The organism is Acinetobacter sp. UBA6571 (genome assembly GCF_002434085.1).
Classification (GTDB): Bacteria; Pseudomonadota; Gammaproteobacteria; order Pseudomonadales; family Moraxellaceae; genus Acinetobacter; species Acinetobacter radioresistens.
Window position 1 is genome coordinate 1 of record NZ_DJJJ01000066.1, and the last position, 57626, is coordinate 57626.

Consider the following 57626-nt stretch of genomic DNA (forward strand, 5'->3'; position numbering starts at 1 on the left):
TTGCTGAATCACTTTATGTGCATTGCGTAGCACTTGTTTCATGGTGAACTGTTTCCAGTCTCCCACTTTTTTAAACATCGGATCACGCTGATAACGGATAATACTCGATACAGTTTGACGTAAAGCTTTGCTTGGAATAGTACCGACATGCGTACAGTTACCACCGAGCTGCTCACGCATATCAACAATAGCTACACGCTTACCTGCTTTCGCCAGCTTCATTGCCGCGCCTTCGCCCGCAGGTCCAGAACCGAGAACTACCGCATCATATTTAACGAAATTCCCACTAACGACCTCTTTCTTACGTGGCATTCAAAGCTCCTTACATGAAAACGTTATCTCTTATCTTGCCTATATTATGACGTAATCCTGATGAATTTGCTGTATTTCCCCCACCTATATTATGTGATGGCTACATTTTTTAAATGAATAGCGTTTTTTTCCTATTTAAAGCTAAGTCCGTTATAATAAGAAGCCTGTCAATCTGATCTCTCCTCAAACAGTGGAAAAGTTGAATATGTCTGAAAACCGTAAACCAGAACAGGGTATTAAACTTCGTGGCGCAGAAAAGGTCGCTAGAATACCTGTAAAAGTTGTACCTACGGTTGAAGTGCCTCGTAAACCGGACTGGATCCGGGTGAAGATGACTGCACCAGAAGAAGTTCAACGTATCAAAACAACTTTACGTTCACAAAAACTGCATACTGTATGTGAAGAGGCTGCCTGCCCGAACCTGCCAGAATGCTTTGGTGGTGGTACAGCAACCTTTATGATTATGGGTGACATTTGTACCCGACGCTGTCCATTTTGTGATGTTGCTCACGGCCGTCCAAATGCATTAGATGCAGATGAGCCACGCCATATGGCAGAAACAATTGCAAATTTGGGTCTAAAATATGCAGTTATCACCTCAGTCGACCGTGATGACTTACTTGATGGCGGCGCACAGCATTTTGTTGACTGTATTAAAGAAGCACGTCAGCTTAGCCCAAATACGTTACTTGAAATTCTGGTTCCAGATTTTCGTGGCCGTCTGGATATTGCACTACGTATTATGACTGAATGCCCGCCGGATGTGTTTAATCATAATATTGAAACTGTGCCACGTTTATATAAGGCAATGCGCCCGGGTTCAGATTATCAGCACTCTTTAAACCTGTTAAAAATGTTTAAAGAATACTGCCCTGATATTCCAACTAAATGTGGGCTAATGGTGGGTATTGGTGAAAAAGAAGAGGAAGTAATTGCTCTTCTAGATGACCTTCGTGCGCATGATGTAGATTATGTCACTATTGGTCAGTATCTACAGCCTTCCAAACAGCATGCACCGATTGACCGATTTGTCACGCCAGAAGAATTTGAGCGTTATGCTGAACATGGCCGTAAGCTTGGCTTTAGAAATATCTGGTCAGCACCTATGGTACGTTCAAGCTATTTTGCAGATCGTCAGTATTATGGTGAACCGGTTCCTGAAGTGCGTCGTAAAACAGATCCAGCAAAAAAAATTGCAGTTCAAACGATTGAAGCCTAATTGTTTTAAGCTCTAAAAAGGCCCTCTAGTGAGGGCCTTTTTACTAATTTTATAATCTGTTGGCTGTTAATCCGATTTCTTTTTGCCACCACCGTCCTGTTTATTTACAGTAGCCCAAGCAATCCGTTCTGCCTCATCCTCTGAATGCCCGCGCTCTTTTTCACTTTCTTCAATATGCTGAGCCTGCCGTTTCTGTTTTTCTGTATAAGCTGACTTATCTCCACGTGACATAATAGTTCTCCTATTTTTTGATCTATATTTATTTCTATAATATGTTCAAAAATTATTCATTACATAAAGTGTCAGTCTCTGTATGGCTCTAACATATTTTATGTAACCTCATTTCAAATATATCTTCAGGTTTTATAGGTACCAAACCATCAAATAAATACATTTCTATCAATTATATAGTCTTTTATTTAGAAGTATTTTTATACTTTTGGTGACAAAAATTTAACTATTTATGGTTGAGTTTATATGGCTTTAAAAGGATTAATACAGCAGGTTAAATATTTTAATCTAATTAAAAATAATTGCACTGACTCACTGAAAAAACCTCAAGTGATATAAACAGAAAAATGATGACTTCGTAACTGTTGATTCCTGCTGGTCGTTTTTACACATCAGATGTAATGATTTAGAGGAGTGATTTTATGTTATTTATTCTGAGTATTTTGCTACAGCTGTTTACCATATGGGCCATATTTTTTTATGGGTTATCCAGAGTTACGGGTGCCATAACGATGATCGGAGCTGTCATTATTACAGCTTTGATCAGTCCTTGGTCTTTAATTTTGGGGATACCGCTAATTCTACTTAGTCTGGTGTTACTTGTTGATTCATTACGTATGAACCTCATCACACGTCCGGCTTTTGACCGGTTAAGTAATGCAATGCCGAGTATTAGCACAACCGAACGCGAAGCATTAGAGGCCGGTACCAGCTGGTGGGAAAAAGAACTGTTTATGGGCGCGCCAGACTGGGATCAGTTTGACCGTTATCCTTATCCGCATCTATCTGAAGAAGAACAATCTTTCCTTGACCATGAAGTCGAACAACTTTGTGACATGCTAGATGAATGGCAAATTCATCATCATGATAAAGACCTGCCAGAACACGTTTGGCAGTTTATTAAAGAGAAAGGCTTTTTAGGTCTAATCATACCTAAAATTTATGGTGGTCTGGAATTTACAGCTTTTGCACAAAGCCGGATTATGAGCAAAATTGCTTCACGCTCCATGACGGCGGCAGTAAGCTGTATGGTACCTAACTCACTTGGGCCAGGTGAACTGTTAATGCACTACGGCACTGAAGAGCAGAAAGAACGTTATTTACCTGGGTTAGCTAATGGTACTGAAATTCCATGTTTTGGTCTGACCAGCCCGGAAGCAGGTTCTGATGCCGGTGCTATCCCTGATACCGGTGTAGTTTGCTATGGCGAGTATGACGGTGAGCAGGTACTCGGCTTAAAAATGAATTTTTCCAAACGCTGGATTACTCTAGCACCCATTGCAACTGTGGTCGGTCTGGCTTTTAAGCTGTTTGATCCAGACGGATTGCTTGGTGATAAAAACAAAAATGAATATGGAATTACCTGTGCCCTGATTCCAGCCAGCCATCCCGGTATAGAAATTGGACCGCGCCATTATCCGGGCTCACCTTTTATGAATGGTACAGTCGATGGTAAGGATGTATTCATCCCAATTGACTGGATTATCGGCGGACCCAAAAATGCAGGTAAAGGCTGGCGCATGCTGATGGAATGCTTGGGAGTTGGCCGTGGTATTTCTCTGCCTGCCCTCTCTACCGCAGCAGGCGAAATGTGTTACCTGACTGTCGGTGCTTTTGCCCGTATTCGTCAGCAGTTTAAACTTTCAGTCGGGAAGTTTGAAGGTGTACAGGAAGCGACGAGTGATATTGCCAGTGATGCCTATATGCTGGAAGCTTTCCGTTATATGGTCACCTGTGGTTTGAACCAGGGTGGCACGCCAGCTGTCATGACGGCAATGGCAAAACATTATGCAACAGAAACCATGCGTAAAGTAGTCAATCATGGCATGGACGTAGTCGGTGGTCGTGCAATTCAACTTGGACCCCGCAACTTTTTGGCTCTACAGTATCAGGCAGTTCCTGTATCCATTACTGTAGAGGGGGCAAATATTCTAACCCGCTCCCTAATGATTTTTGGACAGGGCTCAATGCGTTGCCATCCTTATCTGTTTGAAGAATTACAGCTATTGCAATCTCCAGATAAGACTGGTGCCTTAAACAAGTTTAATGAAATGCTTTATCATCACTTAGGCTATACCTTAAACCGGGGTGCACGGGCATTGGCCTACGCATTTACAGGTGGTTCTTCACGTGCAGCTTTTACAGCCGATGATTTTACTCTACCGTACTATAAGCTGGTTAACCGTTTTAGTGCCTGCTTTGCCTTAACTGCCGATATGTCTTTGGGTTTACTTGCTGGTGATATCAAACGCAAAGAAATGCTGTCTGGCCGTCTGGCTGATATCCACTCCTATCTATTCATTGCGACTTCTATTTTAAAATATTATGAACGTGGCAGTAGGACTGAAGCTGAACAGGATCACGCACAACTGGCTCTGGAAAAAGCGTTTCATCAGGTACAAGAGGCTTTTTACGGTCTATTTGCCAATTTTCCAGTGCCTGCAGCAGCCGGGCTGGTTAAACTGGTCTGCTTTCCCTTTGGTCGCCCTGTGGCCAAACCCAATGATAAGCTCAAACAACAGGTGGCTCAGTGGATTATGATGGAAAATCCGTTCCGCGAACAACTAAAAGCTCATGTTTACTATAATGTCCGAGAAGATGATGTAAATGGCCGACTAGAATCTACTTTTAAAATGCTGCTACAGATTGAACCGCTTTGGGACAGATTTAAAAAAGCTGAATCCAAGGGACAGTTTGTCGGTTTAACTTTTGAAGAGCATGTAGAAGATGCGGTCAGCAGGGGCTTTATTACTGATGAAGAAGCTGAACAACTTATCCGCTATAATGCCAAGCGTTTTGACAGTATGCTTACAGATAACTTTGATATGCAGTTAAAAGAAGCCTTTGCATTAACCAATCCACATCTGCCTGAACATCTTGAAGTCAAGCATGAAGGTGGCATGACATCGGTCTAAAAATCTTTGATTTAAAAGGCAGGCTCTTTAGGAGCCTGTTTTAGTTTTAATGCCAATGGATATTGAAATAATAATAGCTCTCTTCGAGTCCAAACCTGACCTGATAACCTATTTCATGCAGCTCTGCTGAGAGAGCATGTATGTCTTCAAGTGCAATGTATTTAGGTAAAATCATGAATATAACAGTATTCCCCTGTCTGGCTGCCTGTTCAATCAGATCATTAAGCTTGTCTCGTACTACCGTCATAGTCAGACCCGCTTCTAAAGTCCATAGTTTTGCCTGCTCGGCTGGAATAATATCCATTTTTTCTTCCTTCATTATTTAATACATCTGTAGTGCATTTTTTTATCTTTAATATATTTTATCTTTTCTGACATTGATCTGATATTTAAACTATGTGTATTGTTTATTTATTTCATCAGGTTTGCATACAGAGAGAAATAATTAAAATTTCTGTTTTTTAGTTCAGACTTTTGTATCAGTTTAACTACTATAACTTATCACTTATTCTCAGTTATATATTATATATTTTATAGATTTACATAATAATTAAGGCATCAAAATAAGTTAAAATAGACTCATTCTCTTCGTATTATTTTTCTCCCATGAATCTTGTTGCTGAAAAATCCAATCGTTCTCAAGTTACGGTCTGGGTCGCTTTGCTGCTGCTGTTAATTGGTGCAATGAGTGCATACCAGATTGTTGGCTTGAATCAAGCCCTGCTGCTTCTCATTGGTGGAGCATTAGGGATGACACTCTACCATGCATCCTTTGGCTTCACTTCCAGCTGGCGCGTTTTTATCAAGGAGCGTCGAGGTCGTGGTTTGCGTGCGCAAATGATCATGCTGGCACTGGCTGTATTACTATTTTTTCCTGCTTTAGGAGCTGGCCAGCTTTTTGGTCAGCCGGTAACCGGTTTTGTGTCTCCACTTTCCACTTCGGTTGTGATTGGTGCTTTTATTTTTGGTATAGGCATGCAATTAGGGGGTGGTTGCGCATCTGGAACGCTTTATACGGTCGGTGGCGGTAGTGCCCGCATGGTGGTTACCCTGATATTTTTCTGTCTGGGTTCCCTGTTGGCAACCTTGCATCTGGACTGGTGGTTTAACCTGCCGCACTTGGCGCCTGTCTCTGTTGTTAAAAGTTTGGGGGTAATGCCTGCTTTACTTTTGAACTTTGCTCTCTTTGCAGTCATCGCGCTGGCAACTGTTTATTTTGAGAAAAAGCGCCATGGTGCATTAGAAATCGGCTCTCCCCCATCAGAGTTTGGCTGGAAACGCTTTTTACGTGGTCCCTGGCCACTGGTTTGGGGCGGGATTTTATTGACCTTACTGAACTTTGCCACATTGGCCTTGGCTGGCAGGCCTTGGGGAGTAACCTCGGCTTTAGCTGTATGGGCTGCCAAAGCAGCTAGTCTGGGTGGTATAGATGTCGCCTCATGGGCATATTGGCAACAACCTGCCAATGCTAAAGCCCTTACTGAACCACTCTGGTTTGATGTAACCTCCATGATGAACTTCGGTATCATGCTGGGTGCATTGCTGGCTGCGAGTCTGGCCGGTAAGTTTGCTCCTAACTTCAACATACCGCGTCGTTCACTGCTGGCTGCAGTTCTGGGCGGTATCTTGCTGGGCTATGGTGCCCGCTTGGCATATGGCTGCAACATTGGTGCCTATTTCAGTGGGATTGCTTCAGGTAGTTTACATGGATGGTTATGGCTGATCTTTGCCTTCTTAGGTAATACTATTGGTGTAAAACTACGTCCTGTCTTCTTTCCAGAGGAAGCACCCCAACCAGAAAAATTGACTAGCTGCTAAATAAAAAACCCATCGATATGATGGGTTTTTTATTTACGGCTCGAGAGCACCTTTTAGGTTACAGCCATAATTCATGGTCTCTTGCACTTGTCGATAGCTGGTATAACGATTAATAATAAACTGATAGAAATTTTCGGGTTGAGCAAAAATTTCTTTCAGATTTTCATGAGCAGGTAGATGTTCAAGTTTAAGATGTTCAACCAGATTGAGATTCTGGTGTCCAATTTGAAACATCTTCACGAAATAGCTGTTCATCATGTTGCAATAACCATTTTTTGCATTCTTCAACGCAAACCGGCTCACCAGATGCTCGTTTAATGTATGCAAATTATGAACATCTAGCTCAGCCTTGGGATCAGAAAACGCATCAGGATATTGAGATTTGAAAGTTAAGAATTGTTGCTGTAATTCCTGGTTAAGATGATCTATTTTGGTTTGCAGTTCTACTGCACTATTTACCCGATAATCAGCTGGCGTACTATGGAAATCATCAGGCCGTTTTTCTGCGCATGCTCCCAGCAAAACAAGAGATAAAGAAATTAAAACAACATGGAAGAATTTCATCATTAACTCTAAGCTTAATACTGTGCGTTACTTTATTCGATTATGAAATTTTTCTCATCTCTTTTGCAAAAATGAGTCTTCGGACAATATTTTCTCATTCATATAACGCCAATAACGTTTAGGGACATACTGTATATGCAGTTTTATATTACGTCGAGCTTCAATATTAATAGCACAAAAATAGTCTTTCCAGAGCTGGTCATAAAGCAATTCATCATCATCCAGTTCCACTGTAAATTTCTGACTAAACCCAGTATGTAATGTCTGGTCCACTTGTTCTACCTGCATATGCACCTGATGGACCTGTTTTAAATCATAGTAAATTCCATAATTCCTTTTCTCATCATAAATCAGCCAAGACTGGTCCTGATAACGGTCCTTAAAATGCCGTTCAATAAGAGGCAATACATTAAAGTCTGGCCGTACCAGCGCAATGAAAAGACCATTCTTGGCTTTTTTGAAACGGACAAAAGCTTCCATGCGGTGCTTCTCACGCCCTACCTGCTTGGTCCATTGGGAAAGACCCAATACCGCAGCATGACCATAGTTGTAGTCTACGGGTAAAGCAGACTGAAATACATATATACAAAATTCAAAGAGCTGCTGAAATGCCTGTTCCTGTTCAGATAAAAAAGTGTAATAAAAATTTTTCAGGCTCGTATATTCAACTTTAATTTTTAAAGCATTCCATACACGTTGTGCATGTTCATCATTTGCACTTACATGAATCACCTCATCAAACAGTCCCGACTGGAAGCGCCCTTTTATACTAATTTTTACTGAAAACTCTTTAAATTGAAAAGCCCGGAAAACACAGCTTAGCAGTCCGGTCATACTGCCATCAAAAACATACTGGGCCACTTAAAAGCCTAGTCCTAATTGTGGAGAGAGCTGTGCATTGTATTTGGACTGGCCGGCCAGCAGAATCTGCTGCCTGATCTGGCTCGGCAACATTTCTTTGATAAATTTGGGTGTATCTGCACAGCGAATAAAGTGCTGGGCCCGATTATAAGCAATCCCCATGCGTTTAAGCTGATCAATATGAATACTGCCAAAGCGCCGCGCCTGGATGACCTTTCTTGCAGAACGTACGCCAATACCCGGCACGCGCAAGATCATTCTATATTCAGCCGTATTAATATCTACCGGAAACTGTTCAGGATGACGTAGTGCCCAAGCCAATTTTGGGTCTACATCCAGTTCAAGGTTCGGATGTTCGTCATCAACCAGTTCATGAGCATCGAACTCATAAAAGCGCATGAGCCAGTCAGTCTGGTATAACCGGTTTTCACGTAATAATGGTGGTGCTGATCCAATGGCAGGTAAAGCCTGATCTTCAGAGTTAATTGGAATATAACCAGAATAATAGACACGCTTCAGTTTAAACTCTTTATAATGGCGGTCTGCCATTAAAATCACGTCCTGATCAGTTTCATGATGCGCCCCGACAACCATTTGTGTGGTTTGACCTGCCGGAACAAATTTGGGTACTGTTTTAATAATTTTACGCTCATCCTTAAACTGGATAAGCCGGTCACGGACAATTCCCAGATCTTTCTGCACCTCACTGTGACTTTTCTCAGGTGCAAACTTTTGTAGTCCATCTGCTGTTGGCATTTCCAGATTAATACTCATCCGGTCAGCATATAGTCCAGCTTCTGTAATCAGTTCAGGTGAAGCTCCTGGAATAGTCTTTAAGTGTATATATCCATTAAAATTTTCTTCTAACCGAAGCTTTTTAACCACCTGCAACATGCGTTCCATAGTATGGTCAGCCGATTTAAAAATCCCTGAACTTAGAAACAGGCCTTCAATATAGTTACGACGATAAAAATTAATAGTAAGATCTACGACTTCCTGCACAGTAAAGGCAGCACGTTTCACATCATTTGAACGCCTTGAAACACAGTAAGCACAGTCGTAAATACAGATATTTGAAAATAAGACTTTAAGCAGAGAGACACAACGACCGTCTTCAGTATAGCTATGACAGATCCCGGAACCGGTATTTCCGAGTCCTTTATCCTTATTTTTTCGATTACTGCCACTTGATGAGCAGGATACATCATATTTGGCGGCATCAGCCAGAATTTGCAGTTTCTCGCGAATACGTTCAGACATAGACCCAATCATCCATGTAGAGAGATAATCATTAATTATACTAGTCTGTTGCGACTGCAAAGCCTGCATTTATTTCTTTGCGACAGGGCATGTCGTTAAGTTAATTTAATTTAACTTAGGCTATTTTAGTTTGAATATAATCTGGTAGTGATAGAGAAACTCAAGTTTATGGCCTGCTCTGCCTTCATATAAAAAAGGCATTAGGAAATTAGCCATGCCTGAAATTACGTTATTTATTAACAAAATATTGGATATTGGTTGCATCTCTCGAGCGTTTGACGTAAATCTTAAAATAAAATTTAGGTAATAAGAATATGAATCTGATCGAAAGACTTAGCTTGAAACACTCTATTTTCTTGGCGCCTATGGCAGGTGTAAGTACACCCGAGCTGGCGGCTGAAGTCTCTAATGCCGGAGCTTTGGGCTCATTAGGCCTAGGAGCCAATACAGTTGAGCAGGCACGTGAACAGATTTTAAAAACACAACAGCTAACCCGACAGCCCTTTCAGCTTAATTTTTTTTGTCATCGCTCTAAAATACTGGATCAGGATACTGCACAAGAATGGATTGAATATCTAGAACCGCACTTTAGAAAATTTGATGCCTCTGCGCCTAACGAGTTAAAAAATATCTATCCAAGCTTTAAGGACTCAGATGATTATCTTAATCTTGTTTTAGAGACTTGCCCAGCAGCCGTCAGTTTTCATTTTGGTATTCCACACCCACATCAAATTGAAGCACTTAAAAAAGCAAAGATTTTAACTATGGTTTCTGCAACCAATCTGGCGGAAGCAAAAGCAATTGCAGAAGCAGGGATTGATGTCATTATTGCTCAAGGGGTAGAGGCCGGTGGACATCGTGGCTGCTTTAACCCGCATCGTGACAGCGCCATTAAAACGACTGACTTGGTACGCTTAATTTTACAATATCTTGATTTACCAGTCGTAGCAGCGGGCGGAATCATGAACGGCCGCCAGGCACAGCAATGTCTTGCACTTGGTGCTCAAGCTGTACAGTTAGGAACTGCCTTCGTGCAATGTCCAAGCTCAAATGCCAATGCAGCCTATCGCGAAGCTTTATTTAACCGGCCTCTTACTCAAATTACCTCAACTATTTCAGGACGCCCGGCACGCGGCCTGATTAATGCATGGCATACCGAAGTTGATCTGGTTCAGCGGCCAAGTCTACCCGCCTATCCATATGTTTATGATATTGCAAAACAACTGCATCAAATTGCATCCAAACAGGGTCATTATGAGTATGGGGCATTCTGGGCCGGCAGTAATGTTGCCCAGATTCGACAGCTAAATGCTGTTGACCTGATTAACCTGCTAAATCTTGAAATTAATCAGGCCACTCATTTAAATTCAGATTAACAGTTTTTAACCGGAGGCTAGAGCAATACAATATTCATGCCTAGCCTCTTTTTGGCTTAAGGATCAAGCAGGTTAACAGTTTCTTGCTGTACATCACTCATTAAACGTCCTTGGGCCAATAACTGGTTAAAATAAGCTTCTACTACTTTTGCCTGCTCTAACGTACTTTCTACTTGATACATTTTCTGACGAAACTCATTGCTGGCATATAAGCCCTTGGTATACCAAGCTATATGTTTACGGGCGATACGGCAGCCAGAATACTCCCCATAAAATTCATAGAGCTCACTTAAATGCCCAAGTAATACATGTTTTACCTCTTCAATATCAGGGGCTTTTAGGTATTCTCCAGTATTTAAATAATGGGCAATTTCTCGAAATATCCATGGACGCCCCTGTGCTGCACGCCCAATCATGATCGCATCGGCGCCTGTATGTTCCAATACAAATTTGGCTTTTTCAGGACTATCGATATCGCCATTAGCAATTACTGGGATATGAATAATTTTTTTAACTTCACGAATCAAATCATAACGTGCATGATTTAAATACATGTCTTCACGAGTCCGACCGTGTAAAGCCAGTGCCGCAACACCAGCCTCTTCTGCCCGCTTCGCCACACGCAGAATATTTTCTTGACCATTTAAATACCCCAAACGAGTTTTAAGGGTAACTGGCACATCAACTGCGGCAACTACGGTATCTAAAATACGCGCAACCAGTTCTTCATCCTGTAATAAAGCAGAGCCTGCAAGTTTATTACAAACTTTTTTTGCCGGACATCCCATATTAATATCAATAATCTGAGCACCATTAGCAATCTGATAACGTGCTGCTTCAGCCAGTTGTTCTGGATCAGATCCTGCTATCTGGGCAGAAATTGGAGCTAATTCACCATCAAAATTAGCCCGATATAAACTCTTTTTACTCATCCTCAGTGTCTTATCAGCTGTCATCATTTCGCTAACAGCATGGCCTGCACCAAAGTATTTACATAAGGTTCTAAATGGTCGATCTGTCACCCCTGCCATTGGCGCGACCCAAATTTTTTGCTCGATTGGCCGATCAAATAGCTCTCTGATTACGGTATTTTGACTCAAATTTCCAACCTCACTTTCAACTTGTTTACTAAGCTATTCATCTTTAGATCTATTTTAAAACCTGACACTACTTAATACCCTGCTTAGCTCTCCCAACTTATACCTTGAACAAGATAGGCTTAATAAATTACAGTACAGGAGAGAAAAAGTGGTCAGAGATATTTTAAGCTAAAGCCCAGATTAGAGCAGATCAAATAGCGGACCAACTAGTTTAATTATTTACAGAAAGAATATCTATTTTTAATTTATTGAGTTTTTAAAATTCAACTATCGCATTTATCTTGAAGAATATCGGTATATAATCAAAAGCTTAACTAATATCTTTTATAAAAGTCTACCTGAGCTAGAATATAGGTTAACTTAACTTGAGTTTCAGATAAATTAAATAAATTCAGTACATTAGAAATGATAAACCCTGCTCAATCACCTGTATTGGCAGGGCTACAGCTATAAATTGATCTATCTTAGACGACCTCTTCAGGATAATATTTTAGTTTCTTAGATCAGTTAATTCAAAATCTTTAATGATCATCATCTCAATACTTTCTATCAGGGCTTTTTCCCATTTACTCTCATTCCAAAATAGTAAGTTTCCATTCTCTTCTTTATAAAATACTTGTTCTTCATAATTTAGATGATGAATGACTTGGGTTCCATTTGGTATATTTTTCATATAGTTATCCTCATCTATTATTTATATTTAGCTTAGCATAAGTGGCTGTTTTGCTTTAACTTAAATAATAAAAATATGTATCAAAATACAAATTAAACTTCATCATAATGAATAAATTTTTATTGGAACTATTAAGTGATTAAAAACTATAGACTTATTATAAATAGTTAAAAAATTATTTATTATTTTTTAATATATTAAAAATATATAAAATGTCATAAGGTTGAGTTCTAAAATAGAATTTTTTTATTAATTTATCTAATTTTAATATCTTTTAACTTGGTTAACTAACCCATATCTAAAAATAAAAAGAACAAATATTAACCAAGAACATACAAAATAAGATAGAATATTTCACTGTTGATATAGATTTCATGCACCATGTCACATATTAGCTTTATTCATGCCCTTAACCTTAACTTAAGAAAACTAATCCTTATTCTTACCATATTTGCTGTTTCTTCTTTATTTATTATCTCCTTACTCATTGGTCACTATATTGCTAAAAAAGAATTAATAAATGATTCACTTGCCTTGAACTATGAATATGCTTTTAAGATCGCGAATAGTACTGACAACTATTTTAGAAATCTTTTATCTGAGCTCAAGCATAGTACTTTAGCCGTTAGTCATTCTTTTGATAATAATAAATTACGGCAATATGAAGTCGATCGCCTGAAGAATCAAGCTCATTATTTTAATGCGGTAATCATTGGTGACCGTCGAGGAAATATTCTTAATTTTAGTCCGGCCAGTTTTGATAGCGGTCAACTGACAAATCAGGATCTTCTAAACTTCAAGCATCTAGCACAGAGTAAACAACCCTATATTTCTCAACCTTATTATTCTATCAGGCACAATTTAATTATTTTTATAGCTCAACCAATCTTCAACAAGCAAAATATTTATCAGGGCTATATGGGGGTTGTTATCAATTTAAATGAAAAAAATATTATCAGTGACCTTCTTGCCAGCGAATACGGTTATAAAAAAAATTATATGTATGTGATCGATCAAAGCAGACAGATTATCTTTCATCCCGATTCCGCGAGAATAGGTAGCATTATGACTAACAATACTGCCCTCTCTTATATGAACCAGATCAATAGAGGGCGAGTAGAGCTCATTAACAGTCGAGGAATAGAAAATTTAGCAGGTTTCGCTCGTATTTCTACTACTAACTGGATTGTGGTTTCTCAACAGCCAACCAGAGAGTTACTTAAACAGGCAAATTCAGTAATTTATAAAGTATCAGTTGTTATCCTATTATTTTATCTATTGATCTTTTTGGTGATCTGGAAACTTTCACTATTCATTTCTTCCCCCTTGAATCACTTGGCTAAAATGGCGAGTCGTCTTAACCAGCCAGAAATAGAACAGAAAATTCAAGCGATTAGCCCTTGGTATTATGAAGTACAGAAATTCAAACTATCTTTACTTTTAAGTGCACAAAATTTTAGTAAGAAAATTTCAGAAATGAATCATCATGTTAATTCTGATCCTCTCACTGGCTTGTACAATCGCAGGGGTATCGATATCTTTATTAAAGAAATGGTAGATAACCATACACCTTTTTCTATTATCCTGATTGATGTCGACTATTTTAAAAAAATTAATGATACTTATGGCCATATTCAAGGTGATATAGTTTTAAAACAAATTGCCGGTCATTTAAGAACCAATTTTCGTAAAGATGATATTTGCTGTCGTTGTGGAGGAGAAGAGTTTGCTGTACTCATGCCTACTATTGATAAAAAAGCAGTCTATAACAGTGCTGAACGTTTAAGAAAAAAAATAGAATCGAATATTACCAACCTGTCTGGCCCGGTAACTATTTCTATTGGTATCGCATACTGGCCAGAGAGCTCCAAAAGCACTGAAGAAGTTTTCAAAATTGCTGATCACTATCTTTATCAAGCTAAACGTGAAGGTCGTAACTGTGTTCGTGGTCCATAAAGTATAGTTTATATAAACCGGCATATAACGGGCTATTCTAGTTATTTAAACGATGCTTGCTCTTCTCTGTTTAAATTTAGGCTTGCATATGAATACATTAAAATAAAAAAGAGCTTCTTAAAGAAGCTCTTTTTAAAAGACCAGATTATGATTGATGTGTAATCTGAACAGTCTTGATTCGGTTACCTTCCAGTTCTGTCACTTCAAAATGTACACCCCGGAAATCTAGTTGAGTACCGATTGTGATCTTATCCTGAATTTTATCTAAAATCAGACCAGCTACACTCACATAGTCTGCATCATCTTCTACCAAGTCTAGCATGCCAAGCTCCAGTTCTAGTTGATACAAATCCAGACTTCCAGCAGCTTTCCAAGTGCTTTCATCAATCTTTACCAGGTCAAGCTGTTCATCGGCATCTGGAAACTCACCTGCAATTGCCTCAAATACATCTAGTGGTGAAATAAGTCCCTGGATATTACCAAACTCATCATTGACCAATACTAGCGAGCCTTTGGAAGTACGCAAAGTATTAATCGCATCAATCACTTTCATTTTTTCAAAAATGTAGATTGGACGTTGCTGTTTTAACAGGGCTTTTAGCTGGACTTCATCTTCAAGTACATCTAGCAGTTCCTTGGCACGTATCACGCTGATTACTTTATCAAGGCTACCACGGCATACAGGAAACAGGCTATGAGGAACAGATAATACCTGTTCACGAATCTGTTCAGGTGAATCCTCAAGGTTTACCCAGGAAATCTGGTTACGGGGAGTCATAATTGAGGCTACTGAGCGTTCGGCAAGTGTCAATACTCCACCAATCATATAGCGCTCTTCATCTACAAATGCATCTTGCGCTTCTGTAGATTGTGCATCAGCCACAGTTTCTACACGTCCACCCATCAGTTTTAAAATCGAGTTCGCTGTACGATGACGCAGAGGAATTTTTGCCTCATGCTTTGCTGCATTTCGCGAAGTAAACTGATTAAATATCTCAATAAGAATTGCAACACCTATACCTGAATAAATATAGCCTTTAGGAATATGGAAACCAAATCCTTCAGCAATCAGGCTAATACCAATCAAGAGCAGGAAGCTTAAACACAGGATAATAACGGTCGGATGACGGTTTACAAATTCAGTTAATGGTTTGGAAGCCAGCAACATTACTACCATAGCGACAATCATGGCGGCCATCATGACATAAATATTGTCAACCATTCCAATTGCAGTAATCACCGAATCTAAAGAGAATACAGCGTCGAGTATAACAATCTGGGCTACAACCGCAGTAAAACTTGCATAAGCTACATTTGTAGTAACTTTAACTTCAGTTTTACCTTCCATCCGTTCATGTAATTCACTGACTGCTTTATAAAGCAGGAACAGACCACCGAATAAAAGAATCAGATCCCGACCGGAGAAAGTCCAGTCAAAGACAGTAATAAGCGGTTGAGTCAAAGTGACTAACCAAGAGATAGCAAATAATAAGCCCAAACGCATTACTAGGGCTAAAGAAAGACCTATTACACGGGCTTTGTCCCGTTTTTCAGGAGGGAGCTTGTCAGCCAAAATGGCAATAAAAACCAGGTTATCAATACCTAGAACAATTTCTAAAACAATCAGGGTAAGTAAACCCACCCATATGCCCGGATCTAATAAAAATTCCATTAGTTTAGACCTCCGGATAAATGAGGCTGATTAAAAATAATTTTTGATCGACACGGCGATGGATCCATATAAGTGAACCTTTTCAACTAAAGATAAAATTATTATGCACACTTTTAGTAAATTGTAATTACTTTTTTATAATGAGATGAAAGGTTTTATGTATAACTGCTATAGCCTTTATGAATTATTAGATTCATTTATAATTAAACAGAGAGTAATTTTTTATTATTTAGAAAATATAAATATTATATAATTTGAACAGGTTTAATATAGTTATAATAAAACTGTTTTTGAAAGCAGGGCTTTAAAGTTCACAGCTTATATCTTATAAAGCCCTGTATTGTCTAATCTGAAGAGGCGGATGATTTGTGCTCTTGTTCATATTGATAGTCTAAAGCAGCTTTTTGGGCTTCGGCTGCAGCAATGGCTTCTGGTGCAGGTCGATCCGCGGTAGAAGCAGCAATAACAGAAGACGTAAATGACGTACCAGTTAAAGAAAGTATAAGAACTGCGTAAATATTCTTCATTTTGATTCCTCTACTTTTTAAATCGCTTTATAAGTCATTTAATACCCCCTATTAAGCTGGGTCTGTAAGAGGATGGTCGAGAAATGTAAGGGCTTAGCCCCTATAATTACTTAGGCAACCTGAATAATCATTTGATTAAATAAAAGTGACACTTAAAGACTGAATGTATATTTTTATAATAAAAAATGTAGAGTCATAACATATTATTAGGCTAGTTAGTTCAGTTTAAGTATCCCTATATTTCTTTAAGAGCAAGAGAAAATATCCTCATCGATATTTTCTCTCTTCTCCCATTTATCTGCTTTTTTCTGGCTGATTAAATTCTTTGAAATCAGCTTTTCGAATCATAGCGTGAATTCCTTTAGTCCGGTCTACTACTTGTGAAACTTCAAAATCAGTAGCAGCACTTAAATAAGCATAAGCAAGTGCTTCATCAATACCATATTCCTGATTTAAGAACCGGATAGCTTCACGGGTGGATTTTTTCATGGCTATATCAAGGTCTTCATCTAATCCTGGTGTAATCCAGAATTGATCATTTTCAGCCAGTACATGTTTAATCTCCTTACCAGGAATTTTGTCCTTTCCAGCTTTTAGCAGTGTAAATTTCAATGTAGCGCGTGCTGAACCTTCAAGTGCCGTTAAAGCGACTTCACCATCGCCCTGAACGAAATGGCTATCACCAGTATAGAAAAGTGCGCCAGGAACCTGGACCGGATAATAAACAGTTGAGCCTTTACCTAACTCGTTAATATCAATATTTCCGCCAAAGAAAGCAGGTGGAATTGAATTTACTGGTTCACTGGTATTAGCAGCCACACCCATAATTCCCATAAATGGTGCAAGAGGGAAACGAATCGACTTGCCCTGTTGTGTTTTTAGTACACCTTCATATTCTCCCTGAGCATTTTTCTCAATAGGTGTAAAAACTGATACATTGCCATAACGTTCCGGGTGTAAGTGGGAAGCACCTTCCTGTACTGTTTTTTTAGGGTATTCTCCTACTAGAGTGCCTTTACCATGACGGTTAGAAATTACCCCATACGGAACTCGTGGTTCAACATTGAGTACTTCTACCTTTAATATATCACCCGGCATTGCCCCCTGTATTTCAATAGGCCCCGTCACAATATGTGGTCCATCTTTACTAAAATCATGTTTTAAAGCAGACTGCGTAATCATCTTTGCTTCATCTAGAATATATTCTGGCTTTACACCCTGGGAACGAAAATATTTTTCTGCATTACGCCCCTGATCTTCGAGCAGGCCTTCATGGGAAACAGTATCAAAAATAACAGTACTATCGGTAGGCACACTTAGAACTGGTCGAGAATCTTTATTAGGCAGATAACCCCATTGAATAGTTTTTAAAGTACTGGGTATATAATATTGATCTTTATACTTTCCCTGCGTTAAAAGTCCCGGCTGATTACTTATCTGTTTAAGAACTTTAAACTCTTCTGCAAAAGTTGAAGTAGAGCCTAGTAAAGCTGACAATATAGCCAGTGATAAAGTAAGCGGTTTATACATCCTATTTCCCTAAATTTAAAAAGTTGAATATTCATCTTTTTAAAAGCAAGGGTCATGCCAACTAGAATTATTAAATCTTATTCATCAATTCTCTGTCGCTTAATAATATGTACAGGGATATAGAATTATTTTTTAAACGGGCTTCTCTAATATACATATATATTCGTACATTTTATTAGCGACATAGTATACTTCATTCGCCTTAGGTGCTTATCCCTGTACTCATCTGTCTTCATTGTCATGAAAAAAAATTTACGCTGCACAACCGCCGTTAAATCCTTAAGTGTTCTTGTTCTGTCACTCAGTCTGATTGCCTGCGGCGAAGGCTCGTGGTGGTCTAAAAATGATGAGCCAGAATTAAAAGAAGAGCAGATTAAACGGCTTATTCCTACTCGTGTACAAAACCGTGGCTCTTGGGCTGGCGACTTATATGAGATTACTGACCAGTTGGGAATACCTAAAACCAAGGAAAATATCTGTACAATTATTGCAGTAGTCGATCAAGAATCTAACTTTGTTGCTGACCCGCAAGTACCGGGTTTGGGTGAAAAAGCTATACGTGAAGTTGATCAGCGTCTTGAAGATAAACTGGGTGTAACACTGGCCGGATATTTTAAGAATATGCTGAAAACCCAACCTTCTCCGGATGATAACTACCTGAGCAGAATGCGCAAGGTTAAAACAGAACGTGAACTGGATGAACTCTACCGTGAAATGTTTAATCATTTTAGTAAACACTATCATGTAAGTGCTCTAACCGGAGCCGCCCGTCTGGTAGGACAAGATGTTTCTGAACGTTTAAATCCGATTACAACCTTGGGTTCAATGCAGGTTCATATCGGTTATGCCAAAGAGCATAAGCGTTCTGGTATGAACATGGCTGAATTGCGTAGCGACCTGTATACCCAAAATGGCGGCCTATATTATGGGATCCATCGTTTGATGATGTACCCTGCTGATTATGACAAGCCGCTCTACCGCTTTGCAGATTATAACTCTGGACGCTATTCAAGCCGTAATGCAGCCTTTCAGAGTATGCTTAATGACTTAACTGAAGCAGAGCTAGACCTAGATGGTGACCTGCTACTTTATAATAAAGACGGTAGCATCCGTTCAAACAAAAGCCAGTCTGAACGTGAGCTGATTGCGGTCTTTGCTGCAAACAATGTTCTGATTACGCCACGCCAAATTCGCTCTGATTTAAAGGAGGAAAAAGAGCAAGACTTTGAAGATACTCAAACTTACCTTGCAGTAAAAAAACTCTACCAGGAAAAAACAGGTAAAGAACCAATTTATGCCATTATGCCAGAAGTAGTCATTTCCGGACCAAAATTAAGCCGTGACTATAATACCAACTGGTTTGCCACACGCGTCAATGGACGATATCAGACATGCATGCAACGCGCCAAACGTATCAAGCTATAAACCTTGCGCTATTTGATTTTGACGGTACATTGTGCCGTAGTGACAGCTTTACTGGCTTTATCTTTTATACGCTCTCTAAACGACATATCATGCGTCAAGGCCTGAAAATTCTCCCTTGGATTCAGGCCTATTATTTCAAGCTATACCCTGCACACCAGATGCGCCCGAAATTGTTTTCGGCCATGTTTAAAGATAGTAATGCCAAAAATATACATTCAATGGCAGAACAGTATGCACACTTGTTAGTACACCAGCTTAATCCTGAATTGTTAAGGCGTCTGAGACAACATCAAGCACAAGGTGACGATGTTGTTATTGTATCGGCTTCAATCGATCTTTATCTTGAACCTTTTTGCAGGCTGCTTGGAGTAGACCTGATTTGCACTGAAACTGAAGTACATCAGGGCAAATTGAGCGGATTTTATAGCAGTCCAGATTGCAGTTGCGAGCAGAAAAAGTTAAGGATACAAGAAAAATATACATTAACCGATTACCAGTCTGTTTATGCGTATGGGAACAGTTATGAAGACCTAGAAATGTTTAGTCTGGCTGATTACTGCTATATGGTTGGAGAAGATGCTGAACTGCCTACATTAGAGCCTATAAAAAAGCTCGCCTGAGCGAGCTTTTTTATTAATACAAGAATCTCAGTAAATCGCCATATGATTGCGATGAATCATTTCTAGAGAGCGTGCTTCACCAAGAACTTGATAAACTTTATTGGAAGATAGACCTTTTACAATTTCCGCAGAGCGCGAACTGAAATTCACTCGGCCTACTGCAATCCGTTTGCCCCGGCTATCTACACACTCCACAACATCACCACGGTTAAAATGGCCTTCCACGGCACGAACACCCACGGGTAACAGACTACGGTGTTTTTCACGAATAGCTTCTATCGCACCATCATCGATTACAAGCCGCCCGGCGGTCTGTAAATGGGCAGCCAGCCACTGTTGATGCGCAGTCATACGATCTTTATCAGTGGCAAATAGAGTCCCCAGCATTTCACCGCTCATCAGACGTGAAAGTACGTTGTCACTTTCACCACTAGCAATCAGGGTAGGACAACCTGATCTTGCAGCCAAACGTGCAGCACGAACTTTAGTGACCATACCGCCCCGGCCAAGTACGCCGCCACCGCCTGCCATTTCAAACAGACTATCATCGAGTGCACGCACTGTAGAAAGTAGTTTGGCTTGCGGGTTGGAACGCGGATCTGAGTCGAACATACCTTGCTGGTCTGTCAGAATAATTAACAGGTCAGCATGTACTTGTCCTGCCACCATTGCAGCAAGTGTATCATTATCGCCAAAGCGGATTTCATCCGTCGAGACTGTATCGTTTTCATTAATAACTGGCACCACTTGCCAGTCAATCAGATGCTGTAATGCATCACATGAGTTTAAATAACGTCTGCGGTCTGCCAGATCATCGTGAGTTAAAAGTACCTGTGCAGTTTGAATCCCATGCTTTTCCAATACACTGGACCAGGTTTGGATTAATCCCATCTGGCCAATGGCAGCACATGCCTGAAGACTGGGTAAATCTGTGGGTCGACTGCTCAATTTCATGCGCACCATCCCTTCTGCCACAGCACCGGAAGACACCAATATAATTTCATGTCCGGCTTTATGCAGGTCAGCAATCTGATTAGCCCAATGCGAAATTGCATTAAGATCCAGTCCCTGACCATTTGCTGTGAGTAAAGATGAGCCGATTTTTACAACGATACGTTTACAAGCTTTGAGCTGTCGCTGCCCATCTACCACTTCTATCATCATGTCCTCAGTTCTACTTAACGTACGTAGATTACTTCCACTTCATCATCGTCATCATCGAAGTCCTCATCATCCTCATGATCTGCAAGACGTTGCGCACGACGCATTGCACGATAGGATTCTTTGGCGGCGATGGTTTGCTCACGTGTTTCAGCTTCAAGCTGTTCACGGAATGCCTTAACCTGAGCTGCATATTCAGGGTCTTCAATTTCACGTTCACGTTGCTGCTCAATCTGGTCCATCAGATAATAAACAACATCTTTTGTTCCTTCACTTAGCAGACCTGAAGTCTTAAACACCGGGCCATCCCACTTCAATTCATTCAGAATATGTTCACACCATTCTTCACGGCTATCCTCTGGTAACTGGTCGAGTTTGTTGAGAACCAGAACCACAGGTAACTGTGCCAGTGTTGGTGAGAACTTTTCAAGTTCACGTAAAATTGCTTGGGCATTATGTACCGGGTCTGAACCGTCAATCGGCTGCACATCGACGATGTGTAATAAAATACGGGTACGTGCCAAATGTTTCAGGAAGCGGATACCCAAGCCTGCGCCTTCTGCCGCGCCTTCGATCAGACCAGGAATATCAGCCATTACAAATGAACGGTGACGATCAGCATCAACGACACCCAGGTTTGGCACCATAGTGGTAAATGGATAGTCTGCTACCTTAGGTTTAGCTGCAGAAACAGCACGAATAAAGGTCGACTTACCAGCATTCGGCATCCCCAGCAGTCCTACATCAGCCAGTACTTTAAGCTCCAGACGGATCTCACGGTACTCCCCTTTTACACCAGTTGTGCATTTACGTGGAGCACGGTTGGTTGATGACTTAAAATGAGTATTTCCCAGCCCACCTTCACCACCACCGGCAACCAGTACTCTCTGGCCACTTTCAACTAGATCACCAATAATATCGCCTGATTCTGTATCCACTATAGTCGTTCCTACAGGAACATATAAAACAACGTCTTCACCACCACGTCCGGTACAGTTTGCACCTGCTCCGTTCTTGCCACGTTCAGCACGGAACTTACGGGTATAACGATAGTCGACCAGCGTACTGGTATTGTCATCCGCCTGGATATAAATGCTTCCCCCACGGCCACCGTCACCACCGTCCGGTCCACCAAAAGGTACAAATTTCTCACGGCGAAAACTGGCTACGCCATTGCCACCGTCGCCAGCCTCTACGGTAATGACTGCTTCATCAACAAAGCGCATATGCCAATCCTCTAAAAACTCTTAAAACCGCCTATTCTGCCATATTTTTACTAAATTCTCGAATAGAAAATATAGCAATTGTTTATTATAAGCCGGTATTTGCAAGCTTCATAAATGCTTATAAAGTTTGACGGTTTTTCTATAGGGTTTTTAGAGCTTTAAATCAGCAACTCGCTTAGTTTTAAATAAGCAACCTAAATAATTTAATTCCACTTTTAACTGTTCTATTGATATTGAATATAACTTAACGGCAGTAGCATTTTCATATCCAGATTGGCTTTGGTATTACGCTCAACGTTATACATGGTGGCTTCGAAGTTAGCGATCTTAGGAATATTAATCGGATCATTCAGTTCTAAAGAAGGATTAAGCTGATGCTTTACATGCACATTAATCGGTTGTTGGTTAAACTCGAAATACACCGGGCCATTAAATGCAATCTGGATGGGCAATTCATAAGTCCGGTTCAGTTCAAATGGAACATCAATATTTACCGGTACATCGAGTTTTAAAGGAAATTTTGGAAGTAGTTTGTTTTTATAGATCAAATCTGTAGTCGTTTCGATGGGCATCACTTGATTAATTTTGAGCATGGTCGAATATTTAATTTGTACCGATACAGGAGTGGTCACATTAAATTTTAAATCTGCCAGATATTTGCCATCCAATGGTAAAACCAAGTGGTGATCAAGATCAATTGATGAACTGATTCGCCCTATAGTCTGTGCAGTCAGATATTCTCCTACATGAATACGGGTACCTAGAGAATGGGGTAAAGTAATATCGGTCTGGGTCGAGCTCACCTCTAGAGAAGCCTGCACATTTAAATACAGCCAGAACACTAGCGCAATTAAGCTACTCACTAAAATAAAACTGGCCAGCCAAACTTTTAACGAGAAGTTACTGATATTCATCCTTAACTTCTCCTATTTTAAGGTGGGAGCTTGCGAACTGGCCGGTTCAGCCGTGACCCGCTTAAGTGCTATATGTTCAAGGGGTATTGAAAGCTCTCCCTTACGTATCTTTACCGGCAGAATATTCTTGACATCAACCGAAGCAGAAAGTGGCGCATTAATCGGTACACTGAGTCTACCTTGAATGGGAATACTCGTATTCAATGTTGTATTCAATGGAATATTCAGATTTTCACGAATCACCGTTTTGACTGGAGCCGTAAATTTTAAATGTACTTTCTGGTTTAAAGGCACTTTAATATCAATCGGCACATCAAGATCAATAGGAATATTACCTTTGAGCGGTAACGTTACATCTTTGCCCAGAATTCTGACTTTGACCTTGGTATCAATAGGCAGTTCCTGTTTCACCTTAAGTGTTTCTTTTACCGGTATAACAGTATTGATAGGTACTTCATTATCAAAATATACCCGTGGATTTAAAGTCTGAGATAGTGGAATATCAAGCTGTTCATGAATCGGTATACTGGCATTCACTTTTCCTTTGACATTCACATCTAGGGCCTCATGAATTTTAACGCGTGCTTGTAAGGGTTCCTGTAATTCAATATCAACTGCCTGATTTTGTAAGGGAATGTTGATCTTGAAATGTTTAAATGCCCAAATGGCAATCAGCACCCCGCACAGGGTCGCGAGTAGAATAAAGGCTATTCCACTTAGCATGGTCTTTATTTGCAAAATATCTTCCTTAACAACATATTATTTTTTTACTCATCAATATTGTTATAAATTTCTATGTGTTGTTCAGCAGTTTTTTTGTACAGATATAAAAAACCCGGGTGAACCCAGGTTTTTTTAAAATACTTATGACTTATGCATTAGTTTCAGCAGGAATCTTAGGGTAACTTACGCCACCCATCTGCTCAGCAATACGTAATACCTGACAGCTATAGCCAACTTCATTGTCATACCATACATAAGCAGTCAAACGGTTGCCAGAAGTAATTGTTGCCTGTGCATCAAATACCCCTGCGGTACGTGAACCGATGAAATCGCTCGATACCACTTCAGTAGAGTTGGTATAGCCAATCTGGCCCTGCAAGTTAGAGTTGATTGAAATTTGACGAATAAATTCGTTCACTTCTTCACGATCAACTTCTTGGTCCAGAGTCAGGTTAAGAATTGCCAGTGATACGTTTGGTGTTGGCACACGTACTGAATTACCGGTTAACTTACCTTTAAGCTGAGGCAATGCCTTAGCAACAGCCTTAGCAGCTCCAGTTTCAGTAATTACCATGTTAAGTGTTGCTGCACGGCCACGGCGGTCAGCTTTATGGTAGTTATCAATCAGGTTCTGGTCATTGGTAAATGAGTGTACTGTTTCAACATGACCATTAATAACTTTATATTTTTCATCCAGTACTTTAAGAACCGGAGTAATCGCATTAGTAGTACAACTAGCAGCAGAGATGATTTTGTCTTCATCCAGAATATCTGCCTGATTTACGCCGTACACGACATTTTTCATTTCACCTTTACCAGGTGCAGTTAAAATAACACGTGCAGCACCTGGGCAATTCAGATGCTGAGCCAAGCCCTCTGCATCACGCCATTTGCCTGTATTATCAATAACTAAAGCATTTTCAATACCATATTCAGTATAATCTACTTCAGCCGGGCTAGAAGCGTAGATCACTTTGATATAGTTACCATTGGCAATGATTGCTTCATTTTCTTCATCAATTGAGATGGTGCCCGCAAATGAACCATGGATTGAGTCACGACGCAACAAAGAAGCACGTTTCGCCAGATCACCATCTGCACTTTTACGTACTACAATTGCTTTTAAGCTCAGACCACGGCCCAGACCAGACTGGCTGATAATCAGACGCGCCAGAATACGGCCAATACGGCCAAAGCCATAAAGTACAACATCTTTAGGCTGTGCAGAAGCAGGGTTACCTTCTAGTGACTTGACAGCCTCTTTTACAAAAGAGTCAACATCACCACCCTGTTCCTTATATTCAACAGCCAGTTTACCCAGATCAATCTCAGCAGAACCGATATTGTCGATTTTTACCAATGCCTCAAGGATTGGAAAAGTATGAACAACAGAAAGCTCTACATCCATTACGCGGGTACGACGATGGGCTTTTAAAATCTGGATTACTGAACGGTTAACTAAAGAACGGCCATAAACAGAAGTGACAATATTTTTTTCACGGTATAACTGGCCAATCAGCGCAATCATCCGTTCCGCAATTTCTTCACGGTTTTTCCAGCGACCTTGGTGTTCTGCGTGCAGGGCGATGATAGTGTCTTTGCTCACAAATACGTCCTCTAATTAATAATGTATCTAGGCGTGAATTTCAAAACCCGATAATTGTAATGGAATTATCGGCAAGAATGAAACAAAAGCTGAAAGGGCTGGTCATATTTTCCAATATATTGCTTATAATTTCATAAAATATCGCTAATTTTTTACAAAATTATCTTACAGGCTTATCTGTTCAGAATTCTAGAGATATGAATACTTAAATTGGGTGAATAAAATCACTTAGCAAATCATGTAGTTCTTACTCAAGACTCTAGCTAGTCATCTTTTAAACGGGTCTGGTAAGATTTCAGATTACGTACCAGATCCTGTTTATTTTTTTGCTGTCGGTATAAATGTAAGCTTCCTTCTACTACTAACACCAATACTGCACACCAGATAGGAATATAGGTCAGCCATTCATCGCCTGAGATTGCTTCGCCCAAGGCAACTGAAGCCAAGGCTAGCAGTACAGGTTCCAGATAGCTGAGCAAGCCAAAAATTACCATAGGCAAATAACGGCTTGCCAAAATATAACTGCCCAAGCCTAATGCACTTAACGCTCCCAGACCTGCTATCGCCGGGAATAGGTGGGGATAAGCAAGAAACTGACTGTAACTATGTAGACCAATGCTGCTCGAATAAACTGCAACCGGAAGAATTAATACAATATCCCACCAGAAGCCTCCCAGATGATCTGTATGAATTTTTTTTCGCAAAAAGAAGTAAAAGGGATAGGCTACGGCGACATAGGCTGTTTCCCAAGCTATACCGCCGATTCGCCAGAGTTCATGGCCAACACCTATAGCTGCCAGTGCCACTGCCACTACCTGAAATCTTGACAACTTTTCTTTAAATAAAATACACCCTATCAGCACCATGACCAGTGGTAATAAGAAATAGCCCAATGAAACCTGTAAGCCTCGTCCATTCATTGGACCCCACAGAAAGAGCCATAACTGGGAAGTACATAAAATGGAGCTAACCAATAACATTAGAATAAATTGAGGTTTGGCTTTAAGCCGCTGCCAAATAGCAGAAATATATTTAAAATCACCACTCCAATACATAAAAAATGTCAGAAATGGCAAAGTTGATAGCATACGCCAAGCAAAGGTTTGCTCACTATTAAGAGGAGCAAGAAAGGTTGTAAAAAAATAGAGAACCCCGAAGGTGAGTGATGCTGTAACGGATAGCACAACGCCTTTAAACACTTTCTACTGCCCCTCTATTTTTTAATCTTGCATTATAAAGGAGCAGAAAAGATAAATGGAAAATTCATCTATTTATTTAAAAATCATACTTAAACATGTTTTCTAAGACTCAGAAGATCAAGACAAATCTATTATTTAGTCGTATGTTGAGTATGAATAATATCATCAAGCTTATAACCCAATGAAGAAGCGTAATTCAGGTATTCATTTACCACGTCCTGTTTAACCTGTGGTGTACGTGACAGTACCCAAAGGTACTTTCGAGAAGGTTCCCCTACCAGTACTGTCTGGTAATTGTCATCAAGCTTCAAGATCCAATAATCGCCTCGGCCTAAGGGTAACCAACGAATTGCCTCTGGCAGGAAACTGACTTCAAGTTTACTGTTAAATGGAGGGTTAATCACATATGCTTCACCTAGTGAACGCATCATTTTACCTTCCTGGGTATAGCAGCGATTATCTACTGTTATGTTGCCATTTTCATTTAAAGTATAGGTAGCTGTAACATCACGCGCACATTTTCGCTGAAAGTACATAGGTTTTCGGGCTACTTCGTACCATACACCCAGATACTTATCCAGTTCAACTCGCTCAACCACAGGCATGGTTTTACTTTGCGCATACGCCATTGTCCCGACAGCAAGACCAGTTAGCAATGCTCCCCCTACTGCAATCTTTGTTAATTGCCAACCTGCTTTTGATATATTTTTAGTCATAGCACATGAAACCTCGTAGAAATGAAAGAGTTATTTCACAGAATAATCTAACTTAACTTGTTCTTTTTGCACTCTTTGTAGTGTTATGTTATGAATTTGCTGCGAAAAACTTTCAGCCTGCCACTATTGTAACATTTGGGCTTTTAGCCGCAGAATTTCATCACGAAGACGGGCTGCCTGTTCAAACTGTAACTCTTTAGAAGCTTTAAGCATTTCTTTTTCCAGCTTCGCCATATGCTTACTTAGAAGTTTTGGATCAGCTAAAATATGCCGTTCATCGGCTGTCAGAGAAAGTGCCTGCGCGGTGATTTTCTCATCAATCTCGTCCTCAGCTAATACTTCTCCAGTATCAATTTCTTTAATGACCTGACGCACTGCACTACGCGGAATAATTCCATGCAATTCATTAAATTCAATCTGTTTGTTGCGGCGACGCTCTGTTTCATCAATTGCTTTTTGCATAGAGTCCGTAATGCGGTCAGCATATAAGATTGCCTTGCCCTTAATATTACGTGCGGCGCGACCAATGGTCTGAATGAGTGAACGCTCGGAACGCAAAAAACCTTCCTTATCTGCATCCAGAATCGCGACAAGGGATACTTCTGGCATATCTAGGCCTTCTCGTAACAGGTTAATGCCGACCAATACATCAAACACCCCGGTACGAAGTTCATGAATAATTTTTACTCGCTCCACAGTATCGATATCTGAATGAAGATAGGCTACTTTTACCCCGTATTCTTTCAAATAAGCAGTTAAATCTTCAGCCATACGCTTAGTAAGAGTGGTCACCAGTACACGCTCATTTAAATTTTTACGTATGTTGATTTCTGATAGCACATCATCGACCTGAGTTAATACTGGACGTATTTCAATTTCCGGATCAATCAGTCCGGTTGGCCGTACTACCTGCTCTACTACCTGTTCTGACTTTTCCAGTTCATAACGGGCAGGTGTAGCACTTACAAAGACCGTAGTAGGTATAATCCGCTCCCATTCCTCAAATTTCATGGGCCGGTTATCCAGCGCACTAGGCAAACGGAAGCCATAATTTACGAGGTTCTCTTTACGGGAACGGTCTCCTTTATACATGGCTCCAATTTGCGGTACAGTAACATGTGATTCATCAATAATCAGCAGAGCATCATCAGGTACATAGTCAAACAGAGTCGGAGGTGCATCACCCGGACGACGTCCAGATAAATGGCGTGAATAGTTTTCGATACCGTTGGTATAACCCAGCTGTTGCATCATTTCCAGATCATACCGGGTACGTTGTTCGATACGCTGGGCTTCAAGCAGTTTATCGTGTTCGCGAAAGAATTTAAGCTGGTCTTTTAGCTCGTCACGAATAGTATCAATTGCACGAACCAGATTATCTTTTGGTGTCACATAATGACTTTTCGGGTAAATTGTTACACGGGGTACCTTGCGCAGCATTTTGCCAGTTAAAGGGTCAAACCAGCGTATTGAATCTACTTCGTCATCAAACAGTTCAATACGGATCGCATTCTGTTCTGACTCTGCCGGAAAAATATCCATAATTTCACCGCGGATCCGATAGGTACCACGCACAAACTCAAGCTCGTTACGGGTATATTGCATCTCTACAAGACGGCGGATAATATCGTCACGGCCAACACGGTCTCCCTGAACAATATGCAGTAGCATTTTCATATAGGCTTCAGGATCACCCAAGCCATAAATAGCAGAGACCGAAGCGACAATAATAGCATCACGACGTTCTAGTAAAGAACGGGTAGCAGACAACCGCATCTGGTCAATGTGGTCATTAATTGCCGCATCTTTTTCAATAAAGGTATCAGAGGACGGAACATAAGCTTCTGGTTGATAATAGTCATAATAACTGACGAAGTATTCAACGGCATTATTGGGGAAAAAAGCTTTAAATTCGCCATAGAGCTGGGCAGCTAAAGTCTTATTATGTGCCATTACAATGGTGGGCCGCTGGGTTTGTGCAATGACATTCGCCATAGTATAGGTCTTACCTGAACCCGTCACCCCAAGTAACAGTTGACTTTTATACCCTTGCTGGATGCCTTTAACCAGTTTCTCAATAGCCTGTGGCTGGTCTCCGGCAGGCGCATACTGTGTAACCAATTCAAAAGGACGGCTCTCGCTCACTGATACTCTTCTCTGCTCATGATTGACCTGTATATTTTAACAGAATTCGGGCACTAACTCTTTTATGTTTAAGCGTTTCCTGATAGCTTTTTGCTATGTTTTGGTTACACTTCAAAGCGCTCAAGATTTCACTTGACCCTATGCATTTTCAGCGGCAACATGACAACACACTTCTCTAAAAAGTCTGGTTAATATGGTCTACCAATATCACGATGAAAGTATTATCAAAGCTTTGCCTGAAGATACTGTATTTGTATTTGGCAGTAATCTGGCAGGCGAACACAGTGATGGCGCTGCCCGGGTAGCCCACCAGTATTTTGGAGCAGTAAAAGGTGTGGGTCGAGGTTGGGCGGGGCAAAGTTATGCTATCCCCACTTTAAACGAGCATATTCAGCAAATGCCACTTAGCCAGATTGAGCATTATGTAGAGGATTTCAAGGTTTATACCCGTAACCACCCTAAAATGAAATATTTTATTACCGCCTTGGGTTGTGGTATTGCAGGCTACAAAGTTTCAGATATTGCTCCATTTTTTAAAGGTATTTCAAAAAATGTGATACTTCCTGAATCTTTTAAGCCTTATGTAGAACGAAATGCTTTAAAACAGTTTCCGACCCTGACCCAAGATATGGTAAGACAATTTATTAATGATGAGGTCATTTTCTATTTTAATCATGGTAGTGACTCGTTTGAGGCGGCTTTAGACAAAACCCGGTTGAAAAAAGCTGAAAAAGCCGTTGCCCTGATTGTACTTAATGAAGATATGTATCCTCGTGACCGCTATGGACGTGGCCGCGAACATGAAATCAGTGATATTTTATCTAAATTCAATGGTAAAATTTATGATTTCCCGGAAAATACTGAAGGAGCCTTGGTATTTACTGGTGTCATCATCGCATTGATGGAACTTTATGATTTTAATGAACAGGATTTTATTCGCCTTTGGGAAGGAGAAATTGAAATTGAGCATCCGGTCAATCGGCTTGCCAAAGCTTAAAATTTAATTTTATTATATATTTATAAATTACTGGGCTGAAACTAGAAATATTAAAAGTAAAATATGACAGATTTTTAGATTATTAACTTATTCAGCTCAGTAATTACAGCTTCAGAAATATCTGTTATCCAGATAACCACTTATTTTCATCGGCTTATTTGTTCTAAAAAAATCTGTTTACCCCTATACTCTCGCCAGTCACCTAAAATGTGGATATAAGCATGGAACTGTTTGATTCTTCAATATTTGATCTGTCTCCAATTCCCATGTGGCTTGAAGATTATAGTGAAATCAAAAAACAGTTCGATGTCTGGCGTTCAGAGGGTATAAATGATCTGGCCGCATTTCTCAAAGAAGATGTAGAACGGGTACGCAGCTGTGCTCATAAAATCAAGGTCATTCGGGTCAATCCCAAAACTTTAGAAGTTTTTGAAGCAGACAGCCAGCAAGATCTGATTAAACATACTGCAAATATTTTTCAGCAGGACATGTATCAAACCCACATTCAGGAACTAGTAGCACTATGGCAGGGAGAAACCGAATTTTTTAGTACTGCTGTAAATTATACCCTAACTGGTAAACGTTTAGATATTCAGTTAAGAGCTATCGTTTTACCTGGTTATGAACATGATCTTTCACGCCTGCTTCTAACCACAGAAGATATTACCCACTACGAAAATGCCCGACGTCAGGAAGAAAAGAACCGTATTCTTGCCGAATCATTATTTATCTATTCACCGACTTCTTTATGGGTAGAAGATTTCAGTCGCATCAAACAGCGTTTTGATCAGCTAAAACAGCTAAATATTCAGGATTTCCATACCTTTTTAGATGTTCATAGTGAGTTCGTTAACCAGTGTATCGATGATATTGTGATTATCGACGTAAATCAGGCAACACTGGACCTGTTTAAAGCGCCAGATAAAGAGAGTTTATTAAAAAATACTGATCAGATTTTTGCTGACGAGATGCAGCAGACCTTCCGTGAACAGCTGATTGAACTCTGGAATGGTAATCTGCATCACCAGCGTGAAGCAGTTAATTATGCGCTTGATGGCAGTGTCCGTCATGTTATTTTGCAATTTACCGTATTTCCCGGTTATGAAGAAGACTGGGGAATGGTGCAGGTCGCTTTAACTGATATCAGCGCACGTAAAAAGGCTGAAAATTATCTGGAATATCTGGGCAGGCATGATGTGCTGACTCAGCTCTGCAACCGGGCCTTCTTTTCTGAGGAAGTCAAACGTCTTGAACGTAGCCGTTTGCGTCCTGTTTCCTGTATTTTTATAGACATGAACAGTTTAAAGGAAATTAATGACACCTTAGGTCATGATATTGGTGATGGGCTATTGCGCAGAGTCGGAAACGTACTTAATCAGGCGATTGAAAACACCCGTTATACTGCATCACGCATTGGAGGTGATGAGTTCGTCATTCTCTTACCTACAGCTACAGAAGCTGAAACACTGACTGCAACGCAAACTATTGAAGAACTGTTCAAGATTGATAACCAGTATTATGCCAGCCAACCTATCAGTATTTCCATGGGATGTGCTACGAGCAGGGAAAATGAAAGCATAGAAGCTTTATTAAAACGTGCTGATCAGCAGATGTATCAGAAAAAACAACATTATTACCAAAACAGCACGCTATAAATTAAACTGTGTGGGGTTATAAAAACAGGCGATCTATCTGCTTTTATAACTAACGCTTACCCATAGAGCGCCGAGTGCCACGTGGCGGAGCCCATGTACGGTCGGCATAGTTTTCAGCTTTAGGGCGAACGTGGTTATGCACAGCAACCTGCTCTGGATGATCGGCTGCCGGCACTGGAAACGGGAGCTTGACCAGTGGCTTTTTGTTTTGGCTCATACACTAACTCAAAATAAAACAATCCATATTGTAACGTGCTTTTCCGTTCAAATCGAACAGACATTCCGGGATTTTTTGTAGCTTCATCATGAGGTGATTCCATCTTTTTCATTTTTTTACTGATATAGTAATTTTTACACGCCCTTTAAGCAGTTTTTACGCTAAGATAATATTGCTTTTTATTTTTAATCCCCATAAGAAGGAATATTGCCGTGGACGTACGTCTCTCTGATCGTGTAAATGCCATCAAACCGTCCCCAACGCTTGCTGTAACCAATAAAGCGGCTGAGTTAAAAGCTGCTGGAAAGAATGTGATTGGTTTGGGCGCAGGTGAACCTGATTTTGATACACCACAACACATCAAAGACGCTGCTATTACAGCGATCAATAATGGTTTTACTAAATATACCGCTGTTGACGGTACGCCAGGCCTAAAAAAAGCAATTATTGCCAAGTTTAAACGTGACAATAATCTGGATTACCAACCAAACCAGATTCTGGTCTCTTGCGGTGGTAAACAGTCATTTTTTAACCTTGCACTCGCACTTTTAAATAAAGGTGATGAAGTAATTATTCCTGCACCTTACTGGGTCAGTTATCCAGATATGGTGATTATTGCTGAAGGTGTACCTGTTATTGTGAAATGCGGTGAAGAGCAGCGTTTCAAAATTACACCTGAACAGCTGGAAGCTGCAATTACTGACAAAACCCGTCTGGTAGTATTAAACAGCCCTTCCAACCCTACAGGCATGATTTATACCAAAGCTGAACTGGAAGCTCTAGCTGAGGTCCTTCGCAAATATCCGGAAGTTTATATTGCATCTGATGATATGTATGAACCGATCCGCTGGGATGATGAATTTTATAATATCGCAACTGTTGCGCCAGATTTATATGACCGCACCATCGTATTAAATGGCGTATCTAAAGCTTATGCAATGACTGGCTGGCGTATTGGTTATGCAGCAGGTCCTGCCAAGTTGATTGGGGCAATGAAAAAGATCCAGTCTCAGTCAACTTCTAACCCGACCTCAATTTCACAGGTGGCTGCAGAAGCTGCACTTAATGGCCCACAAGATGTACTTGAGCCAATGATTGAAGCATTTAAGCGCCGCCATGACCTTGTTGTAAATGGTCTTAATGAAATCAATGGTATTTCTTGTCTGCCTGCAGATGGTGCTTTTTATGCCTATGCCAACATTAAACCTCTTATTCGTGCTAAAGGTCTTAAATCTTGCACAGAATTCTCTGAATGGTTACTGGAAGAAACTGGTGTTGCAGTAGTTCCAGGTGATGCATTTGGTCTGGGAGGTTTTATGCGTATTTCTTATGCTACTGCTGATGAAGTACTGGTAGATGCTCTGGCACGTATTAAAAAAGCAGCAGACTCGATTGAAGGTGTAGATGCAGCTGTTGCTTCTGTTGAGGCTGAAAAAGCTGCCAAATAAATCCTGTAATTAGAAAAGCCTGCTTACATAGCAGGCTTTTTTTAGCTCGGGTTCACTGTCTATTTTAATTCTTCCAATATTTCCTTTTTCAAATAAAATTTTGGTTCTTTTGCATCTGTCCACTGCACACCCCACTCGACGATTGCCATTAAAATAGGTTTTAAGTCCCTACCTTTGGCAGTCAGCACGTACTCAAAACGTTGCTGGCGGTCTATGTAACTTTGTTTTTCCAGTATGCCTTCTTCAACCAAACGTTTTAAACGCTCTGCAAGTACATGCCGGGTAATTCCCAATGATTTTTGAAACTGTTCAAAACGGGACAGTCCTAAAAATGCATCACGAATAATTAATAAAGTCCAGCGGTCACCAATCATGGCAAGTGTTTGTGCTACAGGACAGTTCTGCTGCTGGGTTTCAGACCATTTCATTTCTGTCTAACATATAAAAATTTATTGACTTTAATTTAATCGATCCGCTAAGTTAATAACAAGTTCCTTTTTAGAACTTTATAAATTAATAGTAGAACAGGAAGAAAAATGAAAGATCCCAAACAAATGACTGGTCTTGAACTGCTCACAGCAATGCGTGATGGGGTATTGCCCTCAGCCAGCATTGGCAAAACCATGCCCATGCAGTCTGTAGAAGTCACCCAGGGTACTGTTACCTTCAAGGTGAAAGCAGATGAGCGGCATCTGAACCCGTTAGGTGGTGTACATGGAGGCTTTGCAGCAACTGTTCTGGATTCTGTTACAGGCTGTGCAGTTCACAGTATGCTAGAAGCAGGTGCAGGATATGGAACTATAGATTTAAATATTAAAATGTGCCGTCCAATCCCTAAAAACAAAGAATTACAAGCTACAGGAACCCTCATCAATCTCAGCAAGAACCTTGGTATTGCTGAAGGAAAAATTTTCGATGAAGAAGGAAAACTTTATGCTTTTGCAACAGCCACTTGCATGATTCTCCGTAATTAGCAGCTATTCTTCTCCGGCTTGCTCCAGATTAAAAATCCTGAATCGAGCAAGCCTGTTTTTCAGCAAACTCTAACCTAGCTTTACGCTTTCAAAGTATTAAAATAATGCTCTCTTTAAGCGTTTCATCTCCATAGGCCAGCTATAAAGTTAATTATTATCTTAGGATTTCTAGGTTCTCTCTAAATTGCTGATTTCAGAAATTTACCCGAATTTATATGGTGCTTCTGCGGACGGGTCATTCCCTTATAAATACAGTAAAACTTAAAGGCGCTGTCTAACGGCACTGAGACTACATCTTGCTGTGAAGCGGACCAGACTTTTGCCTGATTCCGACCAGATAAGTTGCTGCCTGCGATTTGATAAATATACTGATCTTTCTTCAGCTGATGAATCTGTTGCGGTGTTGCTGAAAGAGTATCTAAAATTGAGGAATGGGTTTTTTCTATTAACCACTTTTCACTCAACCAGAGTTGTAGCAGATCACCTAAGTAAAGTTGATGTCTACCAGCTGGCCAAAGCTCAATAAAGGCTTCTGTTACCGGTGTAAAATACTGTTCAGCATCTTGAATAATAGAAAGATAATTTTTCTGATATAAAGAAAAATGAGAGAAAATCTGAGAAATAGATAGCGTATTCATTCGCCTTCTCCTGTTTAGCCATTTTAGTGCTGGCAAGTTGGTTTAAATCCACACTGCTTGGTTTTACTCAAGCGCTCTGTTCTGTTATTAATCTAGCAACAGTTGATTCGCACTGTAAAGCTTTTTTCTGTTTTATTTCAATATTTGACTAAATAAAAAGCATATGGGACTCCAGCATCAGAAATATGACAATTTAAGCTTGACCCACTTTAAAATCCCTCTATAATCGCATTCAGATTCTCCCATAGCTCAGTCGGTAGAGCGACGGACTGTTAATCCGCAGGTCCCTGGTTCGAGCCCAGGTGGGAGAGCCAAATATATAAAAGCCCACAGCATTAAAGTGGGCTTTTTATTGTCTGTTTTTTAATAACTACTATTTTTCAAACTAAAAAAATCCTTCATAAAGAAGGATTTCTTATTAGCACTCGGGGTTAAGCTGCAGTTTTAGCCGGAACACCACTGTGGAACCTGAAAAGATCATCTGAACTTAAAATCAGAGCTTTTTCAATTTCCCGTATATGTTCAATGCGTGTCTGGATATCTTCTTCAGCATTTTTAAGTTTTGCTGTCTTGGCCACGTCGAGCGCCAAAGCCAGATAATCCTCGAAGTGTCGAGACTCAGATTTAAGCAAATAGCGATAGTAACGCCCTAACTCTTCATCGACCAGCGGTGCAAGTGCATGAAACCGCTCACAAGAACGTGCTTCTACAAAAGCACCAATAATCAGTACATCAATTAAAGCTTCTGGCTCATAAGTACGAATTTCTTTGCGCAAGCCGGCCGCATAACGTCCAGCACTGACCGCTTTCCATTCTTGACCACGTTTAGCCATAAACTCAAGTACCTGTTCATAATGCAGCATCTCTTCACGAACTAACTGTGCCAGCTTGACTTGCAAGTCAGTAAAAAAGCTGTAACGGAACATCAGGTTCATTGCTGTACCAGCTGCTTTTTTTTCACAGTTGGCATGGTCCTGCATCAGTAGCTCTAAATTATTCAGTGCTTCATCCAGCCAGGCTTTCGGGGTTTCACAACCAAGAAAAGCTTTTACTGGCTGCATCAGTTCATCATAGTTTAAAGTCGACATAATTAACGTGCTGCCTTAATTGCTGCTTTCATTTGCTGTACAGCTTGTGCCAGGCCAATAAAAAGACTATCTGCAATAATCGAATGTCCAATATTTAATTCATGGATCTGTGGAATTGCTGCAATTGGCGTCACGTTGTCAATGTTTAAACCATGTCCTGCATTTACCACTAGGCCTTTACCTGCGGCATATTCAGTTCCCTTAATAATACGTTCAAGCTCTGCCTGTTGTTCTGCTTCATTATGAGCATCTGCATAAGCACCGGTATGAATCTCGATGGTAGGTGCACCACAGGCAATAGCCGCGTCAATCTGTGCCAGATCGGCATCAATAAAGAGAGAAACATCACAACCAACTTGCAATAATGCCTGAGTTGCTGCTTTAACTTTTTCAAAATTAGTCACTACATCCAGACCGCCTTCTGTGGTCAGTTCCTGTCGCTTCTCCGGTACAAAGCAAACATACTGTGGACGGATTTCTTTAGCAAACTCAACCATTTCATCAGTTACGGCGATCTCAAGATTCATATGGGTTTTCAAAGCTGGACGCATACGGCGTACATCACTATCCTGAATATGACGGCGGTCTTCACGTAAATGCAGGGTAATACCCTCTGCACCGGCCTGTTCACAAATCAGTGCCGCATTCACCGGGTCCGGATAAACGGTGCCTCGTGCTTGTCTTAAAGTAGCAACGTGATCTATGTTTACACCAAGCAATGCAGCCATAATAAATTCCTGATTAAGATTGAGAATGAGTATTTTGAATCCATAACTGGCGGCTCTTCAATGGCCGGTCACCCAGTAAAGATGTAATCATCTGGCGATAAAGTCGAGATAATAGCTGTAACTGTGGCTGGGAGAAATCTGCACCTTTTTCATAGTCCAGCATTGTAAGAAGGCTCTGGCCAGCCAAGGTAGCTGAACTGGCTTTTTGTACAGGTATAAAGCCTTCCTGAATCTGAAAATGGTAATGTCGTTCCGGTTCAACTGACTGCTGATGGGCATCTACCGAAAAATCGATAGCATAACCAAGCTCTTCAAGCAAAATATGTTCAAACTGGCGTAAAATTTGTCTTAATAGCAGCCCGGGCTGTGCATTTACTGCCAGTTGCTGTAACTTGACCAATGTCAACTGATACTGCTGATAAGTCTGTGGCATCGGCTCTTCAAGCGGACATAACCGAAGTAATAATTCGTTTAAATAAAAGCCAGAGAAGAATGCATCACCGTAAAAGAAAATAGGCTGATTTACGATTTCAAGTTTACTGAAATTTTTGAGTTCACCTTTACCAGAAGCCTGAAGTGCTAAAGGTTGATACTGTGGCGGGGGAACCTGACGTAAAATTCCATCAATCCGGCCATATTCCTCAGTAAATAAATAGACAAGGTGACTCTTCTCACGATATTTACGGTAATGGATCAGGTAACCATGCAAAGCTTCATTGCGCATAGGGTTGAGCTAGTCCCGATCTGATGCCTGATCTTCATCATCCCCATCAGGGATAACTGCACCCACCACTGCCGCAGTCCCCTTGACTACCCCTTTCGTGGTTTTATAAGCCACCTTTACAGGAACCGTAACAATCTTATGAATACAGCCTTGCAGCATTAGAATGCTTATCAGTATTGCCATTGTCTTGATCACTACGGAACTCCTGCAAAAAGCTTAAGCCTTAGATATCACTATATCCCAGGCTCTTGAGCGCGCGTTCATCATCAGACCAGCCACCTTTCACTTTTACCCACAGTGTCAGCATGATCTTCTGTTCGAACATTTTTTCCATATCAATACGGGCATCCATCCCGATTTTTTTCAGCTTAGCACCTTTTTCACCAATCACGATGGCTTTTTGTCCAGGACGGTCAACAAAAATGGTGGCATCGATATAGGTACAGGCAGCTTTCATCCGGCCAGTCTTCTCATTTAATGCCGGCTCCTCAGTTTTAAAAGATTCAATCTGAACAGTCAGGTCATATGGAAGCTCTTCACCAAGCTGTCGCATAATTTTTTCACGAATTACTTCTGATGCCAGGAATCGCTCTGAACGGTCAGTAATCTGGTCAAATGAGTATAGCGGCGGTTGGAAAGGTAAATACTTGTCAATTGTATCGCGCAGATGTTCCAGATTTGCACCACGCAATGCAGAAACTGGTACAATTTCCACGAAATTCATGAGTTTAGTACGTTCTTGAATCAAAGGAAGTAATGTCCTTTTTTCTTCAATAGTATCAATCTTGTTGATAACCAGAATGACTGGCATTTCAGCATTTTTCAGCTTCTCAAGCACCAGGTCATCATTTTGTGTCCACTTATGGGCATCTACCGCAAACAGAACGAGATTTACATCACGTAGGGCTGAATGTGCTGCACGGTTCATCATCTTATTGATGGCACGCACTTCTTTCTTATGCATTCCCGGAGTATCTACGTAAACGGCCTGTGACTTTTCACGGCTATCAATACCAATAATTTTATGTCGTGTTGTCTGGGGCTTACGGGAAGTAATAGAGAGTTTTTGTCCCAACAGGTGGTTCATCAAAGTTGATTTACCGACATTCGGACGTCCGACAATAGCCACAAACCCACTCTTAAAATCAGCAGGTATAGTCACACCCTGTGAACTAAAGAACTGGTCAATCAGGTTATTGTCCGGTGTGTTTGACTCTTGATCTGTACTGTTTTGATCTGGCTGGATCGACATGCAGTCTATTGCTCCAATAACTTTAATATTTCCGCTGCTGCTGCTTGCTCAGCAAAGCGACGACTTGACCCTTCTCCGATAAATTTAGGCAGGCTGTCGACCGAACACTCCACTTTAAAATGCTGGTTCGGTGCATCCCCTTGAATATCGACCACCTCATAAACAGGGAGAGGTTTTTTACGGGCTTGCAGATATTCCTGTAACCGGGATTTCGGGTCTTTTAACTGGTCGGTTGGCTCAATATTGTTTAAATATGGACCATACCACTTCAGTACGATGTCTTGTAAAATCTTGAGCTCACCACAGTCAATATAAATTGCTCCGATAATGGCTTCTACAGTATCGGCCAGAATCGATTCACGGTGGTGTCCTCCCGATTTTAATTCACCTGTACTTAATATTAAACACTGACTAAGTTTCAAATCGTTTGCAATCTTGCCTAATGCTTCCTGCCTGACCAGAGTAGCACGCATGCGGGTCAGTCGGCCTTCATTTTCAAAAGGATACGCATGATACAAATAGTTGGCAATAATCATGCCTAATAGTGAATCGCCCAAAAACTCCAGACGTTCATAATTATATTTGTGACTAACCGACCGGTGAGTCAGGGCAAGCTGCAACAACTCAGGCTGCTTGAACTGATAGCCGATACGGCTGGGTAAGCGAAAATCACTTACCTTAGAGTGACCTTTGATCAAAACTCTTCTCGAACTTTAGTACTAAATCAATATTAAGCAAGAAAGGTTTTCTCACTTCATAGCGGGTATTTACATGTAAACCCTGATCATTTGAAACTTGGGCAATATCTTTGAACTGCAAGTCATCAATATTGTTCATGTCCAAACGCTGATCCATCTGCTGGGTAAATTTTGCTGGCGTTATATCTGCTGGACTGTCTTTTAATAACTCTTCAATCTGGCTGTTAATCACACGGTTATCCCAATATGCTGGCCATATGGCTACTACAGCCTTTACCACCATTGCAAAGACAATAATCGCAAATAGAATTGTAATATAAGAAGTGCCTTGCTGAGCATTACGCATTGTTATTACCCACCCAAATGGTTAATCAATTTTACCGTTACGTGCAAAGCTTGGTATCTTGAAGCCGGGTTCCTTATGCATCCAGATATAAACTGCTCGACCGGCCAGATTTTCTTCAGGCACAAACCCCCAAAAGCGGCTGTCTGCACTCTGGTCACGGTTATCTCCCATAGCGAAATAATGACCTTCTGGAACTTTGACTTCCCAGTAAAGACCATCTTCACCCGAGTATTTTCCATTTTCAACATAGTTAATAAATGGAGCCTGACGCGCAACATTTACCCCTTCAAGCTCACGCATGGTAAAAGTATGTTTGCCCAAAGTTTCTTTATGATAGATCGAAGCTGGCGTGTCCTGAATATCCTTTTCACGGCTGAACTCAACCGGAACCTTTTTAACTGGCTGTCCATTAATACTCAGCTGTCCATGGTCATATACAATATGATCACCCGGCAAGCCGACTACACGTTTAATATAGCTAATACTTGGTTGCGGCGGATAACGGAATACCACCACATCACCACGTTCAGGTTCACCAATATCAATGAATTTTTTATTTATAATCGGCAGACGCATTCCATACTGATACTTGTTGACCAGAATAAAATCTCCGGTTTCCAAGGTTGGTACCATAGAGTCTGACGGAATATTAAAAGGTTCATAAAAGAAAGAGCGCAGTACAAGCACGATGGCTAGTACTGGCCAGAAGTCATAAGCCCAGGTAATGATAAAATTTTCATTGCCACGGCCCCTCGTTTTGCGTTGCTTGAAAACAAGTTTATCGAGCAGCCACACCAGGAAAAAAATGACAGTGACTGGAACGAGGATCAAGTTAAAATCAAAATCCATGAGCTAGATGACCTCTTATTATTATCTTTCTACTTTTAAGACTGCAAGGAACGCTTCCTGAGGGATTTCAACACTACCCACCTGCTTCATGCGTTTCTTACCTTCTTTCTGCTTAGACAGAAGTTTTTTCTTACGTGACACGTCACCACCATAACATTTCGCCAAGACGTTTTTACGCATGGCTTTTACAGTAGAACGGGCAATAATCTGTGCACCAATAGCTGCCTGAATCGCTACATCAAACATTTGACGCGGAATCAGATCTTTCATTTTTTCGACCAGAGCAATACCACGGTGACGCGCATCATTACGATGGCAGATCATTGCCAGAGCATCAACTTTCTCACCATTAATCAGCACATCTACTTTTACCAGTGAGGAGCTTTCAAAACGGACAAAGTTATAATCTAGTGATGCAAAACCACGTGAACAGGACTTCAAGCGGTCAAAAAAGTCCATGACGACTTCTGCCATTGGAATTTCAAAAGTAATAGAGACCTGATTACCCAAGAATTTCATGTCTTTTTGAACGCCACGACGCTCAATACACAGCGTCATAACATTACCCAGATATTCTTGTGGCACCAAGATATGACATTCTGCAATTGGCTCACGCAAATCTTCAACAGTAGAACCATCAGGCATTTTTGACGGGCTGTCGATATAAATCGTATCACCTGCTTTAGTTAATGCTTCATAAACTACTGTAGGGGCAGAAGTGATCAGGTCCAGATCATATTCGCGTTCCAGCCGTTCCTGAACGATTTCCATATGCAGCATTCCCAAGAAGCCGCAGCGGAAACCGAATCCTAACGCATCAGAACTTTCAGGTTCGAAAAATAGTGCCGAGTCATTAATCTGAAGCTTGTGCAATGCTTCACGGAAAGGCTCAAAATCACTGGCGTCAATCGGAAATAAACCCGCATATACCTGAGGTTTTACCTTTTTGAAGCCCGGCAGCGTACCTACTTCTGGCGTAGAGGCCAGAGTAATGGTATCACCAACAGGAGCGCCAAAAATATCTTTAATACCGGCAATAATAAAACCTACTTCGCCTGCTTCGAGCATTCCGGTTTCAGTATGTTTTGGATTAAAAATACCCACAGAGGTAATAATATGAGTCTGGCCTGTTGACTTCACCAGCATTTTATCGCCTTTGCGCACACGCCCCTGCTTGATGCGAACCAGGGAAACTACACCCAAATAATTATCAAACCATGAGTCAACAATCAGAGCCTGTAAAGGTGCATCACGGTCACCCTCTGGCACCGGAATAACCTCAACCAGTGTTTCCAGAACTTTATCCACACCCATACCGGTTTTTGCAGAGCAAGTCGGTGCATGAGTCGCTTCAATTCCGATAATTTCCTCAATCTCGTGAATGACGCGTTCAGGCTCAGCCTGTGGCAGGTCAATCTTGTTAAGAATTGGCAGAACTTCAAGGCCTTGTTCGATTGCGGTATAACAGTTGGCAACTGACTGTGCCTCAACACCCTGTGCTGCATCGACTACCAGTAGAGCACCTTCACAGGCTGCCAGTGACCGTGAGACTTCATAAGAAAAGTCAACGTGCCCTGGGGTATCAATAAAGTTGAGCTGATATTCCTGACCATTCGGATGCGTATAATAGAGTGTTACAGAAGCGGCTTTAATAGTAATACCGCGTTCACGTTCAAGCTCCATTGAGTCAAGCACTTGTGCCTGCATTTCACGGTCTTGCAATCCACCACACATTTGAATGAATCGATCTGCCAGGGTCGACTTGCCATGGTCAATATGCGCAATAATCGAAAAGTTACGAATGTTTTTGATATCAACAGATTTTTTAGCTTGCGCCATGGGCTACCTTGAAAAATGTATACGGCTATGTACAAAATTTAAGGTACATAGCAAAAGCTGTTTCGGGAAATTGCGAGCGATTATAACAGATGGAATTTTTAAAGTATCCATAAATCATGCGCTTTTGCTTTGAGCTGTAAATCAGCAAAATCTGGAAAAACCATATCGACCAATTTAGATTGTCGAGAAATCCATCGGGTTTATCTCTGCTGAAATTGGCTGGTAAGCCTGAGTAAAAGTGGGCGACATACGTTTTGGGCGACCCGTTGCTATTTCGATACATGCCCATTTGGTCTGACCGGTAAACAGCAGGGTTTGGTCTTGTGGACGGTAAAAAGCGTACTGACGGTATGAGTACAATGCATTAATATCATAGAGCCAGGTACGTAGAATCAGTTCCTCCCCTTCAAATGCAGCTTTACGGTATTGTACCTGATGCTCAACTGCGACCATGGCATGTTTAAGTTCCTGATACTGTTTCAGTCCCAGTCCAAGTGCCTCAATATGTGCTTCTGCCACCTGTTGCATCCAGGCGACATATACGACGTTGTTTACATGTCCCAAACTATCAATATGCTCTGGCTGAACCTGAATGTTTAAATCAAAAAATGTATTCACGTGCAATTTTTTCCTGTCTTGCATCAACTCACATAAAACATCTAGTGTAAAGGCATCATCCGGCTAATGGTACTTAAATAAAAAGCCATCCTGCAGGATGGCTTTAAACATTGGTATAGTTTGTTACTGGATTCGCAGGCCCAAGATAGCGCGTTGCCCCTGACGGATCAGCGCAACCCGGGCTACCGTATTCTTTTTCAGCTTACTTACTGCATTTACGAACTCATCGCTGTTTCGCACAGGCGTATTATTAATTTGAGTAATGATGTCTTCTGGCATCAAGCGGGATTGTGCTGCCAGCCCCCCTCGCATAACTTCCTGAATATATACTCCGCCCTCAATACCCAACTGCCTGCTTTCAGCCTCGGTCAGATTGCGAATAGCTATACCTAAAACAGGTCCTTTATTTTGTACAGGTGTATTGGTTTTTGCTGGCGTATTATCTGGTGCCGTAGTGAGCGTAGCAGTAATATTACTCAATTTCTCGTCACGTAATACCTGCAAGCGAATACTCTGATTTGGAGCCTGACGGTTGAGATAATTCAAAAGATCTGAAGTACGGGAGATCGCCATCCCGTTAATTTGCAAGATGATGTCACCAGCTTTTAGTCCTGCTCTGGCCGCTGGAGAATTTGGTGCGACCTGGGTAATAAGTGAACCTTCCGGTTTAGGCAATTTATACGCTTCTGCCAGATTACGGTCGATATCTTGCAGCATTACCCCCAGATAAGAGCGGATTACTTTACCATTACTCTTTAATTGCTCAGCGACATCCATTGCGACATCAATTGGTATGGAAAAAGACAGGCCCATATAGCCACCCGTTCCACTAAAAATACGTGAATTTACACCTACAACTTCACCACGCTGGTTAAATAGTGGCCCCCCAGAATTACCGGGATTAAGCGCAACATCTGTCTGAATGAATGGTACAGAGGTTTCTCCCATCATACTTCGGGATTTAGCACTGACAATTCCCGCTGACGCAGAATAATCAAAACCAAATGGCGAGCCAATTGCCAACACCGGTTCACCAACCTTGAGCTGGTCTACATTGCCAATTCGCAGAGCTGGAAAGCTTGAGCCATTAACTTTAAGTAAAGCCACATCGGTTCGTTCATCACTTCCAACTACAGTAGCATCAATTTCACGACGATCATTCAAGGTGATGCTGATACGTGAGGCATTTTCAACTACGTGATGATTGGTCAGCAGATAACCATCTTTACTAATAAAGAAGGCACTGCCGTAGCCGGTTTTTTCTTGCGGTACTTGCTGTTGCGGAATAATCACCTGATTGCCAAAAAAGCGGCGTAATAACTCCGGTACCTGCTGCTGTAACAGCTCTTCCTGTGTCATTTTCTTGACAACATTTACACTCACAACAGCCGGACTGACCTGCTCAACCAGATTAGAGAAATCGACTGTAGAAGCCGCCTGTGTCTGTACCGCTGCCATAGTAAAAACAGCAGCGTACATTCCTTTTTGTAATAAGCGATTTTTCATGAAGCACAACTCACATACTGCAGTTAAATGATAATTTTTTAGCTGAACGGTTTTTTAATTTTGATTAATAATATGTTTGATGAATAATTTAAAACAAGGTTTTAGCCAAAACGTTACAAAATTTAAATTTAATTGGAAATTCTGGTTAAACCTGAGCGTTTTAAGTCTTGCATTCTTAGGCAAAAAACGGTCTGATGATCGAATTTCTATCAAATAGCCGATGAATATGAGCAGTTTAAATACAACTCATCAGTTTGACGTCATTATTATAGGTAGCGGTGGAGCCGGATTAAGCCTGGCATTATCATTACCTCACCATTATAACATTGCTGTTTTAGCTAAAGCTCCCCTGACAGAAGCCAGCACATATTATGCACAGGGTGGCGTAGCCGCAGTTCTGGATGAAACTGACTCTATTCAACAGCATATTGATGACACCATGATTGCAGGCGCCCAGTTATGCGAGCTGGACGCGGTTAAACATACTGTAGAAGGTGGTAAACCTTCAGTCGATTTTCTGCTCAAACATGGCGTACAGTTTACGCTGGATGATGCCGAACAACTGCATCTTACCCGTGAAGGCGGACACTCTCAGCGCCGGATTATTCATGCTGCCGATGCAACCGGCAAAGCGATTTCAACGACACTGGTGCAGCGTGCCCGAGAACAGAAAAATCTGACCATATTTGAAAACTATATTGCAATTGACCTGATTACTACCGAAAAATTAGGAATAGATGAGCAAAAAAATCGGGCCGTCGGCCTTTACGCACTTAATGAAAAGACTGGCAAAGTCCATACTTTTTTAGCCCCATTTACCGCACTGGCCTGCGGAGGAGCTATGAAAGCCTACCTGTATACATCTAACCCTGATATTGCAACCGGTGACGGAATTGCCATGGCGTACCGTGCTGGCTGCCGTGTGGCCAATATGGAATTCAACCAGTTCCATCCAACCTGTCTGTATCACCCTCAAGCCCGCTCTTTCCTGATTACAGAAGCCATGCGTGGTGAAGGTGCTTATTTGCGTCTGCCAGAGGGTGAACGTTTTATGCTGCGTTTTGATGAGCGTGCCGAGTTGGCCCCTCGAGACATTGTGGCTCGTGCCATAGATTTTGAAATCAAGCGGCTGGGTATTCGTCATGTGTGGCTGGACATTACCCATAAACCGGCTGAATTTGTAAAAGAACACTTCCCGACCTTATATACCCGTCTGCTTGAACTGGGTATTGATATTACCAAAGATATGATTCCCGTGGTGCCAGCTGCGCATTATACTTGCGGCGGCGTGATTGTGGATGAGTATAGCCAGACCGATATTTCTGGCCTATATGCCATTGGGGAAACCTCCTATACCGGTCTGCATGGTGCGAACCGAATGGCAAGTAACTCCCTGCTAGAGTGTTTTGTTTATGGCATGAGTGCAGCCCAGCATATCCAGAGCCAGTTTAACCCTGAAGTTAGCTTGCCTGCTGTGCCTGAATGGGACGACTCGCAGGTTACCGATGCAGACGAAGATGTTGTAATACTGCAAAACTGGGACGAACTGCGTCAGACCATGTGGAATTACGTTGGTATTGTCCGTACCAGTAAACGCCTCAAGCGTGCATTGCATCGAATTGAGATGCTTAAACGGGAAATCACTGAATATTATGAAGATTATCAGGTCAGTAAAAACCTGATTGAGCTGCGTAATCTGGTACTGGTTTCCGAGATGATTGTACGCTGCGCGATGGAACGTAAAGAATCGCGTGGTTTGCACTATACGCTGGATTATCCGGAGCTGGCGCCTGAACTTCGAAAAACCATCCTAATGCCACCAGATTTCAAAGTTAGTCAACCGCGGGTTAATGAGGAAGTCGAACCAGCACTTGGTTAATCCAATCCTTTTCTAAAACTGGCCTTTAATTCAGGCCAGTTTTCCAATCTGTTCCAACGCCTGTTCAAGTACCTTTTCTGGTGCTTGTGTAGCATCAAGGCGCTTAATCCGTTCCGGATGTTGTTGCCATAATCTAGTGTAACCTGCGCGCACTTTTTCAAAAAAACTGACCTTTTCTTGTTCAAAACGGTCTAGTGCACCACGCTCACGGGCACGAGACATTCCCAGCTCAACCGGTGCATCTAGCCATAATGTAATATCTGGCATACGAGAAACAAAAGACTGGTTGAGAAGCGCCAGTTTATTTTCATTCAGACCACGTCCAGCACATTGATAGGCAAAACTGGCATCGGTAAAACGGTCACACAAAACCGTTTTACCGGCCTGAAGCGCAGGTAAAATGACCTGTTGTAAATGTTGGGCTCTTGCTGCATACATCAGCAGAAGCTCGGTATCATCACTCATCTTTTCATCATGACTAACAGAGAGTAATAGTGCACGAATCTGTTCAGCTAAAGATGTTCCACCCGGTTCACGAGTGAGTATGATCTCGGCACCCTTTTGCTCATAATGTGCATAAATTTCACGGATTAGAGTAGTTTTTCCTACGCCTTCTGTACCTTCGAAACTGATAAACATCCTACGCTCCTAATTTTTAGCTCGAAGTACAGATAGATATTGCTGTACTGCACGGTTATGTTCTTCGAGGCTGGCGCTAAATTTGTGCCCCCCATTGCCGGTGGCAACAAAGTAAATATTATTTGAGTTATCCGGATGCATTGCTGCCTCAATTGCTTTTTTACTTGGCAAAGCTATTGGCGTTGGCGGCAAGCCAGAAATTGTATAGGTATTATAAGGCGTTGGTGTACGCAGATCCTTTCGGGTAATATTACCTCTATAGTTATCCCCCATACCATAAATTACGGTCGGGTCAGTCTGTAAGCGCATTCCCATTTTCAGGCGGCGCACAAACACTCCGGAAACCTGTTGCAGTTCACTATCAATGCTGGTCTCTTTTTCAATAATAGAAGCCATGATCAGTGCTTCATATTTATCTTTATACGGTAGACCACTGGCCCGGTTTTGCCATGCCTCATCCAGTGCTTTCATCTGGCGTGTATAGAGATGGGTTAGAATCTTGCGGTCGGTTTCACCTTTTGCAAAGAAGTAAGTGTCTGGTGAAAATAGCCCTTCCGGATGGCTGTAAGGAATATTCAATTCCTTTAATAGCTGCTGTTCTGGTAAATGAGTAATAGTATGAGTAACCAGCTGGTCTTTTTTCAGATTTTCAAGTAACTGCTTAAAGGTCGTGCCTTCAATCACTAAAATCCGGTTCATCTGGGCATTTTCAGCGTTCGAGATCAGTTCAAGTACTTGCCGAACACTCATGCCTTTTTGGATTTCATATACACCAGCCTTTAATGTGTCATGGATGACCAGTTTCTGGTAAAGCTTTAAAATAATTGGAAAACTGATTTTGTCGTCTTCAGCCAGCCGGTCAATAAAGCCTGAATAGGTGTCTCCCGGATTAATTGCCAGCATTTGTTTTGGCCCATTTACCGGATAATTTTTAAACAGGCTTGACCAGAGCAACACCAAGCCAAGTATGAACAGGCCTGCAATAATCGTCAGTACAGCAGGGAACGTAGGTTTAGCATTCTTTTTTTTCGGAGTTGAGTGAGGTTTCGGCATAAACTAGCTAATCTGATCCAGTTGCAAAATACGGAATAAATCCAGACAAGGCTGGGAATCCAGGCTCCGCTGTCCAAGTTGAGTAACAATTTTCATGGGACTTAATGCATTACAGAAGAACAGGCTCTGAAAATGCCCAATATTTTCCATGTCGATGAAACGCTGCTCGCAGACGATATTTTCCCGCTGCATGCGTGACAGGATTGTCGCCCGCATCACACCGTGGATGCCATTATAGCGAAGTTCCGGTGTAAACCATGTATTGTTTTGAAAAACGAAGCAATTACTGCTCACGCCTTCAACAACACTTCCCTGCACATCGGTGACCAGTGCCTCATCCCAACCCTGCATTTCGGCTTCCTTTTTAAGTAGCACCTGCTCCAGACGATTCAAAGATTTAATACCTACCAGACTCGGCATACATAAACCCATAGCCTGATTCAGCACACCACTTCGGATCAGCTGCGGTCTAATCACTTCACTGGCTTTAGGATAAAACAGTATATAAATATCGGCCGGATGTTCAGGCAAACTATAACCCCGCTGCCCCGTCCCGCGACTGATCAGTATTTTTAACGTACCATTCAATACCGGATAATGATTTTGTAGCTGTTCAAGCGTTTTATCAATCAGGTCAAAATCAGCATCAAGATATAGACGCTCACAACTGTTCCTCAGCCGAGCCCAATGTAAATCTTGCAGCTCTATCTGGTTATTCCGCAGCCGGGCTGTCGTAAAACAGCCATCTCCATACTGAAAAGCCCGGTCTTCAATAGGAACATTTTCTATTTTCTTAGCATTCTTGAAAAACAGCATCGATATGAAGTATCCAGTTGATTCTGCAACTTAGTTTAGAAACAGAAGTATATTTTCTTTTTCTTTATTTTTCATAATGAATTCGTTTTTTATTATTTTTTATGGATAAAGACTAGCGCTATTCTGCTTTCATGTTTTTATGCTTATGCAAAATATTGGGGATAAAATATGAAATTTTCAAAAGTAAAAATTGGAATAATTGCAGCATTACTTTCGGCCTCTACTGCAAGCTTTGCAGCTAAAGATTTTCTCAATGTGTCTTATGATCCAACGCGTGAGCTTTATGATCAGGTAAATAAGCAGTTTGGTGCTTACTGGAAACAACGTACCGGTCAAGACCTGAATTTACGCCAGTCTCATGGCGGTTCAGGTAAGCAGGCACGCTCGGTGATTGATGGACTGGAAGCTGATGTGGTGACTTTGGCACTTGCTGCTGATATCGATGTAATTGCTGAAAAAGCAAAATTATTACCTGCTGACTGGCAGAAAAAATTACCACAGAATTCCACTCCTTATACTTCAACTATTGTATTTCTGGTACGTAAAGGTAATCCGAAGGGAATAAAAGACTGGGGTGACCTGGTAAAACCGGGAGTAGGAATTATTACTCCGAACCCTAAAACATCTGGAGGCGCGCGCTGGAATTATCTGGCAGCCTGGGCATGGGCAAAGCACCAGCCAGGGGGTAATGATGCCAAGGCACAGGAGTTTGTTCGCCAGATTTATAAAAATACCAAAGTGCTTGACTCTGGCGCACGTGGAGCCACTACAACGTTTGCTGAACGTGGTATTGGTGATGTGCTACTGGCTTGGGAAAACGAAGCCTTTCTGGCAGTACGTGAACAGCCTGGCAAGTTTGAAATTATTACGCCCTCTTTATCTATTCTGGCTGAACCGCCTGTAGCGATTGTAGAAAAAAATGCAGCCAAAAAAGGGAATCTGAATGTTGCAAAAGGTTATCTGAACTTCTTGTATTCACCTTATGCACAGGATCTGGTTGCCCGTAATTATTACCGACCACGTAATGAGGCAGTCCTGAAAAAATATAGTAGTACTTTTAAACCGCTGAAGCTGGTCACAATTGATCAGGAATTTGGTGGCTGGAATAAGGTACAAAAGCAGCATTTCGAAAATGGCGGTGTATTTGACCAGATTGTAAAAATCAATAACAGTCAAAAGTAGAGTTCTGTGTAAACCGGGGGATCAGACATGAGTTCAATACATACAGTAATTGTACCGGGCGTAGGTGGCAGTGAATATGAACACTGGCAATCCTGGTTACAAAGACAGCTCAGGTCCTGTTCCCGTGTACAGCAAACAGACTGGAATATGCCAATACTTCAGGAATGGATTGCCCAGTTTGTGAAAACTGTAAGTTTACATCAGGAATCTCTCCAGATTGTAGCGCATAGCTTTGGCTGTCTGACCAGCGTCGCCGCACTTGCCGAATATCCCGACCTGGCACACAGAATCAAAAATCTGGTACTGGTCGCTCCAGCTAATCCTGAACGTTTTGGTGAGGCCGGTTTTGCACGGAACAGTCAATATAACTATGCAGAATATTTTCAAAATCTAAAAATCCGTGTCCCGGCCCAGCTAATCATCAGTGACAATGATCCGTGGTTTAAGCTTGAAGATGCCCAGTTTTTTGCTAATGCCTGGAATCTAAAACCAGTTAGCTTGGGTAAAGTAGGTCATATTAATGTAGCTTCCGGCTTCGGGCCTTTTCCGGAGATTTTCGATTTTTTAATTGCAGAGAAAAATAGCTTAAATATCAATATTACTGATAACACTGAGTTGTTTTTCAGATTTGCAATTTAAAGGCTCATGAATATGCTTGAGCAGTTTTTTCAGTTTTATTTCACCTACTTATTTTAAGTGGGCATACTCTCTTTTGAGGAGTTAACATGTTGCAGCGTTCCCGAGTGCTGCCAGGATTTGGTCTTTCTTTAGGCTTTACCCTTGCTTATCTGTCTTTAATTGTTCTGATCCCTCTTTCTGCGGTATTTATCAAGTCGCTAGGTATTGGCTGGGATGGTTTATGGGAAATTCTGAGTTCAGAGCGTATTTTAAAATCTCTGCAGCTCAGTTTTACGACTGCATTGCTGGCCGCTTTTATTAATGTTGTTTTTGGATTACTACTGGCTTGGTGTCTGGTACGTTACAGTTTTCCAGGAAAACGGCTGGTAGATGCCTTGATCGATCTGCCTTTTGCGCTACCTACTGCAGTTGCAGGTATTGCCTTAACTTCTCTTTATGCACCCACTGGCTGGATTGGACAGTATTTGGAGCCTTTAGGCATTCAGGTCGCTTATACCCCTATCGGAATTACACTGGCACTGATTTTCATTGGTCTACCTTTTGTCGTGCGCACGGTACAACCAGTTTTAAGCGATGTAGAAACTGAACTGGAAGAAGCGGCTTCTGCATTAGGTGCAACCCGTTTTCAGACTATTACTAAAATTATCTTACCTATTCTATTTCCAGCTCTTTTAACCGGTTTTGCACTTGCTTTTGCTCGGGGAGTGGGCGAATACGGTTCTGTAATTTTTATTGCAGGCAATCAGCCTTTTGAAACCGAGATTGCTCCCCTTATGATTATTTCACGGCTGGAAGAGTATGATTATGCGGCTGCGACCACTATTGCTGTGGTTATGCTCTTAATTTCATTTGCGATTTTATTTCTGATTAATCTGTTGCAGGCCTGGGCCAGCCGTCGTACCGGGAGAACCGCAAGATGAGTTTAACCACCAATAGTAATGCACTGGCAGAAAAACTGCAGTCACGCGATGCGACCAGGGAAGCAGCTTGGGTACGCTATCTATTACTCACTATCGGTCTGCTATTTTTTCTAAGCTGTCTGGTTCTTCCTCTTATTCTGGTATTCGTTGAAGCTTTTAAGCAGGGTGTCGGGGTTTACTTTCAGGCGCTGGTCCATCCGGATACTTTATCTGCAGTCAAACTGACTTTATTGACAGCAGCGATTGCAGTACCTCTTAATGTAGTCTTTGGCGTAGCTGCTGCATGGTGTGTAGCCAAATTTAACTTTAGAGGCAAGTCTATTCTGACCACCATTATTGATCTGCCCTTTTCGGTTTCGCCTGTTATTGCCGGTATGATGCTGGTCCTAATTTTTGGATCTCAAGGCTGGCTGGGAGAATGGCTGATAGATAACGATATTAAAATTTTGTATGCCACTCCTGCGATTGTTTTAGCCACAATATTTATTACTGTGCCATTTGTAGCACGTGAACTGATTCCATTAATGGAATCACAAGGTAATGAAGAGGAAGAAGCTGCAATTGTACTGGGTGCGTCTGGCTGGCAGACCTTCTGGAAAGTGACTTTACCCAATATTAAATGGGGTCTGCTTTATGGCGTAATTTTATGTAATGCACGAGCTATGGGTGAATTTGGCGCAGTTTCAGTTGTATCTGGTCACATCCGTGGGGAAACCAATACATTACCCCTGCATGTCGAAATTCTTTATAACGAATATACCTTCAGTGCCGCTTTTGCTGTGTCATCACTACTGGCATTACTGGCAATTGTGACATTAATCCTGAAAACCTGGGTAGAACTCGGGCAGGAAAAACAAGCTAAGCGTAATGATGATTCAGCCTCTTCTTAAGGAATGCCCCCATGAGTATTCAAGTTAAAAATATTGAAAAACACTTTGGTGCATTCCATGCACTAAAAAATATTTCACTCGATTTTCCTGAAGGTCAACTGGTTGCCCTGCTTGGCCCTTCAGGTTGTGGTAAAACGACTTTACTCCGGATTATTGCCGGTCTTGAATCGGCAGACGGCGGACAGGTTCTGCTAGAAGGTAGCGATGCGACTGATGTACATGTTCGTGAACGTCAGGTAGGTTTTGTATTTCAGCATTATGCGCTATTTAGACATATGAGCGTATTTGACAATATTGCTTTTGGCTTGCGTGTACGTCCCCGCAGTACTCGACCATCGGAAGCTGAAATTAAAAAACGGGTAACCCGCCTGTTAGATCTGGTGCAATTAGGATTTCTGGCAGATCGTTATCCAGCCCAACTTTCAGGTGGACAACGTCAGCGTATTGCTTTAGCGCGTGCGCTTGCAGTAGAACCGCGAGTTTTATTACTAGATGAGCCTTTCGGTGCGCTTGACGCGAAAGTTCGTAAAGAGTTACGTCGCTGGTTACGAACTTTACATGACGAACTTCATATCACTTCCATCTTTGTTACCCATGATCAGGAAGAAGCGCTTGAAGTTGCTGATCAAATCGTGGTGATGAATAAAGGTAATATTGAACAGATTGGTTCACCTCGGGAAGTCTATGAGAAACCAGCTACGCCATTCGTATTTGACTTCTTGGGTCAGGCCAACCGTTTTGAAGGACAATATCAGCAAGGCATTATCCAGATCGGACAAGACCGTATCCAACTTCCTCATAGTGTAGAAGTTGCACAGGGAAAAGTGGTTGCATTTGCACGTCCTGATGAATTACGTATTCACGCTCAACCGCAAGATAATACAATTCAGGCAACATTTCTGCGTGAAATCTGGATTGCTGGTAATGTTGTAGCAGAATTACAGGACCGCAATGGTAATCTGATTGAAATCACGCTTTCACCAGAAGAAGTAAAACAGCATCAGTTCAGGGCACAGCAGAATGTATGGATCAGTGCTTCTGCCCTACACCTGTTTGAAGATCAGGTCGCGTAAATATAATAAAGGGGCTGTATATGCCCCACTCTTTTTTGAGGTAATCCAGATGAACTTTCAGCAACTTAGAATTATTCGGGAAACGGTAAGACAGAATTTTAACCTGACTGAAGCCTCAGCGGCACTCTATACATCACAGTCAGGTGTTAGCAAACATATTAAAGATCTTGAAGATGAACTGGGAGTACAGCTTTTTATTCGTAAAGGTAAGCGTCTGCTAGGTCTGACAGAACCTGGCCAATCTCTTTTGAACATTGTTGAGCGTATGCTGGTCGATGCAGAAAATATCAAGCGGTTGGCTGATGATTTCAACAAAGTTGACGAGGGTACACTTACCATTGCTACCACTCATACCCAAGCGCGTTATGTTCTACCCCCGATTGTTAACCAGTTTAAAAAAGCTTTTCCCAAAGTTCATCTCATTCTGCAACAAGCCAGTCCGGTAGAGATTTCAGAAATGCTCTTACAGGGGGAAGCTGATATTGGTATTGCTACAGAATCATTGACAACAGAAGAAAATCTGGCCAGTGTTCCATATTATACATGGGAACACAGCATTATTACTCCACAGCATCATCCTTTAACCCAACTGGAAAATATTCGTCTAGAAGATCTGGCTAACTATCCAATCATTACTTATCATGGCGGTTTTACTGGACGCTCTAAAATTGACAAGGCTTTTGAAGCAGCCAATATTGAAGTTGATATAGTAATGTCTGCACTTGATGCAGATGTTATTAAAACTTATGTAGAACTCGGTATGGGGGTAGGCATTGTTAATAACGTCGCTTATGATGCGGAACGCGACTATCGCTTAAAACAGATTCAAACTGATATTTTTGGTTTAAATACCACTTGGTTAGCAGTTCGTAAGGGACATTTATTACGTGGTTATGGCTACGAGTTTATTTCGTTGTGTTCACCTGAAGCTGACATAAAAGCACTTAAGAAAGTGGCCTATCCAGAAGAGTAAAGTTTTTAAAACAATTTTTAAATTTGATTAAATAATTATAAAAGCAATAAAAAACGGACCTTAGTCCGTTTTTTATTGCTGACTGGATTAGAAGCGGAAGCTTACACCCAGTTTAGCTACTGGTAACCATTCATATTTGTTATCATTTTCAATATCACGTTCTTCACGTTCAACTGCTGTAGCAAAGTCAGTACCAGGCTCAGTAGTGATAGCTGTACCAGAAGCTGTCAAGTTGACATTTGGGTTACCATTATAAAATGCACCGATTTCACCAAATACGCCCCAACGGTTAGTAATTGCTGGAGAGAAACCGATACCTACATACGGTGCTAAATTATTTTTATAAGAAAGTTGACCATTAATCCGTGCACCACTAGTACCAGCAACAAAATCAGTTCCATTTACAGTGAAGCCTTCACTAGCACCTATGCGTCGATCCAAGTCGTAATCATTATCTACATAAGCTACCCCAGCAGCCATATAGAACCAGTTTGCCCAAGGACGAATCTCAGCATTTAAGTAAACATTATTGTTATCCATATCGATGTCATAATCTGAGCCATTTACAGATAAGTCATCTGACCAAGAGATATCTCCACCGTTGTAACCTAAAGTTACACCAACATATGGATTGGCATTATATGAAATCGCGCCACCGTAACCAGTAGTACCAACTTCTGCACGTACTGAAGCTGGTTTAAAGAAAGAGAACGTTGAGACCCCTTCTTCAGTGACAATTATTTCATCAGCTGCCAATGCAGAACCTGCAATAGCACTTAAAACTGTAGCGGTCGCTAAAACTCTTAAAGCTTTCATTATTAATCTCCTCAGAAGAGTTTGTTTTTTAATCTATAATTGTTTCGTGTCTTGTATGTTAGATAAAACCTAAGTGGGTTTTTAGACACAAATTACGTGGTTTCTGTTATTTTTTGATACATTTAACGTTTTTTCTTGTTTTTACATGTTTTTTTGTAAAAATATTTCCAAAAAGCTTCATATTTACTTTACTCGTACCAGAGACCTTTATAGATGAAAAGTTTGCTAGTTTTTGGCTGTTTTTATACACAAATAGTGTAAACTCTCATAAATTTTTTCAGGAAGGAATATCATGACTCAGCTTTCAACTATTATTGAGCAGGCCTTTGAAAACCGCGCCAACTTTACCGCAGCAGATTGTCCGTCAGAAGTGCGTCAAGCTGTAGAAGAAGCTATTGAAGGTCTGGATAACGGTACACTGCGAGTAGCTGAAAAAATTGATGGTGAATGGATTGTTCATCAATGGCTGAAGAAAGCGGTCTTATTATCTTTTAAATTAAATGATAATAAGCCAATCGAATCATGTGACCTGCGTTTTTATGATAAAGTCGAGACCAAATTTTCTGGCTGGACTGAAGAGCAATTTAAAGAAGCCGGCGTACGTGTAGTGCCACCTGCTGTAGCTCGCCGTGGTAGTTTCCAAGCTAAGAATGTGGTTCTTATGCCTTCTTATGTGAATATTGGTGCTTATGTAGATGAAGGCACAATGGTAGATACATGGGCAACTGTAGGTTCATGCGCACAGATCGGTAAAAATGTTCACTTGTCGGGTGGTGTTGGTATCGGTGGTGTACTTGAACCGCTTCAGGCCAACCCGACTATCATTGAAGATAACTGTTTCATCGGTGCACGTTCTGAAATTGTTGAAGGTGTTATTGTTGAAGAAGGTTCTGTCATTTCAATGGGCGTTTACATCGGCCAATCTACCAAGATTTATGACCGTGAAACTGGCGAAATCCATTATGGCCGTGTTCCTGCAGGTTCAGTTGTTGTACCAGGGAACTTGCCATCTAAAGATGGAACATACAGCCTTTATGCTGCAATTATCGTGAAAAAGGTAGACGCTCAGACACGAGCTAAAACCAGTCTAAATGACCTGCTTCGCGCTGACTAATTTTCTGTCTGTTTAAAGGTCTCTACGGTCATGCCTGATCGTAGAGATTTTTGTTTTTTATAGAAGGTGATATTGGGCTATGAATCCCTTACGTTCTTCCGTTATTCCAGTGTCTGATCCGGCAGCTGGTTTACGTATTACGGAGATTTTTTATTCGTTGCAGGGAGAAGCAAACGCTGCGGGGTTACCAACAGTATTTATTCGTCTGACTGGCTGCCCTTTACGTTGTACCTATTGCGATACGACCTACTCTTTTGAAGGAGGGGTACGTCAGTCACTTGAAGAAATCATTGCAACTGCCCGAAG

The 57626-nt window shown here is 41.2% G+C and carries 55 protein-coding genes, 1 tRNA gene and 2 pseudogenes; 21 read left to right on the plus strand and 37 right to left on the minus strand.

Translation table 11 applies throughout. From position 1 onward, the window contains the following. The coding region (locus B3X18_RS14325) for an FAD-dependent oxidoreductase (RefSeq protein ID WP_286935774.1) at positions 1-312 on the minus strand (312 nt) is incomplete at its 3' end. 205 nt (positions 313-517) lie between these two features. Between B3X18_RS14325 and lipA the strand changes: the two genes are divergently transcribed. Next, a complete protein-coding gene (gene lipA, locus B3X18_RS14330) occupies positions 518-1531 on the plus strand; it encodes a lipoyl synthase (protein ID WP_005019423.1) in 1014 nt (337 codons plus the stop codon). A gap of 66 nt (positions 1532-1597) precedes the next feature. On the opposite strand, the gene B3X18_RS14335 is transcribed toward lipA, so the two are convergent. Next, positions 1598-1762: a hypothetical protein gene (locus tag B3X18_RS14335; protein WP_005019422.1), complete on the minus strand. Its 165-nt coding sequence runs from the start codon at positions 1760-1762 to the stop codon at positions 1598-1600. A gap of 422 nt (positions 1763-2184) precedes the next feature. On the opposite strand from B3X18_RS14335, the gene B3X18_RS14340 reads away from it, so the two are divergent. Then, positions 2185-4677, plus strand: coding sequence for an acyl-CoA dehydrogenase (locus tag B3X18_RS14340; protein WP_017401062.1), 2493 nt, complete (start codon positions 2185-2187; stop codon positions 4675-4677). Positions 4678-4723: 46 nt separating this feature from the next. Here B3X18_RS14340 and B3X18_RS14345 read toward each other — a convergent pair whose 3' ends face one another. Next, the gene (locus B3X18_RS14345; protein ID WP_005026946.1) at positions 4724-4981 is read right to left on the minus strand and encodes a hypothetical protein; all 258 of its coding nucleotides are present in this window, start codon (positions 4979-4981) and stop codon (positions 4724-4726) included. A gap of 302 nt (positions 4982-5283) precedes the next feature. On the opposite strand from B3X18_RS14345, the gene B3X18_RS14350 reads away from it, so the two are divergent. Further along, positions 5284-6495, plus strand: coding sequence for a YeeE/YedE family protein (locus B3X18_RS14350; protein WP_005026947.1), 1212 nt, complete (start codon positions 5284-5286; stop codon positions 6493-6495). Positions 6496-6528: 33 nt separating this feature from the next. On the opposite strand, the gene B3X18_RS14355 is transcribed toward B3X18_RS14350, so the two are convergent. Genes B3X18_RS14355 through B3X18_RS14365 form a run of 3 tightly spaced genes read right to left on the minus strand, consistent with a single transcriptional unit; the run spans position 6529 to position 9180 of the window. After that, entirely contained in the window at positions 6529-7059 is a 531-nt protein-coding gene (locus B3X18_RS14355) for a hypothetical protein (RefSeq protein WP_005026949.1), read from the minus strand. 54 nt (positions 7060-7113) lie between these two features. Beyond that, on the minus strand, positions 7114-7920 hold the full coding sequence (locus tag B3X18_RS14360; protein ID WP_005026952.1) for a TIGR03915 family putative DNA repair protein: 807 nt from the start codon (positions 7918-7920) through the stop codon (positions 7114-7116). Further along, positions 7921-9180 (minus strand): putative DNA modification/repair radical SAM protein, encoded by a 1260-nt coding sequence (locus tag B3X18_RS14365; RefSeq protein WP_005019414.1) that lies wholly within the window; start codon positions 9178-9180, stop codon positions 7921-7923. Between the two features lie 314 nt (positions 9181-9494). Here B3X18_RS14365 and B3X18_RS14370 point away from each other — a divergent pair, with 314 nt between their 5' ends. Further along, positions 9495-10556 carry an NAD(P)H-dependent flavin oxidoreductase gene (locus B3X18_RS14370; RefSeq protein ID WP_005026956.1) on the plus strand — a complete coding sequence of 354 codons (1062 nt, stop codon included), beginning with the start codon at positions 9495-9497 and terminating at the stop codon, positions 10554-10556. A 56-nt stretch (positions 10557-10612) separates the two neighbouring features. Here B3X18_RS14370 and dusB read toward each other — a convergent pair whose 3' ends face one another. Together dusB and B3X18_RS14380 are read right to left on the minus strand one after the other, a co-directional pair. Next, positions 10613-11614, minus strand: a complete 1002-nt coding sequence (gene dusB / locus B3X18_RS14375) for a tRNA dihydrouridine synthase DusB (RefSeq protein ID WP_026443941.1) — start codon at positions 11612-11614, stop codon at positions 10613-10615. A gap of 532 nt (positions 11615-12146) precedes the next feature. Beyond that, complete coding sequence (locus B3X18_RS14380; protein ID WP_005019410.1) at positions 12147-12329, minus strand: hypothetical protein; 183 nt, start codon at positions 12327-12329, stop codon at positions 12147-12149. Positions 12330-12710: 381 nt separating this feature from the next. Between B3X18_RS14380 and B3X18_RS14385 the strand changes: the two genes are divergently transcribed. Beyond that, positions 12711-14285, plus strand: a complete 1575-nt coding sequence (locus B3X18_RS14385; RefSeq protein ID WP_034670425.1) for a sensor domain-containing diguanylate cyclase — start codon at positions 12711-12713, stop codon at positions 14283-14285. A 145-nt stretch (positions 14286-14430) separates the two neighbouring features. On the opposite strand, the gene B3X18_RS14390 is transcribed toward B3X18_RS14385, so the two are convergent. The 3 genes from B3X18_RS14390 to B3X18_RS14400 all read right to left on the minus strand — a co-directional run bounded on the left by B3X18_RS14390 (position 14431) and on the right by B3X18_RS14400 (position 18014). Next, positions 14431-15957, minus strand: coding sequence for a TerC family protein (locus B3X18_RS14390; RefSeq protein WP_005026963.1), 1527 nt, complete (start codon positions 15955-15957; stop codon positions 14431-14433). Between the two features lie 344 nt (positions 15958-16301). Continuing rightward, positions 16302-16484, minus strand: coding sequence for a hypothetical protein (locus B3X18_RS14395; RefSeq protein ID WP_005019406.1), 183 nt, complete (start codon positions 16482-16484; stop codon positions 16302-16304). Positions 16485-16778: 294 nt separating this feature from the next. Beyond that, positions 16779-18014: an acetamidase/formamidase family protein gene (locus B3X18_RS14400; RefSeq protein WP_005019405.1), complete on the minus strand. Its 1236-nt coding sequence runs from the start codon at positions 18012-18014 to the stop codon at positions 16779-16781. A gap of 240 nt (positions 18015-18254) precedes the next feature. Between B3X18_RS14400 and B3X18_RS14405 the strand changes: the two genes are divergently transcribed. Together B3X18_RS14405 and B3X18_RS14410 are read left to right on the plus strand one after the other, a co-directional pair. Continuing rightward, positions 18255-19439, plus strand: a complete 1185-nt coding sequence (locus B3X18_RS14405) for a DUF1615 family protein (protein ID WP_005019404.1) — start codon at positions 18255-18257, stop codon at positions 19437-19439. Next, complete coding sequence (locus tag B3X18_RS14410; protein WP_005026966.1) at positions 19406-20059, plus strand: HAD family hydrolase; 654 nt, start codon at positions 19406-19408, stop codon at positions 20057-20059. Before B3X18_RS14405 ends, B3X18_RS14410 begins: the two co-directional genes overlap by 34 nt. Positions 20060-20086: 27 nt before the next feature. Here B3X18_RS14410 and proB read toward each other — a convergent pair whose 3' ends face one another. The 8 genes from proB to uvrB form a co-directional block, all read right to left on the minus strand. Further along, positions 20087-21220, minus strand: coding sequence for a glutamate 5-kinase (gene proB / locus B3X18_RS14415; protein ID WP_005019402.1), 1134 nt, complete (start codon positions 21218-21220; stop codon positions 20087-20089). A gap of 17 nt (positions 21221-21237) precedes the next feature. After that, positions 21238-22446 carry an Obg family GTPase CgtA gene (gene cgtA / locus B3X18_RS14420; RefSeq protein ID WP_034670418.1) on the minus strand — a complete coding sequence of 403 codons (1209 nt, stop codon included), beginning with the start codon at positions 22444-22446 and terminating at the stop codon, positions 21238-21240. Between the two features lie 224 nt (positions 22447-22670). Continuing rightward, positions 22671-23360 (minus strand): hypothetical protein, encoded by a 690-nt coding sequence (locus tag B3X18_RS14425; protein ID WP_005026972.1) that lies wholly within the window; start codon positions 23358-23360, stop codon positions 22671-22673. A 12-nt stretch (positions 23361-23372) separates the two neighbouring features. Then, positions 23373-24083 (minus strand): hypothetical protein, encoded by a 711-nt coding sequence (locus B3X18_RS14430; protein WP_017400855.1) that lies wholly within the window; start codon positions 24081-24083, stop codon positions 23373-23375. Positions 24084-24231: 148 nt separating this feature from the next. Then, positions 24232-25689 carry a glyceraldehyde-3-phosphate dehydrogenase gene (locus tag B3X18_RS14435; RefSeq protein ID WP_005019394.1) on the minus strand — a complete coding sequence of 486 codons (1458 nt, stop codon included), beginning with the start codon at positions 25687-25689 and terminating at the stop codon, positions 24232-24234. A gap of 263 nt (positions 25690-25952) precedes the next feature. Beyond that, positions 25953-26888 (minus strand): EamA family transporter RarD, encoded by a 936-nt coding sequence (gene rarD, locus B3X18_RS14440; protein WP_005026975.1) that lies wholly within the window; start codon positions 26886-26888, stop codon positions 25953-25955. Between the two features lie 131 nt (positions 26889-27019). Further along, complete coding sequence (locus B3X18_RS14445; RefSeq protein WP_005019391.1) at positions 27020-27604, minus strand: lipocalin family protein; 585 nt, start codon at positions 27602-27604, stop codon at positions 27020-27022. Positions 27605-27727: 123 nt separating this feature from the next. Continuing rightward, complete coding sequence (uvrB, locus tag B3X18_RS14450) at positions 27728-29749, minus strand: excinuclease ABC subunit UvrB (protein WP_005019389.1); 2022 nt, start codon at positions 29747-29749, stop codon at positions 27728-27730. 193 nt (positions 29750-29942) lie between these two features. Here uvrB and B3X18_RS14455 point away from each other — a divergent pair, with 193 nt between their 5' ends. Together B3X18_RS14455 and B3X18_RS14460 are read left to right on the plus strand one after the other, a co-directional pair. After that, positions 29943-30746: an A1S_2505 family phage non-structural protein gene (locus B3X18_RS14455; protein ID WP_005019388.1), complete on the plus strand. Its 804-nt coding sequence runs from the start codon at positions 29943-29945 to the stop codon at positions 30744-30746. A 221-nt stretch (positions 30747-30967) separates the two neighbouring features. Beyond that, complete coding sequence (locus B3X18_RS14460; protein WP_005026979.1) at positions 30968-32401, plus strand: sensor domain-containing diguanylate cyclase; 1434 nt, start codon at positions 30968-30970, stop codon at positions 32399-32401. 49 nt (positions 32402-32450) lie between these two features. Here the strand turns inward: B3X18_RS14460 and B3X18_RS14465 are convergent, their stop codons facing one another. Then, positions 32451-32618, minus strand: coding sequence for a hypothetical protein (locus B3X18_RS14465; RefSeq protein WP_005026981.1), 168 nt, complete (start codon positions 32616-32618; stop codon positions 32451-32453). Positions 32619-32830: 212 nt separating this feature from the next. On the opposite strand from B3X18_RS14465, the gene B3X18_RS14470 reads away from it, so the two are divergent. Further along, entirely contained in the window at positions 32831-34066 is a 1236-nt protein-coding gene (locus tag B3X18_RS14470; RefSeq protein WP_005019381.1) for a pyridoxal phosphate-dependent aminotransferase, read from the plus strand. 113 nt (positions 34067-34179) lie between these two features. On the opposite strand, the pseudogene B3X18_RS14475 reads toward B3X18_RS14470, so the two are convergent. Further along, a pseudogene (locus B3X18_RS14475) lies at positions 34180-34494 on the minus strand (winged helix-turn-helix transcriptional regulator); the annotation flags it as partial. Between the two features lie 108 nt (positions 34495-34602). Here B3X18_RS14475 and B3X18_RS14480 point away from each other — a divergent pair. Next, positions 34603-35040, plus strand: coding sequence for a PaaI family thioesterase (locus tag B3X18_RS14480; protein WP_005026986.1), 438 nt, complete (start codon positions 34603-34605; stop codon positions 35038-35040). Between the two features lie 179 nt (positions 35041-35219). Here B3X18_RS14480 and B3X18_RS14485 read toward each other — a convergent pair whose 3' ends face one another. After that, the gene (locus B3X18_RS14485) at positions 35220-35678 is read right to left on the minus strand and encodes a hypothetical protein (RefSeq protein WP_005026988.1); all 459 of its coding nucleotides are present in this window, start codon (positions 35676-35678) and stop codon (positions 35220-35222) included. Positions 35679-35916: 238 nt separating this feature from the next. Between B3X18_RS14485 and B3X18_RS14490 the strand changes: the two genes are divergently transcribed. Then, positions 35917-35992, plus strand: a tRNA-Asn gene (locus B3X18_RS14490). Between the two features lie 117 nt (positions 35993-36109). On the opposite strand, the gene B3X18_RS14495 is transcribed toward B3X18_RS14490, so the two are convergent. The 11 genes from B3X18_RS14495 to B3X18_RS14545 all read right to left on the minus strand — a co-directional run bounded on the left by B3X18_RS14495 (position 36110) and on the right by B3X18_RS14545 (position 45326). Beyond that, positions 36110-36766 (minus strand): tRNA-(ms[2]io[6]A)-hydroxylase, encoded by a 657-nt coding sequence (locus B3X18_RS14495; protein ID WP_005026990.1) that lies wholly within the window; start codon positions 36764-36766, stop codon positions 36110-36112. Positions 36767-36768: 2 nt separating this feature from the next. Then, on the minus strand, positions 36769-37494 hold the full coding sequence (pdxJ, locus tag B3X18_RS14500) for a pyridoxine 5'-phosphate synthase (protein WP_005026992.1): 726 nt from the start codon (positions 37492-37494) through the stop codon (positions 36769-36771). Between the two features lie 13 nt (positions 37495-37507). Continuing rightward, entirely contained in the window at positions 37508-38218 is a 711-nt protein-coding gene (recO, locus tag B3X18_RS14505; protein ID WP_005026995.1) for a DNA repair protein RecO, read from the minus strand. A 9-nt stretch (positions 38219-38227) separates the two neighbouring features. Further along, positions 38228-38401 carry an NF038104 family lipoprotein gene (locus B3X18_RS14510; protein WP_282437611.1) on the minus strand — a complete coding sequence of 58 codons (174 nt, stop codon included), beginning with the start codon at positions 38399-38401 and terminating at the stop codon, positions 38228-38230. Positions 38402-38441: 40 nt separating this feature from the next. Then, positions 38442-39470, minus strand: coding sequence for a GTPase Era (gene era, locus B3X18_RS14515; RefSeq protein ID WP_005026999.1), 1029 nt, complete (start codon positions 39468-39470; stop codon positions 38442-38444). Between the two features lie 5 nt (positions 39471-39475). After that, a complete protein-coding gene (rnc, locus tag B3X18_RS14520; RefSeq protein WP_005019370.1) occupies positions 39476-40168 on the minus strand; it encodes a ribonuclease III in 693 nt (230 codons plus the stop codon). Then, complete coding sequence (locus B3X18_RS14525; protein ID WP_005027002.1) at positions 40149-40514, minus strand: DUF4845 domain-containing protein; 366 nt, start codon at positions 40512-40514, stop codon at positions 40149-40151. The genes rnc and B3X18_RS14525 overlap by 20 nt, the downstream gene beginning before the upstream one ends. Positions 40515-40535: 21 nt before the next feature. Then, a complete protein-coding gene (lepB, locus tag B3X18_RS14530) occupies positions 40536-41363 on the minus strand; it encodes a signal peptidase I (RefSeq protein ID WP_005019366.1) in 828 nt (275 codons plus the stop codon). A gap of 21 nt (positions 41364-41384) precedes the next feature. Next, positions 41385-43202 carry a translation elongation factor 4 gene (gene lepA / locus B3X18_RS14535; RefSeq protein WP_005027005.1) on the minus strand — a complete coding sequence of 606 codons (1818 nt, stop codon included), beginning with the start codon at positions 43200-43202 and terminating at the stop codon, positions 41385-41387. Between the two features lie 174 nt (positions 43203-43376). Next, on the minus strand, positions 43377-43820 hold the full coding sequence (locus B3X18_RS14540; protein WP_005019361.1) for an acyl-CoA thioesterase: 444 nt from the start codon (positions 43818-43820) through the stop codon (positions 43377-43379). A gap of 123 nt (positions 43821-43943) precedes the next feature. Further along, on the minus strand, positions 43944-45326 hold the full coding sequence (locus B3X18_RS14545; protein ID WP_005027010.1) for a Do family serine endopeptidase: 1383 nt from the start codon (positions 45324-45326) through the stop codon (positions 43944-43946). Between the two features lie 220 nt (positions 45327-45546). On the opposite strand from B3X18_RS14545, the gene nadB reads away from it, so the two are divergent. After that, positions 45547-47205: an L-aspartate oxidase gene (gene nadB / locus B3X18_RS14550; RefSeq protein WP_169332033.1), complete on the plus strand. Its 1659-nt coding sequence runs from the start codon at positions 45547-45549 to the stop codon at positions 47203-47205. 30 nt (positions 47206-47235) lie between these two features. On the opposite strand, the gene tmk is transcribed toward nadB, so the two are convergent. Genes tmk through pabC form a run of 3 tightly spaced genes read right to left on the minus strand, consistent with a single transcriptional unit; the run spans position 47236 to position 49713 of the window. Beyond that, positions 47236-47844: a dTMP kinase gene (tmk, locus tag B3X18_RS14555; RefSeq protein ID WP_005027015.1), complete on the minus strand. Its 609-nt coding sequence runs from the start codon at positions 47842-47844 to the stop codon at positions 47236-47238. A gap of 9 nt (positions 47845-47853) precedes the next feature. Then, positions 47854-48897, minus strand: a complete 1044-nt coding sequence (gene mltG, locus B3X18_RS14560; protein ID WP_005027017.1) for an endolytic transglycosylase MltG — start codon at positions 48895-48897, stop codon at positions 47854-47856. Positions 48898-48900: 3 nt separating this feature from the next. After that, on the minus strand, positions 48901-49713 hold the full coding sequence (gene pabC / locus B3X18_RS14565) for an aminodeoxychorismate lyase (protein ID WP_005027019.1): 813 nt from the start codon (positions 49711-49713) through the stop codon (positions 48901-48903). Positions 49714-49881: 168 nt separating this feature from the next. On the opposite strand from pabC, the gene B3X18_RS14570 reads away from it, so the two are divergent. The 6 genes from B3X18_RS14570 to B3X18_RS14595 all read left to right on the plus strand — a co-directional run bounded on the left by B3X18_RS14570 (position 49882) and on the right by B3X18_RS14595 (position 55390). Continuing rightward, a complete protein-coding gene (locus B3X18_RS14570) occupies positions 49882-50895 on the plus strand; it encodes a sulfate ABC transporter substrate-binding protein (protein ID WP_005027021.1) in 1014 nt (337 codons plus the stop codon). Positions 50896-50922: 27 nt separating this feature from the next. Continuing rightward, positions 50923-51534 (plus strand): RBBP9/YdeN family alpha/beta hydrolase, encoded by a 612-nt coding sequence (locus tag B3X18_RS14575; RefSeq protein WP_005027023.1) that lies wholly within the window; start codon positions 50923-50925, stop codon positions 51532-51534. 86 nt (positions 51535-51620) lie between these two features. Next, positions 51621-52454 carry a sulfate ABC transporter permease subunit CysT gene (cysT, locus tag B3X18_RS14580; protein WP_005019345.1) on the plus strand — a complete coding sequence of 278 codons (834 nt, stop codon included), beginning with the start codon at positions 51621-51623 and terminating at the stop codon, positions 52452-52454. Then, positions 52451-53344, plus strand: a complete 894-nt coding sequence (cysW, locus tag B3X18_RS14585; RefSeq protein ID WP_005019344.1) for a sulfate ABC transporter permease subunit CysW — start codon at positions 52451-52453, stop codon at positions 53342-53344. The genes cysT and cysW overlap by 4 nt, the downstream gene beginning before the upstream one ends. 11 nt (positions 53345-53355) lie before the next feature. Next, positions 53356-54417, plus strand: a complete 1062-nt coding sequence (locus B3X18_RS14590) for a sulfate/molybdate ABC transporter ATP-binding protein (RefSeq protein ID WP_005019343.1) — start codon at positions 53356-53358, stop codon at positions 54415-54417. 49 nt (positions 54418-54466) lie between these two features. Continuing rightward, positions 54467-55390 (plus strand): CysB family HTH-type transcriptional regulator, encoded by a 924-nt coding sequence (locus B3X18_RS14595; protein WP_005019342.1) that lies wholly within the window; start codon positions 54467-54469, stop codon positions 55388-55390. An 87-nt stretch (positions 55391-55477) separates the two neighbouring features. Here B3X18_RS14595 and carO read toward each other — a convergent pair whose 3' ends face one another. Continuing rightward, on the minus strand, positions 55478-56206 hold the full coding sequence (gene carO / locus B3X18_RS14600; RefSeq protein WP_005019341.1) for an ornithine uptake porin CarO: 729 nt from the start codon (positions 56204-56206) through the stop codon (positions 55478-55480). A gap of 292 nt (positions 56207-56498) precedes the next feature. Between carO and dapD the strand changes: the two genes are divergently transcribed. Continuing rightward, positions 56499-57320, plus strand: coding sequence for a 2,3,4,5-tetrahydropyridine-2,6-dicarboxylate N-succinyltransferase (dapD, locus tag B3X18_RS14605; RefSeq protein WP_005019340.1), 822 nt, complete (start codon positions 56499-56501; stop codon positions 57318-57320). A 79-nt stretch (positions 57321-57399) separates the two neighbouring features. Further along, positions 57400-57626: pseudogene (locus tag B3X18_RS14610) on the plus strand (7-carboxy-7-deazaguanine synthase QueE); the annotation flags it as partial.

Excerpts from the sequence above, each read along its gene's own strand:
- cysW (WP_005019344.1), top strand. The coding sequence starts at position 52,451 with ATGAGTTTAACCACCAATAGTAATGCACTGGCAGAAAAACTGCAGTCA.
- pabC (WP_005027019.1), bottom strand. The coding sequence starts at position 49,713 with ATGCTGTTTTTCAAGAATGCTAAGAAAATAGAAAATGTTCCTATTGAA.
- lipA (WP_005019423.1), top strand. The coding sequence starts at position 518 with ATGTCTGAAAACCGTAAACCAGAACAGGGTATTAAACTTCGTGGCGCA.
- lepB (WP_005019366.1), bottom strand. The coding sequence starts at position 41,363 with ATGGATTTTGATTTTAACTTGATCCTCGTTCCAGTCACTGTCATTTTT.
- B3X18_RS14590 (WP_005019343.1), top strand. The coding sequence starts at position 53,356 with ATGAGTATTCAAGTTAAAAATATTGAAAAACACTTTGGTGCATTCCAT.
- era (WP_005026999.1), bottom strand. The coding sequence starts at position 39,470 with ATGTCGATCCAGCCAGATCAAAACAGTACAGATCAAGAGTCAAACACA.
- recO (WP_005026995.1), bottom strand. The coding sequence starts at position 38,218 with ATGCGCAATGAAGCTTTGCATGGTTACCTGATCCATTACCGTAAATAT.
- proB (WP_005019402.1), bottom strand. The coding sequence starts at position 21,220 with ATGATAGAAGTGGTAGATGGGCAGCGACAGCTCAAAGCTTGTAAACGT.
- B3X18_RS14405 (WP_005019404.1), top strand. The coding sequence starts at position 18,255 with ATGAAAAAAAATTTACGCTGCACAACCGCCGTTAAATCCTTAAGTGTT.
- B3X18_RS14335 (WP_005019422.1), bottom strand. The coding sequence starts at position 1,762 with ATGTCACGTGGAGATAAGTCAGCTTATACAGAAAAACAGAAACGGCAG.
- B3X18_RS14350 (WP_005026947.1), top strand. The coding sequence starts at position 5,284 with ATGAATCTTGTTGCTGAAAAATCCAATCGTTCTCAAGTTACGGTCTGG.
- carO (WP_005019341.1), bottom strand. The coding sequence starts at position 56,206 with ATGAAAGCTTTAAGAGTTTTAGCGACCGCTACAGTTTTAAGTGCTATT.
- B3X18_RS14355 (WP_005026949.1), bottom strand. The coding sequence starts at position 7,059 with ATGAAATTCTTCCATGTTGTTTTAATTTCTTTATCTCTTGTTTTGCTG.
- B3X18_RS14390 (WP_005026963.1), bottom strand. The coding sequence starts at position 15,957 with ATGGAATTTTTATTAGATCCGGGCATATGGGTGGGTTTACTTACCCTG.
- B3X18_RS14545 (WP_005027010.1), bottom strand. The coding sequence starts at position 45,326 with ATGAAAAATCGCTTATTACAAAAAGGAATGTACGCTGCTGTTTTTACT.
- B3X18_RS14345 (WP_005026946.1), bottom strand. The coding sequence starts at position 4,981 with ATGGATATTATTCCAGCCGAGCAGGCAAAACTATGGACTTTAGAAGCG.
- B3X18_RS14385 (WP_034670425.1), top strand. The coding sequence starts at position 12,711 with ATGTCACATATTAGCTTTATTCATGCCCTTAACCTTAACTTAAGAAAA.
- B3X18_RS14525 (WP_005027002.1), bottom strand. The coding sequence starts at position 40,514 with ATGCGTAATGCTCAGCAAGGCACTTCTTATATTACAATTCTATTTGCG.
- B3X18_RS14595 (WP_005019342.1), top strand. The coding sequence starts at position 54,467 with ATGAACTTTCAGCAACTTAGAATTATTCGGGAAACGGTAAGACAGAAT.
- B3X18_RS14430 (WP_017400855.1), bottom strand. The coding sequence starts at position 24,083 with ATGCTAAGTGGAATAGCCTTTATTCTACTCGCGACCCTGTGCGGGGTG.
- B3X18_RS14495 (WP_005026990.1), bottom strand. The coding sequence starts at position 36,766 with ATGTCGACTTTAAACTATGATGAACTGATGCAGCCAGTAAAAGCTTTT.
- B3X18_RS14480 (WP_005026986.1), top strand. The coding sequence starts at position 34,603 with ATGAAAGATCCCAAACAAATGACTGGTCTTGAACTGCTCACAGCAATG.
- B3X18_RS14410 (WP_005026966.1), top strand. The coding sequence starts at position 19,406 with ATGCATGCAACGCGCCAAACGTATCAAGCTATAAACCTTGCGCTATTT.
- B3X18_RS14485 (WP_005026988.1), bottom strand. The coding sequence starts at position 35,678 with ATGAATACGCTATCTATTTCTCAGATTTTCTCTCATTTTTCTTTATAT.
- B3X18_RS14460 (WP_005026979.1), top strand. The coding sequence starts at position 30,968 with ATGGAACTGTTTGATTCTTCAATATTTGATCTGTCTCCAATTCCCATG.
- B3X18_RS14370 (WP_005026956.1), top strand. The coding sequence starts at position 9,495 with ATGAATCTGATCGAAAGACTTAGCTTGAAACACTCTATTTTCTTGGCG.
- B3X18_RS14455 (WP_005019388.1), top strand. The coding sequence starts at position 29,943 with ATGGTCTACCAATATCACGATGAAAGTATTATCAAAGCTTTGCCTGAA.
- mltG (WP_005027017.1), bottom strand. The coding sequence starts at position 48,897 with ATGCCGAAACCTCACTCAACTCCGAAAAAAAAGAATGCTAAACCTACG.
- B3X18_RS14510 (WP_282437611.1), bottom strand. The coding sequence starts at position 38,401 with ATGGCAATACTGATAAGCATTCTAATGCTGCAAGGCTGTATTCATAAG.
- B3X18_RS14395 (WP_005019406.1), bottom strand. The coding sequence starts at position 16,484 with ATGAAGAATATTTACGCAGTTCTTATACTTTCTTTAACTGGTACGTCA.
- tmk (WP_005027015.1), bottom strand. The coding sequence starts at position 47,844 with ATGTTTATCAGTTTCGAAGGTACAGAAGGCGTAGGAAAAACTACTCTA.
- B3X18_RS14575 (WP_005027023.1), top strand. The coding sequence starts at position 50,923 with ATGAGTTCAATACATACAGTAATTGTACCGGGCGTAGGTGGCAGTGAA.
- cysT (WP_005019345.1), top strand. The coding sequence starts at position 51,621 with ATGTTGCAGCGTTCCCGAGTGCTGCCAGGATTTGGTCTTTCTTTAGGC.
- dapD (WP_005019340.1), top strand. The coding sequence starts at position 56,499 with ATGACTCAGCTTTCAACTATTATTGAGCAGGCCTTTGAAAACCGCGCC.
- nadB (WP_169332033.1), top strand. The coding sequence starts at position 45,547 with ATGAATATGAGCAGTTTAAATACAACTCATCAGTTTGACGTCATTATT.
- B3X18_RS14400 (WP_005019405.1), bottom strand. The coding sequence starts at position 18,014 with ATGTATAAACCGCTTACTTTATCACTGGCTATATTGTCAGCTTTACTA.
- pdxJ (WP_005026992.1), bottom strand. The coding sequence starts at position 37,494 with ATGGCTGCATTGCTTGGTGTAAACATAGATCACGTTGCTACTTTAAGA.
- cgtA (WP_034670418.1), bottom strand. The coding sequence starts at position 22,446 with ATGCGCTTTGTTGATGAAGCAGTCATTACCGTAGAGGCTGGCGACGGT.
- B3X18_RS14465 (WP_005026981.1), bottom strand. The coding sequence starts at position 32,618 with ATGAGCCAAAACAAAAAGCCACTGGTCAAGCTCCCGTTTCCAGTGCCG.
- B3X18_RS14570 (WP_005027021.1), top strand. The coding sequence starts at position 49,882 with ATGAAATTTTCAAAAGTAAAAATTGGAATAATTGCAGCATTACTTTCG.
- lepA (WP_005027005.1), bottom strand. The coding sequence starts at position 43,202 with ATGGCGCAAGCTAAAAAATCTGTTGATATCAAAAACATTCGTAACTTT.
- B3X18_RS14380 (WP_005019410.1), bottom strand. The coding sequence starts at position 12,329 with ATGAAAAATATACCAAATGGAACCCAAGTCATTCATCATCTAAATTAT.
- B3X18_RS14365 (WP_005019414.1), bottom strand. The coding sequence starts at position 9,180 with ATGTCTGAACGTATTCGCGAGAAACTGCAAATTCTGGCTGATGCCGCC.
- B3X18_RS14425 (WP_005026972.1), bottom strand. The coding sequence starts at position 23,360 with ATGAATATCAGTAACTTCTCGTTAAAAGTTTGGCTGGCCAGTTTTATT.
- B3X18_RS14445 (WP_005019391.1), bottom strand. The coding sequence starts at position 27,604 with ATGACTAAAAATATATCAAAAGCAGGTTGGCAATTAACAAAGATTGCA.
- B3X18_RS14340 (WP_017401062.1), top strand. The coding sequence starts at position 2,185 with ATGTTATTTATTCTGAGTATTTTGCTACAGCTGTTTACCATATGGGCC.